We start from the raw sequence: 57671 nt of genomic DNA on the forward strand, positions 1-57671 counted from the left end.
GGAAATCGGCATTACGATCGACCACACATTCAACGAACAGCTAAAAGGCGTCAGCCGAGAAGACTCACTCTCTTTGCTTTTAGCTTATGGCGGAAAAGAACACTCTTTTTCAAAGGAAGAATTTGCAGAATTAGCGAAAAGAAAAAACGATTATTATTTAGAGATGATCCAGACGATCGAACCAAAAGATGTCTTCCCCGGGGTCGTGCCTTTACTGGATTCTTTAAAAGAAGAAAAAATCAAGATTGCTCTTGCTTCTGCAAGTAAAAACGGGCCATTCCTACTTGAAAAAATGGGTCTTACACCTTACTTTGATGCTATTGCCGACCCGGCAGAAGCAACAAACGGAAAACCTGCGCCAGATATCTTCCTCCTTGCAGCAAAAGCTGTCGGACTAAAAGCAGAAGAATGTATCGGGATCGAAGACGCGCAAGCCGGTATCCAAGCCATCCTCTCAAGTGGCGCTCAACCAATTGGCGTGGGACGTGCTGAAGACCTTGGAGAGGAGATCCCGCTTGTCCCTGATACGACTTTTCTTACGATCGATTACTTGAAAGAAAAGTGGCATGACCATGGATAATCCAGAGATCTCCGTCGTACCAGTTCCAGAGACTGAAATAAAGAAAATCACATTGAAGAACGACTACTTAGAAGTCGTTCTTCTCAATTACGGTGCCCGCCTGCACCAAATCTTCGCACCAGACAAAGAAGGAAAATCAGAAAATGTTTTATTGTCTTACGATCGTTTCGAAGATGTTCTAACAGACAAAAGCTTTTTTGGAGCAACTGTCGGACCTGTAGCCGGAAGGATCCGGGATGCTTCTTGGGGTGAGCATAGATTGGAGAAAAACTGCGGATCACACCATATCCACGGTGGCACGAAAGGCTGGTCTTTCCAATTTTGGGAAGTAGAAGTTTTCAAAACTCCATCATCAATAGGTGTGGTCTTTTACTTAAAAGATGAATTTTCTACCTATCCAGGACCAATCACTGCTACGATCACTTACCGTTTAACAAAAAACGAATTAGAGATGACAACCTCTGCTAGTAGCCTTGTTGAAACCATCTGCAATCCGACCAACCATGCCTACTTCAACCTTTCAGGAAATGGAACAAGAGACATCTATGAACATCAGTTAACGGTCTTTTTAGATGGTGTGCTTGAATTAGATCAAGAAAAACTGCCTACTGGAAATTGGACAAAAAAAGAAAAACTGCCAATCGACTTTAGAAAATCCCCAACACTGCAAGAGATCCTTGCATGTTATCCAGATGGACTAGATGATGTATTTCTTTTGCATCATCCTAGGCTTTCCAAAACTTCCTTACAATTATTCGAGAAGCATTCTGGTCGCCAAATGACTATAGCAACTTCTAATAAAAGTATGGTATTATTTTCTACGACTGGATTCGAAGCTGATTTCTCTGTCAATGGAAAACAGATGCATTCAAACTACGGATTAGCAATCGAACCGCAAGAAATCCCTGATATCGTTCATTTCCCCAAATTTGGATCGATCAACCTCCATCCTGGTCAAGAACGGATCAGTCAGACGATTTATCGGTTCTCTGCACAATAACAAGAGAAAGGTGTTTTTATCATGGCTATTACCGTAAAAGATGTGGCGAAAAAAGCCGGTGTTGCCACCTCGACCGTCTCTCGTGTCATCAACGATCATCCTAGTATTTCCGAGACAACAAAGAAGAAAGTCCGAAAAATTATGGATGAACTAGGTTATGTTCCTAACATGACTGCCCGCAATCTAGGAAAACGCATTTCCAGTGCCATCGGCGTAATCTTACCCCCTCTTGATTCAAAAGAGCGGATCGGTAACCCATTTTATCTTGAGATCATGGAAGCAATCAACGAAGAAGCGCGGAATTATGATATGACTACAGCAATCGCTACTGCTAAAAATTTTGAATTGCTGTTAGAGAACGTCCAGCGTATGCATTTACAAAAACAAGTAGATGGTTTTATTCTAGTGTATTCAGATAGTCAAGATCCTGTCATTGATTATTTATACCAAAACCACATCCCTTTCACTTTGATCGGACAGCCTTATCATCATGAGAACGAAATCGTTTATGTAGATAATGATAACCAGCTTCTAGGTAAACAAGCAACAGAATTTTTGATCCAGAATGGACATAAGAATATCCTGTTTGTGACAAACACGACTCATGAAAGTTTGTATTTCGAACGATATTTCGGTTATCAAAAAGCAATGATGATGGCTGGTCTTCCTGCGTTATCCAGTGTAGTACTAGAGCATCCGGAGGATTATCTGTCCTTTGAGAAAACGTTGAAAGAAAACGAAGCCACAGCATTGGTGGTCATTGACGATATCTTCGCCCTTCGCACGATGCAGTTGGCGCAAATGTACGGCTATGTCATTCCAGAGACACTCTCCGTCATTAGCTTCAACAACTCGATCTTCTCAACATTAACACACCCTTACCTTACAAGTATCGATATCGATATCTCCGAATTAGGACGTGTCGCTATGCAAAAGCTGCGCGAATTGATCCATGAAGAATTGAGCAGTGGCGTACGTTTGGTCATCCCTCATCGCTTGATCAAAAGAGAGACAGTCGTTCCTTTAGAAAACCCATACTAAATAGCTGACTCACTAAATACGCTGACCATTTATCCTATGGTCAGCTTTTTATGTAAAAGAAGATACTACTTCTAACACATTGTTTATCTGTAAAAAAGAGCGTGGGACAAAAGTAAAGAACACTTTTGTCTCACGCTCTAAACACGTATAAACGGCGGAAGCAGAAGCAACTCCTTCGGAAATAAGCTGAAATTCACAAAAATTTAAAAAGCAATTTTCTTGAGTTTCTTCTTATTTCTTGGAGTTAAACGCTTCTGTCCCAGCCTCTTTTTTCCTTCCTTCAATTTTTTACACGTCGACGATTCAATAAAAAACCGCCTAATATTGTAAAGACAGGTGCAAGAATCGAGAAAAAGGCGAATGGCAAGTAATGCAACGCGCTAACTTTCATCGTTCCCATAATGAATGTGCCGCTGACTCCCCACGGTACGAGAGAATTGACGGTCGCACCTGAATCCGCTAGTGTTCGTGTCAAATAGGTTTTTGATAAGCCAACGTCATCAAAAGAACGCTTGAATGTTTCTCCTGGAAGAATGATGGACAGATACTGTTCTCCAACGATCAGATTGATTCCGATACAGCTCAAGGCAGTAAACCCGACTAAACGAGAAGGTCGGTCCATCTTTTCTTTTAATTCTTGAACGATGGTATCAACGATCAGATATTTGATCAGTAACCCACCTAATGCCAATGCAAGTAAAATCAAACTAGCAGAACCTAACATACTCATGATCCCGCCTCGAGAAAGCAGTTCATCTAGCTTTGGATCAGGTGTATTTGCGACATAACCATTCATCAAGATGTCTGCTGCTTTTCCGACCGTCAAACTTTTCTCATGGATAAAAGAAAGAACGAGAGCAGCTGTCGATCCCGCTAGTAATGTAGGGATAGCTGGAATTTTTTTGATTGCCCCCCCAAATAAAATAACTAGTGGAATCAATGTCCAAGGAGAGATCCAAAAGCTCGCTTTCATGTTTTGGATCATTTCATTGATACTAGCTAGATCGGCTGAATGACTGTTATGTCCTAATATCGTATAAAAAATCAACGAAAGGACGAATGCTGGGAAATCCGTATAACGCATACCAGCGATATGTTCGAATAGATTAACTCCTCCAATACCCGCTGCCAAGTTGGTCGTATCTGATAAAGGCGAGCAGTTATTCCCTAAAAAGGCACCGGAAACGACTGCGCCTGTAGTCATTGCATCATTGAATCCAAGTAAATGACCGATCCCCAAAAAAGCAATTCCAATCGTCGAAATCGTTGTAAATGAACTGCCGACAGTCACTCCGACAATTGCACAAACAAGAAATGCTGTCGGTAAAAAGAAACGCACAGAAACAAGTTTAAATCCATAAACCATAATCGTAGGGATGGTTCCAGATAAAATCCATGAAGCAACTAAGACACCAATCAAAAGAAAAATCAGGATTGGAATGATCCCTGGAGTGATTCCTTTGATGATCCCGTCATGGATCTCATCCCATGTGAACTTTTTAAATCTGCCATAAAACAACAAACACATGAAAGCTGCAAGGATCGGGATATGTGGCGAGAGCTGGAATCCGATGATCAGTACTCCTAGGAGTGCCAACAACACGATCAATACAGCGATACTTTCTTTTAAAGAAATATTTTTATTCATCGTCGATCTCCTATTTCAAATGAAAAGGCCCTGCCATGAAAAAACTATTCACTTGGCAGGACCTCCTACTAAATCAGCGACAAAACGTCGGCTGAAAGACTTATTTTTTTATTTTTCTTCTAAACTTTTTTCTACCTCAATCCCCCAAGAATCTTTCTTGAAGTGATTGATGATCAATGGAATAACGAACATGACCACTGTGATAGCTGCTACTAATAATGCATCACTCAATGTCGCTGTACCTAATGTAGCAAATACGACAACGATGATAGAGAAGATCAGCATGCAGCTGACTACCCAAGCTAATCCGTTTCCGTTTTTACCAATTCGGTAAGGACGTTCGAATTCTGGATGTTTCTTACGCATTTTAAGCAATGAAACAGCAATCAAAATGTACACGATACAATAAATAACAGTCGTAGCATTTGTAAGTGTCAAGAATACAGCACTTACGTCATCCATTACACCATAAAGCAAAGCAAATAATGAAATAACGATTGATTGTGTTAGAACGACATTTCTAGATACGCCGTATTTGTTTTCTTTATGGAATCCGAATTTTGGTGGAAGGAATCCTTCACGAGCTACTTGGATGATTGTTTTTGATGGTCCAGTAACCCAAGCTGATAATTGTAAAAGCACACCAATAAATACCATGAAGCTGAAGATATTTCCGATCACTTCTGGTAAGCCTAGGATTTGACAGTCAATCAAGATAGGCTGCGTGATATTTGCTAATTCCATTTTTCCATCTGGTACGACATTTGCTACAAGCATCGCATTGATGACATTCAATAAAACTAATCCGATCAAAGCGATAAATACGCCTTTTGTATAATTTTTTGTTGCGTCTTTCAAACGAGGCATGTAAACAGAACTCATTTCGATCCCAACAAAAATAAATGTGATACCAGCTAAGTATTTCAATGAATCAATATGTTCCAAGTCAGGGAAAGCTTTTGACCATGAAAAGTCACCTAGATAGCCGTTTGAGACTAGTCCGACTTTGAAGGCTGCCAAAACACCTAAAACGAACATGATGACTACTGGGATATATACCCCTAGCCATACACCGATGTTCCCGCCGACTTTTGCCATATCGAATTTCAAGTTCAAGATCGTGATGATCCAGTAGATAACTAAAATACAACCTAAAACGAACCAGTGATTATTGCCAAGTTCTACATTACCAAATGTGTTTCCTAACAATGGTCCTAAAGTAGAAGCGACCATTACCATACCTGGGAACATTTGCACCCATAATAGCCATGCAACGACAAATCCCCATTTGCTGCCCAGTGCTGTTTTTACCCATAACTGAGGACCGCCTTCTTGAGGAAGCATCGTTGAAAGCTCACCGGAAACCATTGATATCGGACCGGCAAAAAACAAAACTGCAAAAATTGAATAAAAAATCAATGTCCAACCGACTGCGGCTAACGTAGGAATACTCCGAACCGTTGCACACAGTGCCATTGTCAGACCGATAAAGGTCCCAAGACCCATTTTACTTACTTCAGATTTACTCACCGTTGACACTCTCCTTGATTTTTTGGATAAAATAACGGTGTCTTTGAAGTAGTTTCAGCAATAAACGAAACAATTCAGCGAATATTTGAGGGGATTCTTTGAGTCTATTGCTTGAAGGGTTTCTTCAAAGACAACCTCAAAACAAAGGGATCGAAGAGCTTAGGTCTCCCCTTGCTCTTCAGATCCAAACATGCGTCAGAAACAGTTAGTATTCAAGCTGTTTTCTAACATGATTACCTTGCTTATTTTGCTTCGCTTGCCAATAATTGGTCTGCGTAGATTTTTTCCAATTTTTCTTGAAGAGCTGCTTTGATTTTTTCAGCATATTCTTCAAAGTGTTCTTCTTTGTTCATGTATGGTGTCATTACGCTGGCACGCAATACAGTTACTTTTCCGGCACGGTTCCATTCTTCATCTGAGAATCCTAGTTGGTTCACAAATTGTAATGGGCTGTTGCCATAGTCTGGGATAGCAAAGTCAGTATGTGAAGTTAAGAACTCATTACCGTAAATGCTTCCTTTCACGTATGAAGAATAATCATATACGTCATGGTTCAATTTATTCATTGCAACTAAGTCATCGTTGCCTTTTTCTTTGAATACATAGTCTACCATATTGAAATCTGGATAAGTTAATGGATGAACTTCGATTTCTTTGTCTCCTACTTTAAATGACAAGTCATTCAAGAAGTTGTAGAAACGATGTGCACCTTCGATTGATGCACCCATTAATTTACCATATCCTGTGACATTCAAAGGTAAGACATGGTGTGCTGCCCAAACGCTGGCTGCTGTTGCCCCTGCTTTTGAACCTTCCAAGATATAAGCCCCAAGTAATGCTGGGATATCTGCGCCTTTTTCAAATACATATGTCGCAAAGTAAGAGATAACGTCTCTCATGCGGATATCTTTGATGACGATACCACCGGCAGAATATGGAACATAGCCCATTTTATGTGGGTCAATCGTTACAGATTCTGCTTCTTCGATTGCTTTATATGCACTGTGTACTTCTTCTAAGATATAATCTTTGTTTTCTGTAAAGACATTGTATTTGTAATGAACATCTTTTAAATCTTCAAATGGAATGAAGTTGTTGTCTTCGTCTAAGAAAATCGCACGGCCGTATCCGCCATAAGCAGCATCTACGTGTAAGTAGAAGTAAATACCGTCTTTTTCTAATACGCGACGCAATGCAACGATTTTATCGATACCGTCGATTGCTCCTTCTTCTGTTGATCCTACAACACCGACTACACCTAGGATTGGTGTTTTTTCAGCTGCTAGACCACGAACGATTTTTTCAAGTTCGTTGATGTCCATGCGATAGTTGTGGTCAACTGGCACTGGAATCACTTGGTCTAAACCGATACCGATGATGTCGGCAGCTTTTAGCCATGAATAGTGTTTAGTTTGTGGAACCAACCATTTTCCTAATTTTTCTAAATGTTTTCCGCTACGTGCTGAGTGAGCTTTGATTTCGTCGATTTTTTCTGGGACGCTGTCTAACAGATTCATGATTTCTTCTGTTGACAAGTTCATTAATTCCCAATCGCTTTTTCCAGCAACTAGTTCAGGTGTCACTTCTTTCATTGCAAGCGGCAATGATTTGATGTTGCGGGCATACCAAAGTCCTTCTAAGTTTGCTAAAGAACCATCAGCAACGATGTGGCCCCAGCCATCTTTATAGCTCATTAATTTTGCAAATTCCATTCCTACTTCTTCTTCCATTTGGCTTGTTGCAGGAGAAGATTCATAGGCAACGTTATTACCATTCCATAGCATAGCAAAATTGTACGCTAGTAAAGATGGCATCAATGTTTCAGAGTTCATATGACCCCAGTAACGTCCGGCATTATGCCAAGGAACGGAATGGGTACGCATCCGCGCTGAAATTTCTGATAGAACATCCTTTGTTTTATTCACAGTGTGTTCAAAACTAGCACTGCTTTTTTCTTCTGGCGTAATAATAGGCATGTCTTGAGGCATGTAGTTTTGACGCCAGCCTAAATGTTCATCCACCAATTCATTCAACAAAGCTTTATAGATTTGGCCGTTCTCAGCTTTGTCCCCAATGAATAGGGCATTTAGGTTTAGATCTTTCGACAATGATTCACTCATAGTGAAACCCTCCTAAAAAAATATTTAAATTTTGTCGAGCCCTACATTACACCTGTTCTTCTATTCTGTAAACTAAGTTTTGGCCTGATTTTTAATCATATTTTAATATGTATCAATTATCCGAATTGTTCACACTTTTGAAATAATTAAAAAAAACGAGGGAATTTACAAATGTAAACTCCCTCGCAAAGATTGTATTAACGACAACCAGCGTTCTATTTTAGGATGGGTTTCAAAATTGGAATGTTGTAATAGTATTTCCCTTTTTCAAGGTAAAAACTTACTAAATTCTAATCAATTACTTTGGCCAAAAAGTAATTTTTCTTACCTTTTCGAATAACCACAAACTTACCATCGAATTCATCGGATGGATTTATGACAAAATTTAAATCGGTAACGCGGTCACCGTTAATACTTATAGCTCCGTTTGAAACATCTTCATGTGCTTGACGTTTAGATGGTTCAATTTTTGTGGAAACAAGCAGTTCCACGATATTTTCAGGTGTGCTTGAAATTTCAACGTTCGGCATTTTACCGAATCCTTGCGCGATTTCTTCCGCATTTAGTTCTTTAATATTTCCAGAGAACAATGCTTGCGTTATTTTTTGCGCTTCTTTCAAGTCTTCTTCACTATGCACAAATCTTGTAACTTCTTCTGCCAAACGGCGTTGTGCTTCACGTTTCTCAGGTTCTGTCTCTACTTTTTTCGCTAAGTCTTCGATTTCTTCTTGAGACAAGAAAGTAAAGAATTTCAAGTATTTCACTACATCGCGATCATCTTGATTCAACCAGAATTGGTAGAACTCAAATGGTGAAGTTTTCTTCGGATCAAGCCAAACGGCACCGCCTGCAGTTTTTCCGAATTTCGTTCCGTCAGCCTTCAGCATCAATGGGATCGTTAAACCGAACGCTTCTGCTTCTGGTCCTTCTAATTTTCGGATTAGGTCTAATCCAGCTGTGATATTTCCCCATTGGTCTGCTCCACCGATTTGCAATTGCACATCGTATGTTTTATACAGATGCAAAAAGTCGATAGATTGCAGGATTTGGTAAGTAAACTCTGTAAATGAGATTCCTACTTCCAAACGGCTGGCAACGATATCTTTTGCTAACATCGTGTTGATGTTGAAGTTTTTACCGTAGTCTCTCAAAAATTCAAGTAAAGAGATTTTTGACAACCAGTCGTAGTTGTTCACAAATGTGATATTTGCATCTTTACCAAACAATTTTCTCATTTGATTGGAAAGTGCGTCCACGTTATGTTGCACTTGTTCCATCGTTTGCAACACACGTTCTGTTTTGCGGCCACTTGGGTCGCCGATCGTTCCTGTTCCGCCGCCAATCAGAATATATGGATGATGGCCTGCCAATTGGAATCTTTTCATCATCATAAATGGAATCAAATGTCCGATATGCATCGAATCACCAGTTGGATCAACGCCGCAATAAAGTGAAATGCTCTTTTCTTCAACGAGCTCGCGAAGTCTTTCTTCGTTTGTTTGCTGATTAATGGCGTCGCGCCAAGTTAATTCATCAATAATATTCATTTTACTGACCTCCGTGTAGTTTTTTTATGAAAGCAGGAACCTGCTAGCATGTGTAATCAATTATTTCTTCAGGATAGGATAGGAAATAAAAAAAGTCCCTTGGCATATAAGCCAAGGGACGAAATCTCGCGGTACCACCCAATTTGTATGTCTAGATATCCAACATACCTCTCGAACATTTAACGCTGTCGCGTGGCAATCACTGCCAAAGACTCCTGAAATGTAATTCGCTTTAAAGCATGTACTGGTTTGCAGCGACCACCAGCTTTCTGAAACATTGGCTTTAACAACTACTTCGTTTCGATCTTCGTCTTGTTATTGTTAATATGTGTCTATCATAGAGCGCAACTTTTTCTTTGTCAACAGAAAAAGGATATTTTTTTTAAATTCCTCATTTTTTCTTTTTTGAATCCGCTCTAATTCCGAACATTTTATTTTCAATTATTGTTAAAAGAAATAACTTTTTCTGTATTTTTTCTGCAATTTATCGAGAAGTCACTTTACTTTGCCTCTTATTCTTTCTTCGTTACAATAAGGAATGGGACAAGTAAAAAAATGAAAAAGCAAGGGACGAGGTATATGGAAAAAAAGCAAAAAATTATTTTAGGAGCCACTTCTGCTTTAACTATCGTTATTTTAATTCTAAGTTTGTTTTTTGTCATCCGATCATCTACAAAAAAAGAACCAATCATTCCTGAAAAAAAAATAACAGAAAAAGCAAAAGAACCGACAGATGATAAGCAACAACTAGTTACTCAAGCAAAAAATCTGGCTCAAAGCTACGATTATGACCAAGCGATTGCGTTATTGGAAAAAGATAGTAAGAACGGATCTACTGAAACACAACAGCTTCTTCAAACACTAAAAAAGGAGAAAGAACAACTGATCGACTGGTCTGATCCTACTCAGATCTCTCATGTCTTTTTCCACAGCTTGATCGTGGACCCGCAAAAAGCCTTCCACTCTCAACAGGCACAAGGATACAAAGATTATATGGTGACTGTTGAAGAATTCAACCGTTCGATCGAACAACTTTATCAAAATGATTTTGTTTTAGTTAATTTGAATGATTTGATCCAAAAAGACGAACAAGGAAATCTTTCCTTTAACGGGCTTGCGCTACCTGAAGGAAAAAAACCATTGGTTCTTTCACAAGATGATGTCAGCTATTATGAATATATGGATAATTCCGGTTTTCCTAGCCGATTGGTCGTATCAAATAACAATGAAATCAAAAATGTCTATAAAGAGAAAGATAAAGAAGAAATCGGTGACTTTGACATGGTTCCTCTGATCGATGCCTTTGTCAAGAAACATCCTGATTTTTCTTATCGAGGCGCAAAAGGTACCTTGGCCCTGACAGGTTACAACGGAGTTTTAGGTTATCGAACATCAAAATCTCAATATGGAGACAATGAAAAAACAAAAAAAGAGATTAAAGAAGCTAAAAAAGTGGCGGAACAGTTGAAGAAAGACGGCTGGAGCTTTGCTTCCCATACATGGGGTCACTTGAATATGACTCAAGCTTCACTAGAAGATGTAAAAAAAGACAATGAATTGTGGCAGCAAGAAGTTGCACCTATCCTAGGAAAAACAAATATTCTGATTTATCCATTTGGTGCAGACATCAGCGACTGGCAGCCTTATTCAGCAGAAAATCAAAAATTTGCTTACTTGAAGAGTCAAGGTTTCGATATTTTCTGTAATGTCGATGCTTCTACACCAGCTTGGGGACAATTAGGTACGGATTTCTATCGAAATGCTCGGATCAATATCGATGGCATTCGTTTTCAATCTGATTTAGACGGAAAAAATCCTATTCTTGATCCATTCATCAATGTCCATGATGTCTATGACAAAGAAGCACGCGAATCTGCTTGATTTTACGTCATTTATGAACCAAAAAAGCCGAACTGACATTTTATCGTCAGTTTCGGCTTTTTTATGCTTTATTTCTTCTTCGGTGCGATTCCCTTGATCAGGACTTCTGTCCATTCTGCTGTATATGGAAGCAGTTTTGCGTATATCTCCGACTTAGAAATTCCTTCTACCATTGCTTGAAAATAGAGGATCAAGAACTCATCCGAATATTTCAAATCCACTTTTCCTTCTTTCCGCCCTCGATGGAAAAGATCAAGCATGATACTGAAACTTTCTTGCGTATACGCATCCATCGCGTCAGAAAATTCTTTTTTTTCTTTTTTTGTATAGTATGTCATCAAATCGATATAAAATTGTTTGTTCACTCGATTGAGATAACGGATTTTGTTTTCACTCATGGCAATCAGTGTTTCTTCAAATGGAAGATTTTCCGCAATCAACGCTTTCGCTTCTTGCCCTAAATCATTCATAAATGCAAAAAATACTTCATAAATCAGCCCTTCCTTGCTGCCAAAATATTTAAAAATCGTCGCTTTACTTACCTGAGCGTTCTCAGCTACCTTATCCATTGTCACTCCAGCGGTTCCTATGTCTGTGTTCATCAAGTCAAAAGCTGCTTGTAAAATCTCTTTCTTTTTCTCTTGTGCTCTCTTTTCAAAACCGTTCATTTGTAGAGCCTCCCGTAATTTTAAACTTTTATAATATATATAGTTCAAATTTATTCTGAGGTTTATTATAACTATCTATTGAGAAAGTATCAAGCTAGCAATTCCTTGTTTATGAATTCATTGACAGAAATTTATAAAAAGAATATTATGTACTAAAATAATAAAAAAAGTTTAATAAAAAGGTATAAAACCTTTTTATTAAACTATTTAATCTTGTTTAGTATATATTTTTAGAAAAAGGAGTGGGGTTTTTATGGCAGAAATCGTCAAAGTCACACATTTGAAAAAGAGCTTTGGTCGTTTCGAAGCTTTAAAAGATGTCTCTTTCACCGTACATTCAGGTGAAGTCGTTGGATTTATCGGACCAAATGGTTCTGGAAAATCCACGACGATTCGGACACTTTTAGGGATTATAAAAAAAGACGGCGGAACGGCAACGATTTTTGGGCAAGATGTATGGGAAGATAGTTTATCTATCCATGAACGTCTTTCTTATGTTCCAGGCGATATCTCTTTGTGGGGAAATTTGACTGGAGGAGCGATCATCGATCTCTTCATGAAGCTTCATGGAAAAGGGAGTGCTCAAAAAAAAGATGAACTGATTCAACGTTTCTCTCTTGATCCTAAGAAAAAAGCAAAAAACTATTCAAAAGGAAATCGCCAAAAAGTGGACTTGATTGCTGCTTTGGCTGTTGATTCGGATCTCTATTTATTTGATGAGCCTACTTCTGGTTTAGATCCTTTGATGGAAACGATTTTCCAAGAAGAAGTTGAAAAATTGAAAGAACAGGGCAAATCCATCCTACTTTCTTCTCATATTCTCAGTGAAGTCGAGCGACTAGCGGATAAAGTCGTGATCATACGCGAAGGAACAGTCGTAGAAGAAGGAACACTCGATGAATTGCGTCATTTGACTCGTTCGACCATCACTATAGAAACAGAAGCAGAGAATAGTCACTTAGCACAATTGAACGGTGTCCATGACTTTGTGCAAAAAGGTCACCTCGCTCAATTTGCTGCTGATAACGAAGCTTTCGATGTGATTTTAGCTGAAGCGTCCAAATTAGGTGTGAAAAAATTTGAATCTATTCCACCGACTCTTGAGGATTTATTCATGAGACATTATGAAGGATGAGGAGGAAGCGAAATGACTGATAAATTTTCACGCTGGTCCACCCTTTTTTCTCAAAACCTTAGCCGTGACTGGAAAAAGATCCTGATATGGCTAGTCGGTGTCACTGCTTTTTCTGGTGGTTTTGTCCCTGCGTTTGAAGAATTGACTTCCGGACAAGGATTAGCTGGATTATACGAAACCTTGCAAAACCCGGCAATGATTGCAATGGTCGGACCAACTCCAGCTTCGAATGCTGCTGAGTATACTTTAGGAGCGATTTATGCAAATGAAATGTTGCTTTTTTGCAGTTTGTTTGCTGCTGTGATCTCTGTTTTACACGTGGTGAGCCAAACGAGAAAAAAAGAAGAACTTGGTCTGATTGAACTTATTCGTTCCTTTCGAGTCGGACGTCAAGCAAACTCTTTAGCTGTCATCGCTGAAAGTATTCTGATCAATTTGCTTTTAGCAATATCGATCAGCTGTACGATGATTTTTTTCCAAGCAGATTCGATCACTGCAGAAGGTGCTTGGCTTTTTGGGCTATCTGTAGGTAGTATGGGGATTTTGGGGAGTGCCGTTGCACTGTTTGCTGCACAACTGATGCCAAGTTCAGCCAGTTCGAATGGTCTGTCTTTAGCGTTTTTAGGTGGACTTTACCTTCTACGAGCAATAACAGATGTAGCTGATTCCTCCCTTTCGATGTGGAATCCTTTAGGCTGGTCTTATTTGACCTATCCATTTACAACTAACAACTGGATTCCTTTGCTTTATTTGTTTTTGTTCAGTCTAATCTTGATAATCAGTTCATTTGTTTTAGAGGAACATCGAGATTTGAACACCGGCTATATCCCCGAACGTGAAGGAAAACCGTATGCTAAACGTTCTCTTTTATCCTTGCGTGGTTTATTATTCTATCTAAATAAAGGGATGACAATCAGTTGGCTTATCACTTTTGGTTTGATGGGGGCGGCATACGGCTCTATCTACGGGAATATGCAACAGTTTTTAGAAAGTAACGACTTAATGAAACAGATGTTTATCCAATCTGGCGTCTCAATTGAAAAAAACTTTACAAGCACGATCATGGTCGTCTTGATTTGTCTAGCTGCTATTTTACCAATTGCTAGCATCAATCGTTTATTTACAGAAGAAACCCACGGACGTATGAATCAGCTGTTCGCAACAAAAATTTCTAGGAACCAACTTTATTGGACCAATATGTTACTAGCTATTCTATTTGCTATATTGGCAATCCTGATTAGTTCTGGTGCACTAGGGCTTTCTGCTTTGGCTTCGATGAAGGATGCGAAAGACATGGATCTATTGATGTTTCTTAAAGCCGGGTTCAATTTCCTGCCTGCCGTTTTAGTGTTTATCGGAATTAGTGGCTTTCTATTCGGATGGCTTCCTCGAATGGGTAAACTTGCTTATATCTACTTAGCTTACTCCTTTGCACTCAATTACTTTGGCGGAATTTTGGATTTACCAGAATGGTTTTCCAAAACAGCTGTCCCTAGCTGGGTTCCACGGATGCCAAACGATTCTTTTGATCTTTCCGTGTTCCTTATGTTATCATGTATCAGCCTTGCACTGTTCATTCTTGGTTCTATTGGTTATAGGCGAAGAGACTTACTAGAAGGATAATAAAAAAGCATGTACAATTTCATGCTAGCCTCCAAATCTGGGTCAAAAATCCAACATTTGGAGGTCATTTTTTTATTTACAAGTCTTCTAACTGCTCTTTATCAATGATCCAGACTTCTCGATTCTTTCTTTTTACATAACCATTCTCCTCTAATAATTTAAATTTTCTAGATAAAGTTTCGGGGGTCGTACCGATAAATGCAGCAAGTTCTTTCATTTTCATTGGCAGGAAAAAGTGATCCTTCCCTGTCGCTTTAGCTAAGTCAAGCAGATAGACAGCGACTCGTTCTTCTACTTTTTCCATCATCAAAAAAGTTGTCTGCTGCTGTACTTTTGTTAACTTCTCAACGTTGATTGCTAAAAGTTTCAGACTAAGGGCGGGATAATGCAGTAAGAGTTCCGAGAAATCTTTTTGTCTCAATATGCAAATTTCCGTTTTTTCTAGTGCTTCGCCAAATAAAGACTCATTTGGAACGCCTAGCAACTGGCTCTCTCCCTCATATCCGCCCGGCTCTATTACTCGTAAAAGCTGTTCCTTTCCGCTAGCAGATAATTGATACACTTTCATACTGCCGGAGGCCACGATCACTAATTGAGGTTCTCCATTCGGCGCAAGAATCTGTTCTCCTTTTTCCACATAGTGATGTTTGACAAGTGCGTGTACTTTTTCTTGATCTTGCTGTACTAAGTGATTGAACAAAGGAACAAATGAAACACATAAATGATCATGACTCATAATCTCTCCTCCTTCTAAACAGCTATTTCTAATAAAGGAACATGGCTTGCCTTATTCCAACTGATAATTTTCTTTTATCATAGCATAAACGTCAAGCGAACCAGATACCAGCAAATAGAGTGGATTTCTTTTTGTCACTTGCTTTATTTTCCTTCTTTTGAGACCTTAAGTAATTGATTCCTATCAATTTTTTAAATATTTACTTTTTGAATAATCAAAAACAAACCTTCACTCGCAAGCCGAGAGTAAGGTTTGTTTTTCGAATTGCTTATTTCGTGTTGTCTATTGAAATTTTTCCGCACCTAGCTTTTGATATAGTGGTGCTAGTTCTTGTAAGGTTTCAGCGGTTATTTGCTCAACGTGTTCGATTTCTTGCGGATAGAAGAATAGTTTACCCATTTGAAAGGTTCGGTCTCTCATCGCTTTTTTCAACTCTTCTTGTTTCTTTGTATCGGACAAATAGTCAGACAAAGCTAAGTGGTCGTCAAGTTCATGTTCTGGTTGCGGCCATATGTAATAATCCTTGATATCGACTGTTTTGCTCCACTCTTTCAGTATCGCAAGCAACTGGTTATACGCTGCAATGCTACCATATCGTTCTTCGCTTTTATAATGTTGGTACATCAAATAGATTTGGTATTGTTTTTGATTCAACAAAACTGCTAGACAGGCATTCTCGTCTTGACGAGATTCGCTTCGGTACGCGCTCCAAAAATGACTGCGTAAATTCCAGCCATTCGTCCAGCTTTCGATTTTAGGTTTGCTCATGCCGTACATATCAGGCAAAAGTGCAGCTGTCTGGAGCTGAATCTCTTTCCATTTTTGCCAGTGTTCTTTATATTCTTTCTTGATTTGTTCGATCTTATCTGTTGGATGGCTCTCTTTGAGCTGTTTGAATGCGTAGATTGGTCGATCAAACAACTGATAATCTGATTTTCCAAGTTCCATTGTTTCGCCTCTTTCCGTTATCTTTTGTATTCTACCTGAATTTTGCGATATGGACAAATAGAGGTTGTGAAAAAGCTGTTCTGCATCAAGTCATAAGAACAGCCAAACAAAAAACTGCGATGAGCATCACCGCAGTTTTATTGAACTTAAGGTTGATTGATCACATCTAAAAGCGTTGAAAATAAAATGGCACTAGAAGCAGCTCCTGGGTCGATATGTCCGATTGCACGCTCTCCTAGATAGGAAGCTCGTCCTTTTTTAGCTACCAAGTCTTTGGTGTGTTCTTTTGCCTGGTCAATGATTTCTTTTGTTAAATTCCCTGCCTTCAATGCCTCTGTGACTGGCAGCCAAACATCTAACATCGTTTTATCGTCAGCTTCTGCCTTTCCTCGGCTTTGAATACCCGCTGTTCCCTGCTCGATCACTTCTCCTAATTTTTCTTGAGAATCAATAGAATCGACCTCTTTTGTCGCTTTCATCATGTTCATGAATGCAGATCCGTATAACGGACCAGAAGCACCACCGACTTTCGATATCATCGCCATAGAGAATACTTTGAATGTATCACTAATTGTTTCAGGATGATCGGTTTGAAAAGCTTCTTCATAAGCTGAAACCCCTCTTCCCATGTTATTTCCATGGTCTCCATCGCCAATCGGGGTATCTAGATCACTGAGATATTGTTTGTTCTGATTGATTGCCTCTGCAAATTGCGTGAGCCATTCTTGGATTTCTTGAACGGTTAGTTTCATATTATCACCCTTTTATCTTGAGATTTTTTACCATGAAATCGTCTGTACATTGCTTTCTAAAGAATCTTTCCATTGTGTCCCTGTCAAGTCGATCAGTGTCAGAGAAAGACCTTGCATGTCTAGTGAAGTCATGAAATTACCGACTTTTCGGAAAACTACATTGACTCCTCTTTCTTCCAACAAAGCTAAAACATCATTCATGAACACGAACTGTTCCATCAAAGGCGTCCCGCCCATTCCGTTGACTAGTACACCTGCTTCTTTTGGTAAATTCGAGTAATCATCTAAAATCTTAGTAACAAGTTCCTTTGCCAGTACTTTAGAAGGCTGCATCTTTTCTCGACGATAGCCTGGCTCACCATGGATACCAACACCGTACTCAATCTCATCTTCTCCCAGTTCGAATCCTGGTTTCCCTACTTCTGGTACAGTTGCTGCTCGAAGCGCTACACCGATCGTCTTAGTTGCCTGTACCACCTTTTCTCCCAGTTCTTTCAACTCTGCTAGGGAAGCACCGTTTCTTGCTGCATCGCCCACGATTTTGTGTACAAGGACAGTACCTGCGACTCCGCGTTTTCCGGCAGTATACGTACTATTTTCAACGGCGATATCATCATCTACGATCACACTTTCTACTTCAATATCGTCCATAGCAGCTAATTCCTTTGCCATATCGAAGTTCAATGCATCCCCTGTATAATTCTTAACGATCAGTAAAACTCCTTTTCCACTATCCGCTTCCTTAATAGCCGTCTGAATCTGATCTGGAGTTGGAGAAGTAAACACATCACCAAGCACCGCTGCACTTAACATCCCTTCCCCTACAAACCCGGCATGGGATGGTTCATGTCCGCTTCCTCCACCAGAAACCAAACCAACTTGTTCCGCTTTCTGATTCTTGGCTACAACACGGGAAGATTCTACACGATGAACAAGTTCTGGATAGCTTTTTACTAATCCTTCCAGCATTTCTTCGACAATATTGCTTGGATCATTCATGATTTTTTTCAATTTATTCCCATCCTTTCTTTCCGGCATTTTGTGCTTCTGTTAAGATTTGCTGAGTATCATCCGTTATACCGGCAGTGATGGCTGCTGCAAAAGCTCCTTCCACTAAAGGCGCATCCACCAGATGATAACGTTGCTGCTGTTCTTCTTCCAACATGTCTTTTGCCAGTTCCGAATTCAATACCGCGCTGCCGATATCCGCAAAAACAAAATAACTAGCTGCATCACTTGATTCATTGACTGCTTCTACGATTTTCATCGGGTCTGATCCGATCTCGCCACTTATTCCGCCGAGAGAAAAAATTTGCACCTCTTCGGATTTTTGCATCTGCTCAATCATTTCTTTAATACCATCTGTTACTTTTTGACTATGAGAAATAAGCAAAATACTTTTTTTCACAAGAATCTTCCTTTCTTTTACATAGTTGCTAACGATTGGTTTCGCTTTCATTAATGAACAATTCAAGTATATAATAAATTTCTAATTTTGGGAAAATATGTGTAGTGCTTCTTGAAGTTTGTTATACTTTAATTAAAAGAGAGGAGTGATCGAATGATTACAACAACAACGAACAGTGTAGAGGGAAAAGCCGTAGTAGCTTATAAAGGGATCGTTTTTGGTGAGGTCATTACTGGGATCCATGCATTTAAAGACTTGGAGGCGGGATTACGAAATATCTTTGGCGGCCGCTCAAAAAGCTATGAAAACGAACTAATGGGTGCAAGAGAAGAAGCACTTGCCGAAATGGCTGAACGTGCAAAAGCATTAGGAGCTGATGCGATCATTGGCGTAAAAATGGACTATGAAGTATTAGGCAGCGACAATGGCATGCTGATGGTCACATGTAGTGGAACAGCTGTCTCCACGAGATAAGTAGGGGACATCTGTTTTAATAACTAAAGAGAGATGGGACATGTAGTGGCACTCAAGAATTAGATTTTTCAGTCTAACTTCGAGGTACTCTACCTTCCCATCCTCTCTTTTTTATTTCTTTTTGCGGATGATTCCGTAAGCTGCTGCAACTAGCACACCTGTGCCTACGAAGGAATAATTGACAGAAGCTGTTTTTTCATTTGTTTTTGGCAAAGTCTGACTTGTTGATTTGGATGGCTCTGTCGTTTGCTGAACTGTTTCTGTCGTGCTTCCAGAGGTCACTGATTTTTCTCCTGCCGAATGCAAAATATCTTTTATTCGTTGGAAACTAGCTGCTAAGTCAGCTTTTTTTGCTTCAAAATCATTAGCAACTGTTTGTGCTTCGCTGATCTTTCCGTGGATTGCTTGACTGGCCGCTGTGATATCCGCTTGAGTTTGACTTAGCTTTCCAGAAGCTGTTTGAGCAACCTGATTTAATTGCTGATTGAATTCTTTTGCTTGTTGGATCTTCCCGTCAAGATCTGTTTGGACAGCTTCCGCTTTTGCTTTCGCTTCGGCAAGCTTTTTCTCAAGTTGTGCACGGTCATTTCCCACTTTATTTTTAAGATTAGCTAAATCTTGATCGATTGCTGCTTGGTCTTCTTTCAATTTGTTTTTTGCAGCTTCTAATGCTTCTTCGAGTTCTTTTCTTTTATTTTCCAAGTCTTGCAAATGATCGATTTGGTCAGAAGAGGTAGAACTATTTATTGATGTATCTTCTGAAGATGAAATCGTTTCTCCTGAATTATCTATCGGTACATTGGAAGTCGTTTCTGTTTCCGAGGCACCGTTTTCAGCATCAGAAGAGCTTATAGTTGTTGAAGGTTCTGTTTGAGCAGGTTCAGAAGTTTCCGCAAAAGCTGTCTGTCCCAATAAGAAAATACTGGAAACAGCAATTGGCCAGATTAACGGCTTCATTCTTTTTTTCATCACTTTTCCCATCCTTACTACTTTTTAACTAATTTCTTATTATAAGCAAAAATGTTTGGAAGAACCATAAACACAACAGGCTGTTTGTCTAAAAAACGGTGCATCTTTTATTTTTTTGTACGTTCCGGGCTTTTCCATGTCCCGCTTCCATAACCTAAAATCGTTTTGACTGCTGGAATGAAAGTCGTCACGATCGTTATCGCGTTCACTATCCAGAACAAAAGCATATATAGTGGTGCGAAAAGAAGGTATTTCAATTTTCTTCGTCGATCATCTACAATCAGCGAAGCTAGCAACTGGAAAAATCCTGCGACCATTTCAAAGCAGATGAACACAAAACTGAATGTAAAAGTAATATAAATCTGTTCGTAGTTTCCTTGATATACATAATGCCCGATTAATCCAGCAAAAAGAACTACGGAAATACAAAAGAATATTGACCAGACAATACTCAATGTTTGATCAATGAAGATGATCGTTCTTCCAATATGTTTAAAAGGATGGAGCATCACTTTTTTGAAATTCGTCAGCCAGACTTCTGTTCCACCTTTTGCCCAACGTTTTCTTTGTCGATATAGCATCTTCAACGTCACAGGTACTTCCATGAAAAAGATAATCTCAGGAGCAAAAACAGATAACCAGTCATTTAACTGATGATCCCAAGCAATACTGATGTCTTCTGTCGCTCGATCTTGTCTGAATCCGCCCACATCGATCAAGGCTTCTTTTCGATACATCGTATTTGCTCCACTGTACGCATAAAGACCACCGAAAACAGCTGACTGTGTTCGTTTAATGATGCCCACGATACTTGAGAATTCAACCGTTTGAGATTTTGCAATCAATTTGGTACGATTTTGGACATCCATATTTGCAGTCACCGCAGCAATATGTCTTGCACCAGGCGAATGAAATAATTCACATACCTAATCAGTGCATCTGGCTCCGGTACCGTGTCTGCATCATTGCTTAAAATCAATTTCCCTTTTGCAAAGGCAAGTCCGATATTAAACGCGTGGGCTTTCCCTTTATTTTTTTCGATCCGAACCACACGAAGATTAGCATATTTTTTCATCAATCTGGCTAATATTTCTGGTGTTTGGTCCGTTGAACCATCGTCTGTCACTAATACCTCATAGTTGTGATAATTCAATTTCGTCATCAAATACTCGATTGTATCTTCGATCACAATTTCTTCATTATGGGCTGGCACCATGATCGTGATGAACGGTTCGACACTCAAGGGAACATCTACCCATTCTTTTTGCTTATGTTTGTATAAAAACACATAACACCAGACACCAATAAACCATACAAATCCGCCTAAAATCGGATAAGAAACGAGAAAAAAATACATAATAGACAAACAAGTATCTAAGAATAAATTACCTGTATGGGTGATTGAGATCATTTCAGTTCCACCCCATTTTCTTTATACAAATCTGCAATGAATGTCGTATCTAGATTTTTCTCTTCGGAGACAGAATAAAAACGGACCGTTTCTCTCTCTTCTTTTGTTCCAAAACGTTCCGTATACACTTCTTCAAGTAATTCTTGTCTTTTTTTCAATTTTTCATCTTCATATTCAAAAGATTTATTTACTTTTTTGTATAGATTTCGATTGTTCCACCTAGTCAATACAAATGAGGTAATCAGGAAACTGAAAAAAATCAATACAAAAAAGCCGATTAAGAAATACAGCATTTTCTTTTCTGATAAAAAAGCGTACAAGGAAAAATCCTTGGCTCTTTCTGGTCTCGTTAATGGGAAAAACACCCATATAAAAGGAAGAACAACGATCATCCATCCTAAAAGAGCCACTAACGTTTGCCAAATCTTTAACCAGTAATTACCTTTTGAAAAATACTTATCTTTCACCAAAATTGATGCAACTTCTTCTCTTGTTACTTTTTTCATATCCTCACCTCACGTTTTTTTGTTACGACGTAGGAGTTTACCATACATTTCATTTCTTTTCACATAAAGTGTTCCTAAATTTTTCCTAAGAAAAAGAACAAAACATTTCTCATCAGCAAATGAAAAATATTTTGTTCTTTTTATCAGTTGTTCTTTTTATTTTTTATCTCTTAATTATGTTGCTCTTTCCAATACGACAATGCTTTTCATTCCTCTAGATATCGCCGTGTACATTTGTCTGCGTCTTCTTTGCTCATCTCCATCGTTTTCAAATGGATATAAGATTACATGATCAAATTCCAGTCCTTTTGCTAGACTCAAAGGAATGATTTGGCAGTTTTCTAATCCATATGAATTTTTTTTAATCGATTCTTGTAGCGTTTGGGTTTCCTCTTCTGTTTGGGTGATAACTGCCGCTTTTTCTCCTTTTAGAGAAACCAAAATCTCAGCTAGTATTTTCAACAATTCTTCAGAGGATCGAAAAGAGCGGTATTCGGGTTCTTTTCCTTGCGGTCGGATCGATACGATGTCGATCTTCTCTTGATCCATAGCATAGGTTTTGAAAAGCTCTGTGATTGCTCCGCTAGAACGGTAACTATTTCTAAGATCATACCGATGGATCGGCAGATGGTAGTCGTCGAAACAACGCATAATATCAGCAAAAGTAGTGGAAGAATTAAAGATTGCCTGATTCTCGTCACCTACTAAAGTAAAGTGAGTTTTTGGAAATAATTCGATCAATAGACCTAATTGTGCCAGGGTATAATCTTGTACTTCATCAATCAATAGATAGCGAAATGCTGGTACATTTACCTTTTCAACAAGTAAATGACGAATAGCTAATATAATGACTGCTTCATCAACAGTACGTGTGGGTTGCCAAGCATAAGCTGAGCCATATCGTTTTTCATAAATTCTTTCAAACAACTGATGCTCATCCACCCATGCCATTTCTTCGATTTGTCTGGTTATTTTTCGATATTTTTTTTGTAAAAGTTTCCTTGCATAAGCTGCAATACTTTGTTCCGAATCATCAGAAATCAATTTACCGAATAATTCCAACTGCCTATCTTCTGTCAACGAGAGTACCTGATTCTGCACAGCAGGACTTTTTGCTTGTTTCAAAAGATGATTCTTCCATTCGCTCATCAGTGCCTTTTTCGTTGCTTGAAGCCTATCGATCAATTTAGGATGAGCAGGAACTTTCTCATATATTTTTTCGATCGTTTTTTTAGAAAGGACTGTTTTTCCATTTTTAGTAAGTCCACGGATAAAATTCGGATGATCTAAAAACAAAGGATCTGATTGTTTTAGATTATCGATAAACTTTTTGCTACGCAAACGTTCTGTCTGCTCCGATACATTTTCTCCCGTGATACGTTTGAAATAAGCCTCTTCACCTTCTATTTCCTCTGCTGAAAGCTGTGAAACCAGCTGTATGATGGTTAGATTCAGTGGATTTCTTTCACCTAATGATGGTAGGACATTCGAAATATAGTCGATAAACCGATGATTAGGTGATAGAATCAGCAAGTCATCAGATGTCATCGTATCTCGATATAAATAGAACAGATACGCAATACGCTGCATGATAGCAGAGGTTTTACCACTTCCTGCTACGCCATTTACCAAGATATTTTGACTTTTCACATCCCGAATGATTGTGTTTTGTTCCGATTGGATCGTAGCTGTGATAGCCTTCATTTCATTGGTCTCATCTTGGCCTAAGACTTCTAATAATACGTCATCTTGAATAGCTACAGACGTATCAAAAAACTTGACCAAACGATCTCTTTCCAAAAGAAATTGTCGTCTTTCTTTGATAACCGTATCGATTTTATTTTGCCGAACCGTATAAGAAGACGGACCAATCATGTTATTGTAAAAAAGTTCGGCAATTGGTGAACGCCAATCATAAACAAGATTTTCATCTGCATCATCTGTGAAATTTGCTGTACCGATATAAAAGGATTCTTTTGGCTCATTATCCAGAAAGTCTACAACGACTTTTCCAAAGTAGGGACTTTTCAATAAACGTTCGATCTTTGCTAGCTGATTTTCTGCGTTTTTCTGTTTGATATTCATCTGATCGATTTCTCTATTTTTCATTTCAATCATCGAAAAAGTATCCAGGTTATCTAAGTAACTGTCAAAATTCAATCGAAGCTCGCCAGCCATTTCTTTCAACGACTGGTTTCCTTCTATTTTTGCCGTATCCATCGATTCACGCAGTTCGTTTTTTTTATCAATTAGCTTTTGATACACGTTCTTCAGATATGCTTCTTCTAACTGCTTTTGTGTGTTGACCATACACATTCTCCTCTTTTTTTAAAGTGGTGGAACCGATTAGTTTACCTCTTTTAAGAGTCGAATGCAAGCTTTTTAACGAGTATCATTTGTTAGGATATATCAGTTCTTCTGGTCGGACAGTTTGATATAAAGAAAATGCACCATCAAGGTTTTTTACGTGGTAGCCAGACTGCTTCAAGATTCTTTCCGCTAGATAGCTACGTAGTCCACTATGACAGCTGACGATATATTCTTGCTGGCTGTCTAATTCATCTAATCGGTCTCGAAGTTCATTCAAAGGGATATGTTTGGCTTCCTTGAATTTGCCTTTTTCCAATTCTTCTGCTGTTCGCACATCTAATAAAATTTTTCCTTTTGCTAATTCTGTCGGCAATTCATGCCATTGTACGGTTTCACTAAACCCTTCTACAATGTTCATTGCTGCATATCCTAGCATGTTTACTGGATCTTTGGCTGAGCCAAATGGCGGTGCATACGTCAATTCTAATTCCGGTAAATCGAAGATCGTCAAATGCCCTTTGATTGCTGTTGCTAAAATATCGATCCGTTTATCCACACCTTTTGCCCCAACACCTTGTGCACCATAAATCTCGCCAGTCTCTGGATGGAAGATCAACTTCAGTAAAATATCTGTTGCTTCTGGATAATAGCTTGCATGATCTTTTCCTGATACATGAATGACTTCAAAAGACAGTTCGTTTTCTTTGGCTGTTCTTTCACTTAAACCGGTGGATGCGGCAGTCATTCCAAACGTTCGTATAATTGCTGTTCCAATACCGCCTTGATTTCTTCGAGAAATTCCGGAAATCGTGTCCGCAACTTGTCTACCTTGACGATTGGCTGGTGAAGCAAGAGAAATAAGTGCATCTTTTCCAGTGATTTGCTGTTTTACAACGATAGCATCCCCCACCGCATAAATATCAGGAATATTCGTTTGATATCGTTCGTCTACTAGGATACCCCCGCGTATACCTAATTCGATTCCAGCAGTCACTGCTAGCTGGTTATCAGGACGAACACCAATGGATAAAATAACTAAATCAGCAGGGATGGTACGCCCATCATCCAGTCGCAATCGTTTCCCGTGGTCTTCAAATCCAGCGACAGCATGAGAAGTAATCACTTCTACTCCTTGATGAGACAATTCTTTTTCTATAAAAGCTGCCATTTCTTCATCCAGCGTCGGAAGAATATGTGGTGCTTGTTCGATCACCATGACTTCTAAACCTCTTCTTTTTAGGTTTTCTGCCATTTCCAATCCGATGAATCCTGCACCAACGATCACGGCACGCTTTGGCTGTTTTTCTAATGCATGTATCACTTTATCGATATCTGGTACATTTCTAATAGAAAAAACATTGTCGGCTTCTGTTATCCCTGGAATCGATGGAACAACTGGTTTTGCACCAGGAGATAAAATCAATGCATCGTACTGTTCAATGTGTTTTTGACCCTCATGTACGACTTCTACCGTTTTGTTTTCGGGAAAGATGGCTGTCACTTCATGATTTGGACGCACATCTAAACAAAAACGAGCGGATAATGATTCTGGCGTTTGGACAAGAAGATTTTCCCGTTCACTGATTTCTCCCGAAAGATAATAAGGCAAGCCGCAATTTGCAAAAGAAACATACGGTCCTTTTTCAAAAACAACGATTTCTGCATCTTCCATTAATCGGCGAAGCCGTGTAGCAGCAGACATTCCACCTGCTACACCTCCGACAATAACGATTTTCATCTTATTTCCCTCCTACTGTTCGATCAAACCATTGATTCATGCCACCACGTACATTCACTACATCATAACCAGATTTCTTTAATTCTTTAGCTGCTTGTTTACTCCTCATCCCTGATTGACAAATCACATAGACGGTCTTTTCTTTGTCTCCATCATATCTGTTTATACTTTGTAACGGAACATTTTTAGCTCCTTTTATATGCCCACCCCGGTATTCTGCAGGTGTTCTAACATCAAGTAACGCTGGATTTTCCAAAAGCTTTTCCTTTAATTCTGGGACTGTTATCGATTTTATTGATTGAAATAGCAAATTCATTTTCTGCACCTCATTTACATTTTTATAAATACCTCATGGGGTATATTAAACAGGAGCTTTATTAATATGTCAACCAGAATGACTCTTCATTTTTTTCACTACTTTTTATATTTGCATAAAATACCGATAAGGGGTATTATCTAATTATAAAAATAGAGGAGAATGTGTTATGGAGATTGATAATAAAAATATCCTGAACCGTTTGAAACGTACAGAGGGACAAATTCGTGGTATCCAAAAAATGATCGAAGACGAAAAAGAATGTATGGATGTCATCACTCAATTAAGCGCTGTTCGTTCTAGTATTGATCGCGTAATGGGCATGATCGTTGCAGATAATCTGAAAAATTGCTTTGAGAAACCTGATAGTAATCCAGAAGAACAAGCGGCTAAACTAGAACAAGCGATCAAGATGATTATTAAAAAGTAAAGGAATGATTTCAATGAAAGTCGTTTTCCATATTGATGAATTAGAAAAATGGTCAGAAACAGGGAAAAACGTAAAAAACCTGATAAAAGCTTCTCCAGAAACGACGATTGTCGTATCTGTAAATGGCATCGCGATTACCGGTTATCTAGACTCTGCCAATGCAGAATTCTTAGATTTGCAAGGAGTCGTTTTTCACGCTTGCGCCAATGCTATGCGTGCTAATCATATTTCAGAAAGTTCTTTACCTGAACAAGTAATCGTTGTACCAGCAGGTGTCCTTGATTTAGTTGAACTGCAATCCCAAGGTTATGCTTATATCAAGCCTTAGTCAGTAGAGGTTGCGACAGAAGTGATCAGCTTCAAGAAATTTCGGCTTATTTTTCGAAGAAGCTACTTCTGGAAAACCGTGAATCAAAGGTTGTGAAAAAGCTGTCCTGCATCAAGTAATAAGAACAGCCAAACAAAAATAGCTTCTCATATTTTTCGTTTGGTTGGGCTTATTACCGCAGATGCAAGCTTTTGAACACCGTTTAAGGAAGAGATTGTGAAAAAGTCGCTTAGTTTCGAGTATTAAGAAAAATTTTGTGAAAATGGATTTCTACATTTTTGCATAAATTTGGCTTAATACCGAGAAACTGGCTTTTGAATACCGTTTATCCAGAGGTTGTGAGCCTACCATTTAACTCCGAATCACAAGAAATAATTTCAAAAACAACTTCTCCTGTTTTTGGTTTGGTTGGCTTATTATCGAGAAGTAGCTACTGGGAGTCTATTTATCAAAAAAAGGAATGCGACATAGGTCACACCCCTTTTTTATTTTCTTTGAAACACCTTTCGGTACTCGACAGCATACAAGACAAAAGATTGTAAAAGACCGTAAGTGATGACGGCAAAAATGACTCTCACCCACAGCGTTGGTAATTCTGGGAAAAGCAGCAAAAGGATCATGCCAACATAGATGACAGCAGTCGCTACTTTGCCATACCACTTCGCTCCACTTAATTTGATATTTTTAGATAGCCCGATTAATCCAGCTACAAACATAAAGCCTTCTTTTATCAAGAATAGACCAAACAACAGCCAAAGCCACGGTCGATACCATGCCATAGACAAAATCAGAAAAAGTTGTGTCAATTTATCTGCAAACGGATCAAGCACCTTCCCTAAGTCTGTTACCTGATTATATCTCCGAGCAATGACCCCGTCTAGATAATCAGACAAACCTGAGACAACAATGACCGCTCCTGCTATATAAAATGACTGTCTCAGCACAAAATAAAGATAAATCGGCAGCAAAAAAATACGGAATATCGATAAAAGATTCGGAATCGTTTGTATTTCTTTACGCCAGTCTGTGCTTAATTTCATTTTATCGCCCTACCTCCTCAGCACTCTTTTCTTTTTATTTTAGCTTACACGGGGAATAAAACCAATGATTTCACTGTTTTTATTTTTCTTTACAGCCACTGATATTATGAGCTAATTTGAGATAATCACTTGCTGTTTTCATCGTTTACTCTTCTTTCTTCCTGTCGTTTGCGCATTTCTTTTACTAGTACTTTATGAGCTTTTTTTGATCCTCGCTCTAGGTCACGCTGCCGTTTACGTGTTTTATAATCGATAAACAGACTGTCTAAATCGTAACCTGTCGGGTACAGATCTTCTGCTGAACGCACCAGACGAACACGCTGACGAGGCACGTGGATTATTTTTTTGTCTAAATATACATCAATCGTATCTTCACCTATATCTTCATAAACTAACGCTTCTTTTTGGTATTCATTAACAAATATCCGATCACCTTTTGCAAAGAGCTGGCGTTCTTTTTTATTCTCCTTCCTATTTGTAACTGCTGTCTTAGGAAGAAATTCTTTTTTCTGTGTCCGATAGGCTTTTTCCGCCAAGTAACGCTCTGCTTGATGGATCAATTTCATCGACATATCCATTTTATGAGCAATCCACAAAGCTTGGCTTTCTCCTGTTTCTCCAACCCGCAACTGATATTTAGGACGAAGTGCTTCCCGATCGAAAGCCATAGCAGCCGGCACAAAATCTTCATGATCTCCGGCGAATTTCTTGATTTCTCCATAATGGGTCGTGGCAATGATCAATGCCCCTTGCTCATACATAGATTCCATGATTGCGATCGCTAGTGCAGCCCCTTCATTTGGCTCTGTTCCACTGCCAATCTCATCTAAAAGTACCAACGTATTCCTTTTTATCTTTTTCAAAATAGCAGCGATGTTTTGCATATGACCAGAAAATGTACTCAACGCATTTTCTAAATTTTGGTGGTCACCGACATCGACGAAAATCTCATCAAAGACAGCAAGCTCTGTCCCTTCTTTTGCCGGAACTTGCATACCGAACATCGCCATCAAAGTCAATAAACCGACTGTCTTCAACACGACTGTTTTGCCTCCGGCATTTGCTCCGGTGATAATCAAGCCTCGATAGTCTTTACCGATTTCAACATCCAATGGTACCGCATGCTCAGGTAAAAATGGATGTCTGCCTTGCTTGATAATGATATGTTCCGATTTATTGATTCTAGGTGTGCTTCCATTGATTTCTCGGCTAAATTTTGCCCGAGCAAAGATGATATCTAACACCGTGATCGTTTCGATCAATAAATCGATCACTTCTTCGTTTTCTGCGATAGCACCAGTCAATGCCGCCAGGACTTGATATTCTTCACTGATTTCTTCAGCTTTTAACAACTGATAGTGTTCATTCAATTTAGAAATCACAGTTGGTTCAATAAAAACCGTCGTTCTTTTATTTGATTCATCGATAATCGTTCCATCTATTTTATTTTTATAGCTGGCTTTGATAGGAATCGTATAGTATTCGCCTTTTTGAACAATCATTGCTTCTTGGATCATTTCTTTGTTTTTCGGATGACGCAAGAATTTCAGTAATTTTGACTGGATCTCTTTTTCGATTAGTTGTAATTGTTTGCGTACTTTACGCAAATTACGTGACGCGTCGTCACTGACTTTATTATTTTTTATTTTCTGGTCAATCAACTCTTCTACATTTATCAAATCAGGAAGATGTTTGCTATAAGCAAACAACAAGGGTGTCTGGTATTGATTCTTATCAAAAAACTTTGTGATCATCCGACTGCTTCTAAGAAAATCCGCATATTCGATCAAATCGGTTGGCTGCAGAATCAACCCTTTTTTGACTTGTTCTGTCAGTGCATCGATCCTCGGCAACCCCATAAATGGAACATGCTGACTGCTTTCTAAGATCAAGCGTGCTTCTCTTGTTTCTTCTTGACGATCCAAGACAGTTTGTAGGTTTGTCGAGACCGTCATATCGCTGATTCGTTTTTTGCTATAGTTTCCAATTGCTCTTGCTTGGATTTCCTTTTTGATCCGATCAAATTGTAATTGACTAATCATTTCGTTGTCCATATTCTCTCCTTTTCTTGAAGAGATACCTGTCCCAAAATAAATAAGGGCCTAGAGATAAATAAAAGGATAGAACACAGCTTAAAAAAGTCATGTCCTATCCTTATTAGAATACAAAGATATTGTTTTCCTGACAGGTACCGTTTCATAAGCACACCAAATAAACTTTGTTTATTGGCTATTCGACTTACTGATTAGATACCAGCTACACTCACAAAACATACCCCATTCTTCTAGGTCTTATTTATTTTCCACTTAACTATAGCAAGACACATTTTGGTTGTCAAACTTTAGTATGTTTTATAGATTTACACCATTAATGAATAGACACCTACCGCGATAATTGCTCCGATCATTGGACCTGCGATTGGTACCCATGAATATGCCCAATCTGAAGTTCCTTTATTAGCTATTGGCAATACCGCATGTGCTAATCGAGGACCAAAGTCCCGAGCAGGGTTGATTGCATATCCTGTTGGCCCTCCTAATGAAAGACCGATGGCTAAGATCAATCCACCTACAGCGAATACGTTCGTTCCAGGTGCAAATTCGTTTTGTCCAAAAGCTAGCAACCCAAGAACTAATACAAATGTACCAATTAATTCTGTGATCACATTTGCTGGATAATTCCGTATAGCAGGACCTGTTGCAAACGTTCCTAAAATCGCGCTTTCATCTTTCGTTGCATTCCAATGTGGCAAATAAGAAAGCCAAACAAGAATGGCCCCTGCAAAAGCTCCTAAAACTTGCGCAATGATGAAAGGAACGACAAGATTCCAACTAATTGCCCCTGTCATCGCCATAGCTAGAGAGACTGCAGGATTCAAATGAGCTGGGCCCATGAATCCAGAAATATAGACAGCCATTGTTACAGCTAGTCCCCAACCAAATGCGATGACAATCCAGCCAGAAGCCTGTGCTTTACTTTTGTTTAAATTCACAGCCGCACACACACCATCTCCAAGCAAAACTAGGATCAGTGTCCCAATAAACTCCCCCATGATTTGAGTCATATCACTGTTCATTTATTTCTCCCCCTTTAGTTCCCGCAGATCTGATTCTGCAATCAATGCTTCTAAACGTTTAGTCTGTTGCGCCTTCTCCTCTTCTGTCCATTCAAAATATCCAGCAATTGCATCGATCACAGGTTGCTTGATCTCATCAAGCTGATCTCGTTCAAACAACAGATGATTTGTACGACGAATGAGATAATCGCCTGGGGCCAAAACCATTTCTTCTTCTAAACCATAACGTAACCGAGCTGACTCAGCGAGACTCAAACCAGGATAAGGTGCCATTTCTTTTGCTAATTCAAAGATACGTCGGGCATTAGTCCCGTAAAAATCAGCGATATAAGTAGCATCTTCTTCCTCTAAACCGGCTGCTACTCCTTCTTTTGCTAATTCTGTCACTGTTTCTTCTAATTTAGTTGGATCGAAGTTTCCACCTGAAATCTGATATTTTTTAGAGTCGATTTCTTTCGTCTCTATTCCGTATTCTTCTTTTAATAATTGGCGTATCAATCGCAAAGCTCCTTCTGCCATCTTACGGTAATCGGTGATTTTCCCACCAGATAAAGTCAGCAAACCATCTGGTTCTCTTTCTAAAGAACTACCTCTGGAAATCGTAGAAGGTGCTTTTTCATCACGGCTGTTTTCCAAATGGTTCAACACGTCTTCTACTTCAGCACGAGAAACTTTGTTTTCCTTATATTCACTTACTGTATCGACAACTTTATTGAAGCTCTTGTCTGAAATCGATCCATTATCTCCACCATTGTAATCAGAACCAGAATTACCAATCAACAGTGGACGAAGTCCTGCCCAGCTTGCTTCGATATCTTTCAATGTGATATTTGCTTCTGGATAGCGATGATTGATCACATCCAATAGATAATCTACATCTTCTTGTGTGACTTTCGGATCCGTAAAATCTCCTTGGTAATCCGTATCTGTCGTACCAAAGTAAGTCTTGTTTTCTCTTGGAATAGCAAAAACCATCCGCCCATCTTGCTTTCCTGTATCGAAGTATGTGGGTTGCGGTACAGGCAGTTTTTTCGCATCTACAACTAAATGGATCCCTTTAGTTGGACGCATTTTAGGAGAGACTGGACGCGTAAAATTCAAGTTTCGTACTTTATCTACCCAAGGACCACTCGTATTGATCACTAATTTTGCTTTGATTTCGATCACTTCATCTGTCAGCAGGTCACGAGCTTTGACGCCAACGATTTGATCGCCATCATATAAAAAGCCAACCGCTTTCATTTTACTTACTAGATAAGCCCCATCTTCGGCAGCCTTTTTGATATTATCAATCACTAAACGGGCATCATTGTTGCGGAAATCTAGATAGACACCCGCGCCTTTTAGCCCTTCTTTTTTCAAAAACGGTTCTCTTTCCAATACTTCTTCTGGTGTCAGCGTATAATTCTCATATTTGGTTCCTGTCACATTTGCCAGTTTGTCATAAAGGTCCATTGCTACTTTGACCGAGAACATATTGAAGGTTGTTGCTCCTTCGCCCTCATAGATTGGCAAAAGCATTGGATCTGGTTTTGGGATGTGCGGGGCAATACTTTGTACGACTGCACGTTCACCAACTGTGTCAGCTACTACTTCCACATCAAATGTCTTCAGATAACGAATACCGCCATGAACAAGTTTGGTCGAGCGAGAGGAAGTCCCTTCTGCAAAATCCTGCATTTCGATCAATCCTGTTTTGATTCCTGATGCTGCTGACTGGACTGCCACACCGGCACCAGTGATTCCGCCACCGATGATCAACAGATCCAATTCTTCTTGCTGCATTTTTTGAATGCTATCTTGTCTTGTCTTGTTTGAAAACATATGGATTTCCTCCTTATTCAAATGCTTGGGTAGCTTTTACTGCTTTTTTCCAACCGTTGTAAAGTTTTTCTCGGCGCTCTTCCTCCATTTGAACTTCAAATAGCTTGCCAGCTTCATAAAATTCGCGGATCTCGTCTGTATCTTTCCAATAACCGACAGCTAATCCTGCTAAAAATGCTGCCCCTAGTGCTGTTGTTTCCAAGTTTTCTGCTCGTTGGATCGGTACATTCAAGATATCTGTTTGGAATTGCATCAGATATTCATTATTTGCTGCACCGCCATCCACTTTCAATACAGGAATCTTGATTCCAGTGTCATCTTGCATCGTATCGATGATATCTCTCACTTGATAGGCAATCGACTGCAAAGTAGCTTTAATGATATCTTCTTTTGTCGTTCCACGTGTCAAACCAAACATAGCCCCTCGTGCTGCCTGATCCCAATAAGGAGCACCCAGTCCAACAAATGCAGGAACAACATAGACCTCATCTTCGCTTGTAGAGCGTTTCGCTGCGTCTTCTGAATCGCTAGCTTTTTGCAACATTTGAAGTCCATCTCTCAGCCATTGAATCGAAGAACCAGCCACAAAAATACTTCCTTCTAAAGCATAGTAAACCTTTCCATTTAAGCCGTAACCAATTGTCGTCAATAAATTATTTTTGGATAATTGCGGTTTTTCACCGGTATTCATGACAATAAATGAACCTGTACCATAAGTATTCTTGACCATGCCTGGTTCGAATGCCATTTGTCCGAATAATGCGGCTTGCTGGTCTCCTGCCATCCCTGAAATTGGTGCTTCGCTTCCATAAAAATGATAACCTTGCGTATAACCATAAACTTCTGAGTTAGAAGTGACTTTTGGTAACATCACTCGAGGAATATTTAGTAAATCTAAAATCTCCTGATCCCAATCTAGCTGATGGATATTGAACAACATCGTCCGACTGGCATTCGAGTAATCAGTAACATGTGCTTGTCCATCGGTCAGTTTCCATACTAACCACGAATCAATCGTTCCAAACATTAACTCGCCTTTTTCAGCGCGTTCTTGCGCACCTTCTACATGATCAAGAATCCAGCGAATCTTCGTTGCTGAGAAATAGGCATCGATCACTAGCCCTGTTTTTTCGTGGAAAAATTCTTGATAGCCTTCATTTTTTAAGTTATCTGCAATTCCAGCTGATTGTCTGGATTGCCAAACAACTGCATGATAGATTGGACGTCCTGTATCTTTTTCCCAGATTACTGTTGTTTCACGCTGGTTCGTTATGCCAATCCCAGCAATTTGGTTTGGTTTGATCCCTGATTCGATGAACGCTCCGGCAATAACTGACTGTACAGAATTCCAGATTTCATTTGCATCATGTTCAACCCAACTTTCTTGCGGGAAATATTGCGTGAACTCTTTTTGAGAACTGCCGATATGTCTTCCTTTCTTGTCAAAGATAATTGCTCGTGAGCTAGTTGTACCTTGGTCAATCGCCATGATATACGTTGGTTCTGTCATTGTGATTCCCTCCATTATATGCAAACGCTTTCTTTAACTACTCTTATCATACTACTGTTTTAAAAAAAGAAACTGTCAAAATTTTATTCTTTTTTTCTTTTTTTGACAGTTTTTTATTATGAAGCTATTTTTTAATCAATTCTTTTCTTTTTTCAGCGTCTCTATTCTTCTTTTCAATCGAATAATGTCGTAAGGTGACGCAAATTCTGACAGATAATATTCACACTGTTTTTTGTTTCTCTGGCAAAATGTGATCACCAAATCATATTCTTTACCTTCTTCATAACTTCCAATCTCAATACCGCCGATTCCCCTCAGTTCTCTGATCAGATATTGTTGAAAAGCAATACGATAAATCGGCAGACTTTCTAAATCGATTCCAATCACTACTGGTTTTGCAATATAAAAATCGATCATCAAAAGAACATTGGCATACTGGATCATTAGGTAACTAAGCTCACTGTCTTCAGCTCTTTTCCTCGGCAATTGCTGCACCGCTGTTTCCTGTAATTTCGCCAGTAACTGTGTTAAGGAATGCCCGAGCATTTTCTGCTGCTGTTCCAAAAGCCGATCACGCTCGTAGACTTCGATCTTTCCAACAAAGAAAAACCATTCATTGTTGATCTGGGAAATTTGGTAGCCTACTGCCTTTTCTTCTTTGATTTTCAAACGACGAGGACGATAATGCCATAACATCGTTTCCCGAATGTAAGTATCTAAAACAGCGGTTGGTAACTTTTTGCTCCGTGTCAAATCATACTGATAAAATATTTCTTCGTCTACTATCGAAAAAGAAACAAAAAAGCTGTAAAACATCATTGTTTCGTATACATTCAGTTCTGCTGCTGTTCGACTAAGATGCATCACGATGATTGGATCGATTGCTTGATAAAGCCGGTCCGACTGATAGAGTAATTTCTTTTCTTTCAAAGTTGCGTACGTACTTTTTTCATTCAATAGTCTTTTTTTCGTAATCCCGAGCCAGCAAGCAATCTGTGCTTCTGCTGATGCCGTAAACGTTGTTTCTAATACACGGTCCAATCCTAGAATGAACGGTCTTTTTTCTGGTGTATTTTGCAAAAAAAGCGGTCGCTGATCTTCCGGGATATATTGGAATAGTTCATAATAAAAATATCGTATCTGTAGCTCTTCTCCGTATAATTGACCGTTTTTGATTTGTAATCCAAATTCCTCTAAGAGCTGGTTCAATTCTTTGATCTTTCGAAAAACAGAAGACTCACTGATATTAAACGCTGTCGCTAATCGAACGATGGATACTTGCTGATGTTCTAATAAATAGACGAGCATCTTAAACTTCAAGCTTTCTTGCAATAAAAACAATAGAATTTTTTCCAAACTTACATCTTCGTCCAACACAAGCAGCGCCTGATACTCATTTCGCTGTACTTCTACTTTTTTTTCCATCATTCGGCCAATCAATTCAATATCTTCCAAATATTGATCAAACGAGGCTTTTGACAGTTGGACATGCTCTCTCAAACCATTGATAGAGGCTGTTCCTCCTTGCAGAACAAGGTTTCGCAAAATCAGGATCTGTAACTGCTCTTTTCTTTCTAATAATGCTTCAATCTTCATAGGCAGTATTCGCCACCTTTGACCACACCATATCTGGCACACGGTATTCTGGCTGGAAAAATAGCTCATGTTCTTCTAACTGTTCAAACGTCCATCCTTCTTCTACTGCAATTGTCAGTTGGTCAAGAAGGTGGAACATCTCTTTTTTGCTTTGGAGCTGTGCTCCAAGAATCTTTTTTTCAGAATCAAATAGAAATTTGAGTTTAACTTTGCTTTGATTTATTGCTGTAAGCTTGTAGTCTACGTATCCTGTTTCAATTTTTTGGGGATAAAAAATGCTCTCTTCTTCTGTCAAACCTACGCTTCCTAAGAAATAGCCAAACCACTGATTGCCGACTGGACGATAGGTTCCCTGATCCTTTGTCTGTGAGCCACTAATTGTCTTGCTGACATTTCGTGCTGTACGGACAGCGTTATTTACTAGAGAAACATACATTTTTTCATTTGTTGGACGAAAAGTTACTTGGATCGCATCGCCAATCGCATAGACGTCTTTTTGAGACGTTTGCAAGTAGTCATCTACCCAGATCGTTCCATCATCATTCAATGTTAATTGTTCTTCCCACATCTGATTGTCGGGGCGAGAATGATTAGCCAGCAAAACAAGATCATAGTTCTCCTTTCTTTTTTCCGTCTCTACAATAGCGGTTTCATTTTCGATCAAAGACACAACTTGTTCTTCTAAAAAAAGTGAAAGCCCTTGATTTTTCATTTCCTTTACTAACGGTTCTGTCATTTCAGGATCTAGATAACGAAAAAGAATTGACTTTCGGCTTTCGTAAAGATGGATTTGTTTTTTTCTTGATGCCAACCCTTCAGCTATTTCGATTCCTGCTTGTCCTGCACCAATAATTGCAATTTTCTTTGCATTCATGATCTTTTGCTGAAGAGCCGTTACGTTTTGTATCTTTTTAACTGGGTGAATAAGCGTTGATTCTGCAGAAATATTTCGAAACTTTTGATTTGAACCAGTCGCTAGAATCAAACGATCAAAATCCAATTTTTTTCCTCCTGCTAAAACGACTTTTTTTTCTTTCAATCCTATTACTGTCTTTTCTGTGTAAACATGGATTCGATAGCGGTCAGTCAGTTCTTCTTTCGTGATCCAAGAAAGTTGTTTTTCACTGGTAACCTTTCCTTTTAATATCAAATTGAACCCGCTGGGAATCCATCCTAACTTCGATTGCTTTTCAATCAAATATATTTCACTTGTTGGCATCAATTGGCGAAGATAAATAGCCGCATGAATCCCTGCAAACGACCCGCCGACAATTACAATGTTCATCTGCATTCCTCTTTCTTATAAGGTGTTCTACTGCTAACTTCTCAATCAGAAAACACAGTATTCATAACTCGCTTTCAACCTTATGATACATAGCGATGCAGCAGAATCAACCCTCTCCATCATACCGTGTTCTAGGTCTGCTTCTCAATAATGTACTAGTGGACCTAATTGAAGAGTATCATTTCTGAAGAGATGTTTCAAAAAATGTACTCTTATAAAAGAAAAAAACTCGCCTTTTACGTACCTCTGTCCAAATAGGAAACAGAAAAGAACGAAAAGACGAGTTTTAGCGTGTGTAATGTAATAGTTAGAATAGACACATCATTTATTTTTAATTCTTTAATGCTTCAACAACTGCTTCGCCTAATTGATGAGCAGATTGAGGATTTTGCCCTGTAAGAAGCCGCCCATCAATTTGAACCACTTCTGAAAAAGCTGCTCCAGACTGATAGTTTGCTCCTTTTTCTTTCAAAGCATCTTCTGCTAAGAATGGTACTTCATTCGTTGTACCATTTGCTTCCTCTTCTTCATTACTGAACCCAGTCACTGTACGTCCAGCTAAAATAGATTTTCCAGACTCATCTGTAACTGGCAACAATCCTACAACACCGTGACAAACAGCTGAGACCAGCCCTTCATTTCGATAGATTTGTGAAGCGACTTTCCCAAGATCTATTGCTTCTGGAAAATCCCACATTGTTCCGTGGCCACCAGCATAATAAACCGCTGCATAATCATTTGCATCCACATCATCAGGACGTAAGGTATTTCCCAAGGCCCGATTTCTGAAATCTTCATCTTCATAATAGGCCCAATCGATTTCATCCATATTCAAAACACTTTGCGGTTCTAAAGGTACATATCCGCCTTTAGGACTGACAAAATCTGCATCGATCCCATTTTTTACTAATACATCATAAAAATGAGTCAGTTCACTTAACCACAAACCTGTAGGACGCTCGATCTTTTCGTACTTTTCTACATTTGTTAATACGATCAATACTTTCATTTTCCCATCCTCTTTCTATAAAAATTGCGTTATTGATAACGTGCTTTCAAGAAATTATATAATGGGCTTGGCAAATAAAGCTCTTTATATGCTTCTTCAAAAGGTTTCGTTACAAATTCATCCTCACGGTTTTCCAATAATTTCTCTGCCCAGTCAGGATCGACGATCATTTGCTGTCCAATTGCTGCAAGTTCTGCATATTTCAATACCTGTTCTACATCTTCGCGATTGCGGATCCCACCGACACCAACTAAAGGGATCTTTCCTTGAATCGTGTTATGGACCACTTCAAGAATCGATTTATCGTTGTATTTATCAGAACGAGCTATTCGATCATACATATTTAATGAAACATGCAGATAATCTAGTTTTGACTCACGTAATCGTTCAAGAAGCCAGATCGTGTCTTCAAAACGGATACCTGGTGTTTCATATTCTTCTGGTGAGAAACGATACCCTACGATGAATGGTTTTTTAGCATATTGTTCAACCGCTGAGAAAACCGTTGTTAATAATTCTTCAATAAAACGATAACGATTTTCCAAGCTACCGCCCCATTGATCCTCTCGTCTATTCGAATGCGGAGAGAAAAATTGTTGGATCAAATACATATTTGCTCCATGCAACTCGATTCCATCAAATCCTGATTCAATCGCTCTACGTGTGGCTTTGCCAAATGCTTGGATTGTTTCAACGATTTCTTCTTCACTCATTGCTCGTGGTGTTTCCGCATCAGGACGTTTTGCTGCAACTGCACTTGCAGATACAGGCTGTTCTCCAGATAAAGTTGCTCGACTTGTCATTCGTCCACCGTGGAAAATCTGAATAATCGCTTTTGCGCCTTCTCCTTGGATTGCTTTCGCTAGCTCACTTAATCGAGGAATCATTTCATCATGAGCGATGCTGAGTTCACCTGGCCAGCCTTTTCCGATATCTTGGACATTTGCAGCACCAGTAATAACAGCACCAAGACCTTTAGAACGTTGTTTATAATAAGTGATCTCATCTTCGGTGATCACTCCATTGAAAAAGCTGAGTTGTGTCGTCATAGGCGACAGCATCAATCGGTTCTTCAATTGAACTCCTGAAGGTAAAGTAATTGATTGATCAAATTGTGACATTGTCATTCCTCCCATAATTCGCTCTGATTAACCTATCGAGAATCATCTATCATTAAACCACTCGATTAGTTGTACATGCAACTAATTTGCTTAAAAAATTTTATTTTTTTTGTAACTTATCTGTTGCATCATTCATTGTCTGGGCTAATTCTTTACTTGCTTCATTTCCCAAAACTGCTTTGTATGACTGATGAAGTTCTTCCCAGCTACCATCGACTTCCTTAGCAAATTGGCGTCCTTGTTCTGTAAGATAAACTAATGACAAGCGACCTTCGCTAACTGTTTTGACGTATCCTTTATATTCTAATTTTTCAACAAAACGAGCAATCGTTGATGGGGCGGAATAGAGCATTTGTGCAATATCTTTTTGTGGTATTCCATCTTTTTCTTTTAATATCAATAAAATAAAACCATAAGTTGGTGCCAGACCTGTCCTTCTAAACGCTTCATCAGCTAATTTATTCAACATGCGATCTAGCTTTTTCACGCTAAAGAAAAGACATTCATCTAACGCTTTTTCAATTGGCTTTTCCATTTCATCCCCTCCATTGGCGTACATATCATAGTATGATTTTTATTTTTTGTCAAAAAACACGGAATAATGTCCGCCTCCTCTGTCTAGATTTGAAAAAAAGAAGTAGCCATCTTCAAAGAATTTCGGCTTGTTTTCGACAAAACTCCTTCTGGAACACCGTGAATCAGAGGTTGTGAAAAAGTCGTTTAGTTTTGAGTATGAAGAAAAATTTTGTGAAAATGGCTTTCCACATTTTTGCATAAATTTTGCTTAATACCGAAAAACTGGCTTTTGAACACCGTTTATATCAGAGGTTGTGAAAAAGCCGTCCTGCATCAAGTAATAAGAACAGCCAAACAAAAATAGTTCCTCATATTTTGTCGTTTTTTGAGCTAATGCCGATGGTCAGCTGATTGTACACCGTTTATTGAGAGGTCGTGAGCCTGCCGTTGAACTCCGAGTCACAAGGAGCAATTTCAAAAAACAGCTTCTCATGTTTTATGACTATGGTGACTTGTGATCGAGGAGTTGGCAGGAGAATACTGTTTATTCGTAAAGAAGGGGCTGTGACAAGACTTTTGTCACAGTCCCTTATTTCCTTTTATTATAGGATTTCGCCATTTGATTGGATGACTTGTCTGTACCAATCAAATGATTTTTTCTTTAACCGTTTCTTTGTGCCATTCCCTTCGTCATCTTGATCAACATAGATATATCCATAACGTTTTGACATTTGTGAAGTAGAAGCGCTGACGATATCAATGCAGCCCCACGACGTATAACCAAATAAATCTACTCCATCTTCGATAGCTTCCTTCATCTGCTCAATATGCTGCTTCAAATAGTCAATGCGGTAATCGTCTTGAACGGTTCCATCTTCTTCTACTTTGTCTATAGCTCCGAGTCCGTTTTCAGCTATGAACAGTGGTTTTTGATACCTATCATATAATTGATTCAAAGCAATTCTCAAACCCTTAGGATCAATCTGCCAGCCCCATTCACTTGATGGAAGATACGGATTTTTAATTCCTCCAGTTATTAAGTTTCCTTGGACCCCTTCCAAATTTTCTGGATGAGCACTGACTGCACTAGACATGTAGTAGCTAAAAGAAACAAAATCAACAGGGTAGGCTGCTAAGATTTCTTCATCACCTACTTCTATTTTTAAGTTGACACCTTTTTCTTCAAACATTCGTTGCGTATACGCTGGATAATATCCTCTTGCTTGAACATCACTAAAGAACAAAGAAGTTCTTTGCTGCTCAATTGTTTTTTGAATATCATCCGGATCACAAGAATACGGAACAAGAAGCTGATAGCTGATCATACAACCGACTTGTGAACCTTTGATAATTTCATGACAAGCTTTTGTAGCTAAAGCACTTGCTATAAACTGATGGTGTGCACCTTGGTATTTCGCTTGTTCCAAATGGGGATGGTTTTCTTCAATTACTCCTACGCTAACAAAAGGGTGATGTTTTACACAGTTGATCTCATTGAAAGTCATCCAATATTTTACTTTATTTTTATAGCGTTTGAATACTGTTTCAGCGAAACGAACGTAAAACTGAATAAGCTTTCGATTAGGCCATCCACCATATTCTGTAACCAAATATAACGGCATTTCATAATGGGAAAGAGAAACGACTGGCTCAATCCCATATTTTAGACATTCGTCAAACACTTGATCATAAAAAAATAATCCCGCTTCATTGGGTGTTTCTTCATCACCATGAGGAAAAATTCTTGTCCATGCGATAGACATCCGATAGCATTTAAAACCCATTTCAGCAAATAAACGGATGTCTTCTTTAAAGTGATGATAGAAATCATTTCCGTGTCTTTTAGGATAATAATACTTGCTGTTGGGATCCTGCGCCGCTTTTACTTGCTGATGCGTCATCATATGCCATTGATCTGTCCATTTTTCTTTAGGTAAATCGCTGTCGAATGTATACACATCAGACACAGATAATCCTTTTTCATCTACATCCCATGCACCTTCACATTGATTGGCCGCTGTCGCTCCGCCCCATAAAAATCCTTCTGGAAATTTTTTCATATCGATCCCCCTAAACTTGCTAGTTTTCTTGTTTGATTATTTTTCTTATGACTAGTAATGATATTTTTGAATCTACTACTATTTGTAACAATAACCATTGTGGTCGGATCATATCCCTCTTTGATTAATTCTTGCAAATCTACTTCCATCAATAAATCGCCTTTACGTACTTTTTTTCCATCAGATACTGCACTTTGAAAGTATTTGCCATTTAAATTCACTGTATCAATACCGATATGGATCAGTATCTCTGCTCCTTCTTCACTGACTACCCCAATTGCATGTTTCGTTGGAAAAACTGTTGAAACTTCCCCGTTTACAGGACTGTAGATTTTTCCGTCCGTTGGAATGATCGCAAACCCTTCTCCTAAAGATCCACTAGCAAATGTTGGATCGTTTACTTCAGATAAATCAATTATTTCACCTGCTGCAGGAGTACTTAACACTATATCCTTTGAGGATTCTTCTTCGATTTCATCCTTGTAGCCGAAAAGAAAAGTTAGCATACAGGAACTGATCATCGCTAAGAAATAACTAGCAACTAGCCAAACAAATCCTTCACCAATATAAATCGGGAAAGACAAAATACTTCTTGTAGCAACTGCCAAAGCACCGGCTCCTGCGGCACCAGCTACTCCACCAAATATAGCTCCACATATACAAGCAATGTAAAATGGTCGTTTATATTTAAGAGTCACACCATAAACAGCAGGTTCAGTGATTCCAAATAATGCTGTGATAAATGCAGATAAAGATAAACTTTTTACTTTCTTATTTTTCGTTTTCAAAAATACCCCAAGTACTGCTCCTGCTTGCGCAGCTACGGCAGTCATACATGCTGGACCTAGCGTATCACGACCGTAGAAAGAAAGATTGTTGGTCATTACTGGTACAAGTCCCCAATGTAACCCAAAAATCACTAACACTTGCCAAAATCCGCCGATAACAGCACCAGATAAAACAGGGCTAAAGTTATAAACAGCTAAATATCCAGCTGCAATCAGCTGACTTGCATAATCTGCAATTGGACCTACAACTAATAAAGTAATTGGGACCATCACGATGATACAAATGAATGGTGTCAATAAATTTCGAATACTTTCGTGCAAGCTTTTGCGAATCTTAGGCTCAATATAAGAAAGAACCCATACAGCTAAAATTGCTGGAATAACCGTACTTGTATACCTTGCTAGAATCACGGGCATCCCTAGAAATCGCAAGGTTATGCTATCACTATATGCACTGACAATCGTAGGATAAACGAGAGCTGCTGCAATAACCATAGCGATGAAACGATCTGTATTGAACTTTTTTGCAGCAGTATATGCCAAAAATATAGGCAAGAAATAGAAAAATGCATCAGCTGCTGCATTCAAAATGATATAAGTTCCTGATTCAGTAGTTAATAAATTCAAACTCGTACATAAGGCGAGTACTCCTTTGATCAAACCACTTCCTGCCAAGACGCCTAAAGTCGGGGCAAAAACAGCGGCGATCATGTCTATAAAAGAGTTTAAAATGCCTTTTTTCTCAGTTCCTCTCTTTCCACTAGATGCATCATCTTCTAGTTTCATTTGTTTGGATAATACGTCATACACTTCATTTACTGCATTTCCTACTACGACTTGAAACATTCCTCCAGCTTCGACTACAGTGATCACACCTTCTAGTTGCTCTACCTTCTCCTTATCTGCCTTCTTATTATCTTTTAGGGTAAAGCGTAACCTTGTTGCACAATGGTAAACATTGCTGACATTTTCTTCGCCTCCGACAAATCGGACAATATCTTTCGCTAATTGTGAATAGTCCATTTTTACTTCCCCCTTGTTAATTAATGCCGTAGCAATCCTTCTTACAAGATAAGTATAGTTCTTAGAAAACGGTTTCTCCATTCAATTAGTACCCCTTCTAATAGCGAACGAAACTGTACAATAGTGTGTATGGTTTACTTAGCCGAGCAAATCACTCACTGCTTGAAAGAAAACAAGTATATCGTTTCTCTTATAGTCAAAGGAGACAAAAAAAACACGCTTGATCTTCCTTTGCTGATGTATAAGTGGTATCTCAAGCTGATACTCTGTGATTTTTGTTTCTACTTGGCTTTTGATAAGACAGCACAACAAAGTCTCGGCATTTAACGGAAGCATAACTAGGTCAGAACTAGGAGAGATTAGTTGCTGAATGGAATCTATCTTTTTATGGATTTTTATTTGATTTTCTTCTTTGTAGTAATGATCAAGCAGTTTTGTTTTCTTTTTTTCTTCAACTATGGTCAGCTTTTCACGCAAAATCTGATAAATCTCCGAAGATTCAAACTCATCTAGAACACTAGGTAGATAAATCAAATCATCCCACTCAAAAATAAGCTCTTGCTCAGTAGTCAAAATTGCATCATATTCCGTTATTTTGTTTGATTGATTTTTGAAAAGATACACTGGTTCTATCCGGCATTCTTTGATCCACATGTTCATACTTTGTTGAATCTGTTTTTTTAGTGTATTCAAAATACTAATTGGCTGGTTACTAACAATCAGTATCTCCCCTTGTTTTCGAAAAGGATTCAACGCTTCGGCAAGATACAAAACCAAATAAGCGCTTTCAGCTAAATTGGGACGTAATTGAAAATGTATTGGGAAGAAACGCCGAATTAAATAAATTTCTAAAGGATAACGGGAGATGATCTTTTGTACAAAATGATTCATGGTATTATGTCCGGCATCCATCCTCGTTTTCATTTGTTTGATATGGGTTAGCAAAAATTCTGTTTCATGGAACAATAACGAAACAGGAAGATCTAAAAAACGAATAATCGTTTGCTCAAATGCTCTTAGATTCTTCTCTATTTCTTTGTTTTTTTCATCATTAATCATCAAATAATTTAACTCTAATAGTCGATTTTCAATTGCTTGTTTTTCTTGATTGGAAAAAGAATAGGGTAGTTCTGATGATAACTTTTTTGTGAGGGTCTCTACCATCGGAATAAATAATGTATACCTGTTTGTTTTTTCTAAAAGTTCTTCTCTTCGAAGAATGGTCAAAACGAGATACCGAGAAAATCGTATGAAGTCCTCTCCTGAAACAATATAATTATATGATATAAGAACCTCTTTTAATGTCTTTTGGACAGTCGGCATGATATTGGAAAAAATTGTACTGATTTGTTGAGGCAACCTTGCGTGTTGGATCACCGTTTCTGTTCCAACAAGAGATAAGAAAATTCTTTTTGAATTTTCTTCAGCAATGATTTTTAGTCCTTTTGTCGACGAAACTTCCAGTTCTAATTTAGGATTGCGCTCGATCCAACGCAAAATCGTTTTTATTTGTAATGATACGGCTGTTTTTGAAAGAAAGAAAATGTCTGCTATCTTTTGCATACTGACATACCCTTTTTGAAACAATAAGTACGTCACAATAGTTGAAGCTCGGAAATCCATGCTGGAATAGATTTTATGTTTCGTCACCTCTTGTATGATTTGCTGTTTAGTTTCAGATTCAATTGATTCTAAAAAATAACCTGAACGTTTATTTGACTGGATAATGATTTTCTTCTCGTAGATAGCAAGCATATTTTTGATTTCAGTTTGGATCGTTTTCTTGTTGGTACCTAAAGCTTCAGCTAATTCTTCGCTTGTTATCCAATGATTCTTATTTCTTAATACTACAAGAATTTGGAGTTGTCGTTTATTTAAGTCCATTTGCTTACACCTCCTCTTTGTTATATAAACATACAGGAAAAACCTCTCAAATGACAATAGTCACTTGCAGAGGTTTAAAAATCATTTGAAGAAAGATCTATATTCAAGGTTTTTACCATTAGACTGGATAATTTGTTTATAATATTCAAAACTATCTTTTTTCAATCTCCTAAAGCTTCCGCTCCCATCATTTTGTCTATCCACATAAATAAAGCCATATCGCTTCCTCATTTCCCCTGTTCCTGCCGATACGATATCGATTGGTCCCCACCATAAGTAACCAATGATTTGGCAACCATCTTTTATTGCCTCAGCAATTTCCTGAAGATGTATTTTTAGATACTCACAACGTTTTGGATCGTGGATTCGATTCAATTCATCTGGTGCTTCATCTAGTCCAATGCCATTTTCAACTATGAATAATGGTAATTCATAACGGTCTGTCAATTCATTCATGACATAACGAAACCCTAGAGGATCAATTGGCCAACTCCAAGGTTCGGGAGATTTTTCCTTCAAAAAGGGATTATCGAAACCATTTGCTCCGCCAGTATCTACGCGCATTTCTGCTTCTTTTTTATAGACAGCGCTACGATAATAACTAAATGCAATATAATCTGCCGTGTTAGCTTGCAAGCACTGTTCGTCTCCATCTAACATTACTGGTGCACAGTCTTCTTCCTTCCATGTCCTGTAAATATAAGCTGGATAATGCCCTCGGCACATGACATCGGAGAAAAACCATGAATTGCGTTTAAATTGCAGTGAACCAAATACATTCTCTGGATCACAGTCATATGCATAAGTCGCTAATGCAGAAAAGCTACACATAATACCCATCTTAGCATTTGGATCGATTTTCTTTAATAATTGAGTAGCACGGGCGTTCGCTAGAAACATATGATGACAGGCTTGATAAATCTCTTTTTTTGTTAGTGTAGCAATGGGTTCAAGTTTATCTCTAGCAGGGAATGTAACCAATCCAGCAGCTGCATAAGGCATACGAAAAGCATTATTGATCTCATTAAAGGTCATCCAATATTTCACTTTCCCTTGGTAGCGTTCAAAGACGGTCTGCGCATAAAATTCAAAAAAGTCGATTAATTTTCGATTTTGCCACCCCCCATACTCTCCTACCAATGCTAAGGGGGTTTCATAATGACTAAGAGTAATTACTGGCTCGATATCATATCGATTTAATGTATTGATTAGTCTGTCATAAAATACGAGACCAGCCTCATTTGGCTTCTGTTCGTCTCCTCTTGGAAATATTCGTGCCCATGAGATGCTTGTTCGAAAAGCTTTTAAACCTAACTCCTTCAGTAAACGAATATCCTCTTCAAATCGATGATAAAAATCAATCGCTTCATGAGAAAGATAATGGAGTGATTCGTCTAAAGCAATCTCCCAAATCTTTTTTTCTTCATTCCACTGAATACTAGGATGCTGGTTCATGATCCCGATAAGCGTATCTGTCACATTAGGTAATTTGCCGTCTTCCAACCATGCACCTTCACATTGATTAGCAGCTACTGCTCCGCCCCATAAAAAATTTTCTGGAAATATTTCCTGATCCATAACTATCTCTCCTCGCTATCAACAATTTCTTACTTGAAGTATAGCTCGATTCATCAAAACAAGATATTCTAACTATTTCGGCAGAAGAGAAGAAAAAAATTGAATGCTACTCTTCATTTTTAATATTTATATATAACAAATACATAAGACGATCCCCGAAAGAAAACACTCGTTAACCATCTAAGCAAACGATTTATTTTACTTCCAACACAAATGCTTCATAAGGTCGTAAATCAACTTTGCCGTCTGGTAACTGTTTCAGAGGATAATTTGACACAATAACCCTTAAAGCTTCACGTGGAACAGTGAACGTCTGCTTTTCACTGGACATATTACAAATAACGAGCCATTGCTGGTCTTCATATATGCGAGAATAGGCAAAGACATGCTCAGGCGTCTTTTCCACTAATTCATAGTCTCCCCAGACGATGATGTCATGTTTTCTACGCAAATCGATCAATTTCTTGTACATATAAAAAACAGAATCTTGATCTGCTAACGCTTCTTCTGCATTGATTTCTTTATAATTTGGATTGACTCGAAGCCATGGAATTCCAGTAGTAAACCCAGCATGTTCACGGGCGTTCCATTGCATAGGCGTCCTAGCATTGTCTCTTCCTTTCGCATTGATTGATTCCAAGATTTCCTCTTTTGTAAATCCAGAAGAAATCCTTTCGTTATACATATTGATTGTCTCAATATCTTTTGCTTCCGCGATATCATCGATTGGGCAATTCGTCATGCCTAACTCTTCTCCTTGATAGATATAAGGGGTGCCTTTCATCATATGGAGCAAGATAGCAAACATCTTGGCACTTTCTTTTCGATACACATCGTCATTTCCCCAACGAGAAACAATTCGCGGAAGATCGTGATTATTCCAAAATAAACTATTCCATCCTTCATCACCTAAAGATGTTTGCCATTTGGATAATACTTTTTTCAGTTCAGAGATACTCAAGGGTTTCAAATCCCATTTGTCTTTGCCTTCTTGCTGATCTAATCCTATATGTTCGAATTGGAAGACCATGGATAATTCATTTCTTTTAGGATTGGAATAAAGTTTAGCGATTTCGGTAGTTGCTCCCCATGTTTCGCCAACAGTCATCAGATTTTTGTCACCAAAAGTTGCTTGATTCATTTCCTGAAGATACTCATGCAGTTTAGGTCCATTACTTGTGATTTCTTTATCCGGTTCTTTGCCAATCATATCGATCACGTCCATACGAAAGCCACCAATACCTTTATCGATCCAGAAATTCATCATTTGATAAATCTCTTGGCGAACCTGTTTATTTTTCCAATTCAAATCAGGTTGACGCTTGCTATACAAGTGCAGAAAATATTGCCCCGTTTTTTCATCCAACTGCCAAGCAGAACCACTGAATATTGAGCGCAATCTATTAGGCTCTTTTCCATTGACCGGATCACGCCAAATATAATAGTCCCGATAAGGATTTTCTTTATTTTTACGGGCCTCAATGAACCACGGATGTTCATCAGAAGTATGATTCACCACCAGATCCATGATGATACGGATATTTCTTTTCTTTGCTTCTTCAATCAGTTCTTCCATTTCTTCCATCGTACCGAATTCTGCCATGATTGCTTGATAATTACTGATATCATACCCATTGTCATCATTCGGAGACTCGTATACTGGAGAAAGCCAAATTGCATCAATACCTAAATACGCCAGATAATCCAACCTGGAAATAATCCCCCGCAAATCTCCAATACCATCTTGATTTGAATCTTGAAAACTTCTTGGATAGATTTGATAAACAACTGAATGGTGCCACCATTTTTGTTCCATGATTTTCCTCCTATAAATGGATGTTTCTATTTTTTGCTTAATCATTTATTTTAGTCTCTCTCACTAAAAATTGTAACGCTTTCAAATAGCTATTGCACCTTGTTATCGGTAACAGAATAAAACAAAAAAACAGCTGAGGAAATTCCCTCAACTGTTTTTTGAAAGGATTGATTTATTCAGGGAAGAATGCTGATTTCACAACTTCTTTATAAACGGTGTTCACTCAGCTGTCCCTCGGTATTAGCTCAAAAAACGGCAAAATATAAGAAACTATTTTTTTCGTTTTTTTCTCTAATACTCAGGCCAGAACACTGATTTCACAACCTCTTTATTTCACATTCAATATCCACATGAATCCCATGAATACAAAGAACAGACCATACATGATGGGAGATACTTCTTTTCCTCTTTTAGCTGCTAACATGGTAATTGGATAGAAGATAAAACCTAATGCAATCCCATCTGAAATACTATAAGTCAAAGGCATGCCGATCAAGATCAAGAATGAAGGGATCGCAATCTCTAAGTTTCCCCATTCGATTTGTCGCAAAGATTGTGCCATCAATACTCCTACCATAATCAATGCTGGTGCAGTTACTTGTGAAGTAACAACTGATAGTAATGGAGAAAAGAACAAGCCTAACAAGAAGAAAATCCCTGTAGTAATAGCTGTGATACCTGAACGTCCTCCAACGGCGATACCAGCTGATGATTCTACAAATGCACCAACAGGAGAAGTACCTAATAAGGAACCCGCAAGCATAGCTGTTGAATCAGAAGCTAAAGCTTTCCCTACACGAGGCATCTTGTTGTCTTTCATGAAACCTGCTTGGTTTGCTAATCCAACTAAAGTTCCTGCTGTATCAAAGAAAGTCACAAGCAAGAATGTCAGCACTACGACCCACATTTGAAGAGAATTGATGTCCCCTACATGTTTTAATGCAACTAAAAATGTTGGTTTCAAACTTGGTGCTGCGGCAACAATTTCAGAAGGCATTGGAATCAAACCTGTGACCAGACCTAAAATCGTTGTAGCTGCCATCCCGATGAAGATGCCACCTGGTACACGCCGAACAAGCAAGATAGCAGTTACGACTAATCCAAAAATCGTCAACCAAGTAGAACCAACGTTGAGTGATCCTAATCCTACTAATGTAGATTCATTCGAAACGATGATCCCACCTTCGCTCAGACCAAGGAAAGCAATAAATAGACCGATACCGCCAGAAATCGCATATTTCAAATCTGCTGGGATCGCATCAATGATCATTTCCCGCAGCTTGAAGATTGTGATCAAAATAAAAATCAAAGAAGCAACGAATACGCCGGCTAATGCTGTTTCCCATGGAATCCCCATTCCTAAACAAACAGAATAAGCAAAAAAAGCATTGATCCCAAGAGCAGGTGCCGTTCCAATTGGATAACGGGCTAATACCCCCATTAAAATACAGCCGATCGCACTGGCTAATGCAGTCGCAGTAAACACTGCTCCTTCATCCATTCCAGAAGCACCTAATACAGTTGGATTTACAAATAAGATATAAGCCATTGAGATAAATGTTGTAAATCCTGCCAGTACCTCACGTTTTACCGTGGTGTTCAATTTTTCTATTTCGAAGTAGGAAAGTATTTTTTCCTTCATCTTCCATCCCCCTAAATCCGAACATTATAAATAAAGTCCGTTAAAATTTCGATTTATTAATAAAACAACGTGTTTTATCATATACTAAAACAAAACATAAGTAAACAAAAAATTCGGATTTTAAGCAAAATCCGAACGTTCCATCTGATTAAATCCCTTTATCTCAAAGTTCATGAACATTCACTTTGGATTACAAGAATTTCTTTATTGTGTTAATAAAGTTTCTTCATTCTAGTCTCAAAAATCAATAGTGTGATTTGATTTTACCATTTCGTTTCTGTTCTTCTTTGATGAATTCTTTTGTATCGACAGGATTCAGATTATTTAGTCCGCCAAAACCTGTATCGACCATTTTTCCCCAGCCTTTTGTCTTCTTTTTTCCTGATTTGAGATTCTTTGCTCGAAGCTTCTCACTATGTTTTGCTCGCCGATACTTCAAATAACCTTCTAATCTTCCCATTAGATCCACTGTTTCTCCTCCTTTTTATTCAATCAGACGACTCAGCTTTTCCTATAACAAAATAATTGCCTTCAGGGTCCGAAAAATTGAAAGTCAAGACGCCATTGTTGTCTGTGATTTCTCCTGGTTCTTCCATGTTCTCGTAGATAGTTTCAAATTCATCCGTAAAAAATACTAAAGAAGGCGGTGGTCCTAATACCTCTGGTGAAAACTTCTGCACAAATACTTTTGGGAATACGCCTAATTCTAATTCTTTTGAGATGCTGAGTACAATACTCTTAAATTCTTCTGGCAATTCGATTGTTTCAGAAATTTCTGCACCAATTTTTTCTACAAAGAATCGGCAAATCATCTCTACGTCATTGACATAAAGCATCACACGTGTTTTTTGTATCATCGTTTGACCCTTCTTTCTATTTGATTTTCTTTCCTGTCTATAAACTGATTCCATTATATCACGAAAGCGCAAACACCTTGTGTTTGATACTATTCAAGAAAAATAAAGCAATAGTTTCTAGGATTGCTTTCCTCCACAAACTTTTTTTACAAAAAAAAAACGGCAATGAATGCCGCTCTTCTTATTTCGATTTTTTTATAATTCTGCTTCTGATTCATCTTTGGTTAGTGTGTGTCTAACACTAGTTACGCCAAATGTTTGATCGATTTTTTCCTTCAACGCTTCGATTGCCTGTGCGCCACGTGCCGCTTGTTCAGCATTGATGGATTCAATGACCAGCACCGCTGCTTGTGTTTCTTCCGTCAGCATCGTTCTTTGGGCTTCACGCCAGTTGAGACAGCGACAGATCGCTCCTTGTTCATCATAGTAGATGATTTCTTCCGGAAGTGCCGGAGCATCGGAATCTGCACCTAAAGGCAGGAATGATTCGTCACCTTGGGCTTTTCCTAAATGCAGATTTCCTGCGATCTTTTCGATATCTTCTCCGCCGCAAGGTACGCCAAAAGACAAGGAAATACTATTATAGATATCTACAAGCGGATTGATTGGGAAAAATTCCCGTTCTTGATTTGCACGTTTCAGTAAAGCTTCAATAGAAGAACGTGCACCTTTTTTAGTCTTGAATGTGGTAAATGCCTGACGCCACTGAGCAATGACTTCGTTTTGGCTGAATGTTTCTTCTGTAAGGTAATTTCTTGCTTCTTTTGCTGCCTCATTCAATAATTGATGATACGTTTCTTCACTTTCTTTTGTTACGTGGTTATCGATACCATTTACGGATAAGATTTCGATGGTTGCTTCAGGAAATACTTCCCAGAAATTGGTATCCACTATTACTTTTTTCATCTGTTCACACCTCTTGATTAGAATAATTGCTTGATGAATAGATAGTCTGTTTGGGGATCATCTCCCATATAAAAAACATGTTCGCTGTATTTGATAAATCCTTTTTTACGATAAAAAGCGAGCGCAACATCGTTGTGTTCCCAAACACCGAGCCAAATGGCTGTTTTTTGCTTTTCTTTTGCTTTTTCAATAGCTGTATCTAGTAAAAATGTACCGATACCTTGATGTTTAAATTTTTTTCGTACATAGATTCGCTCGATTTCTAAAAAATGATCAGCCATTTCCTCAGATTGACTCGTTCCTGTATTTAGTTTCAGGTAACCCGCAGGCTCTTGATCGATACTCACTAGGAAAAAATCGGTTTCTTTATCTTTTAGCTCTTCTGTAAGTTTTTCTAGTGCATAAGCTTGTGTCAAGTAATCAGCTAAATGCTCCGGTGAATTATCTTTTCCAAATGTATCTGTAAATGTTTCGATACTAATTTGTTGTAGTAAGTCTACATCTGAAGGCGTCATTTTTCGAATTTCGTATTTATTCACGGCTTCTTCCTTTCAATAGATCCTTTTATTGCCTTTTTTGACAAAATTCCAATCTTCGCTAACATTCTTGCATACTTTATTTAAAAGATATTCCAATTGTTTTGCTTCTTCGTCAGAAAGACCATTTAATGCGACTGCATTGGAGTAGTTGTTTTCTCGAATGATGAAAGGATAGATTTCTGCTCCTTTTTTAGTCGGATAGAGTTTCTTGATTTTTTTATTTTCTTTATCTTCCAAACGTTCGATCATCCCATTGGATTCTAATTTCTTGATTGCTCGGGCAGTCGTTGTACGATCTACTTTGATCATTTCTGCTAGTTTTTCTTGGATGATTCCAGGATTTTCGCAAATACGTACTAAATAAAGATACTGTCCTCTTGTTAAATCGACTTCTTTGAATTCGATATTGCTAATAGAATCTAGCGCTCGGGCAATCATTCCGATGTCTCGAAGGATTTCAGCCATTTCATCCCACCTTTATTTTGTTTGTAAGACTAGTTTACCTCTTTTTGTTGCAAATGCAACTATTTTCAATAAAAAAATCAAGTTCTTTTTTAATAACTAGTAAAGTATATTCTTTTCTTCTTTTACGAAAAAGCTCAATCACAATAGATCTGGTTTTTGTTTTCTAAAATAAGTAACTGTTTCTTCGTTGTTCGCTTTTCTGATAGCTTTGGCAACTCTTCTATACTAAAAAATCCCATGTTGGAAGTTTCATTATTCTCAATAAACTTGGCCTCTTCACCGTGGATCGCACAAGCAAAAACAAGTTTATAATACTGAAAAAGCTGTGGAATATCTTTTTGTTTATTCGTATCAAAAACTGCTCGCAACTGAGTAGTTTCTACTGTTAATCCTGTTTCTTCATAGACTTCTTTACGCACATTTTCTTCAGGAGACAATCCTATTTCAGCAAATCCACCAGGAAGTGACCATTCTTTCGTCCGTTTATCTTCGATTAGTAGGACCTTGCCATCTTTTTTGATATAGGCACGAACATCTACTTTTGGTGTTGGATGTCCTTCTCCAATCGTTATTAGCGCTTTTATTTCTTCGAAAGTTTCTTTTCCTATTTCACTGATCAGTTCCAATGAAATCGTCCGGATCTCCTCAAAACGCTCTTTATCAAATACATCTTTTCCATAATATAGACCAGCTTGAGAAAGTGCGAGTAGTCTTTTGTATTGAGCCAACTTCTTGTTCATTCTCTTCCCTTCTTTTTTAGCAAATGTATGACTATGTAATCAAGTATAGAAGACTGGTTTAATTACGGCAAATAAATATAATGAAATCTGCAATAAATAAAAGAATGTTAAAAAACTCGAGAACAAAAGACATTCGACTTCTCTGGGGCTGTGAATAAATGGCGTTCAAAAGCTTGCATCTGCGGTAATAAGCCCCACCAAACGAAAAATATGACGAGCTATTCTTGTCTGGCTGTTCTTATTAATTGAGGCAGGACAGCTTTTTCACAACCTCCCCACTAAACGGTGTTCTCCTACCAACTCCTCGGTCACAAGTCACAATATTCATCAAACATGAGAAGCTGTTTCTTTGAAATTGCTCCTTGTGACTCGGAGCTGAACGACAGGCTCACGACCTCTCGGTAAACGGTGTTCAAAAGCCAATTTTTCGATATTAAGCCATTTCTTTGTTACTTATTGTCATTGATTTCTTTTTCTAATTTATCCAATAGTGGAGTGTAATCCACTTGAGTATAGTCTGTTACATCAAATTCATATAGTGTTCCTAACTGGAATTTGTCATATTTTCGGTCGGCGATGATCTTTTTGAATGCTTCTTTCGTAATATGATTGGTCCCTTTCGTTCGATCTTCCAATACGTCACCATAGTGATAATGATCCATGATATAGCTCAAATGACGATCTGATTCACGATCACGTTTGTACCGACGTTGCCATAACACTTCAAAGTCTGCTGTTAGGCGAATCGTGATCACCTGATATCCGTATCTATCTGCTAATTCTTGGAGTCGTGCTTTTTGCTTATCACTAAAAGGATACTCGGACACAATCACTTTCTTTCCTGCTTCCATATACAAATCAAGTGCTTTGTAATAGAAAGGATAAACTTTCGTCCTTTCTTGTTCCGCCCGTTCTTCCAAATTGTTAAACCCGATGGATTCTGCATAGTATTCCTTGATTTCATCGAGCGTGATGGCATACATATCTGGAAATCGTTCCCGTAGTTTATTCATAAGATATGTTTTTCCTGTACCAGGACTACCAGCCAGAAGAATGAAATACTTTTTCATCTCATTTATTTCCTAAGTTAATTGGACTTTCCAAGTTCATAAACAGTCCAATCTTATGCTTGACAATTTCTTTTACTGCTTTATTTGCTGGAATCACATTATGGCGAAGAGACTTGTTGATTTCTGTTTCACTAAAGGTTTCTTTAGCTACTTTCGTCCAGTTGACTAAAAGCTCCGTTCCAACATTGAATTTGCGGATCCCGTTATTGATCAATTCAGGATAATCTTCTTCTTTCACACCTGTTCCTCCATGGATAACTAGGGGGACATCAACTACTGCATCGATTTCTTTCAGCAAGGGAATGTTTACTTCTGTTTTTGATTTGAATTGTCCATGATTCGTACCGATAGCAATAGCTAATGCATCCACGCCTGTAGCTTCTACAAATTTCACTGCGTCTTCCGGTCTTGTATATACCTTGTCATTTTCAGCGACATGGATTCCTTCTTCTGTACCGCCGATTGTTCCAAGTTCTCCTTCTACGGAAACACCGTGCGCATGGGCATATTCTACTACTGCTTTTGTCTTCAAGATATTTTCTTTGAAAGGTAGATGGGACCCGTCATACATGACAGAAGTATATCCGCTATCGATTGCTTCTTTGATATCATCAAAGTCTCGGGCGTGGTCTAAGTGTAAGACTGCATCAACCATTTCTTCTTCTGCAATAGCTGTCATTACATTGACTAACACATGCATGCCGATATATTTAGCGGTATCGACACTTGTTTGAATAATGATTGGCGAACCCATTTCTTTTGCTGCGCCTAGCATGGCAGGAAGCATTTCTAGGTTATGCGTATTAAAAGCTCCAACTGTAAAATTCAACTCTTCTGCTGTTTTTGTTACTTCTTTCAATGTTGTATACATCTTTTATTGCCACCTTATCTTTTTATTTGTTTCCTTTGATCGTTACTTGTTTTGCAATTTGTCGCATCTCATCCATTTTGCCCATGTAGTAATCGATCCCTTGATCATCACCAGCACGAGCAGCATCTGCACGCTTCTGGTTATAGAGGCTCATCAGTTTTTTATACCCATCTCCGATCGTCTGTTTATTTTCCAAGCTCTTTTCTAAATATTGGATGGCTTGATCGTTCTCATGCAATTCAGAAAATTTAAGTCCAACTTGTTCATAAAGTTCCGCTAATTTATGCCTATCTTGGGTAGTGGAAATCTCTTGTTTCAATTGTGTAATCTCTGATTGAATCTTTTCGGTCGCTTCTGGCGATAGGGCTTTTTCTTCTTTTGCCAGAACTTTTTTCGGTTCTTTTTCTTTTTTCTTAAAAAATCCAAACATCATTTTCCCTACTTTCAATTAAAATGCTTTCAAAACTGGGCTTAAGATCCAGGCATATAAGAGTGCTGCGGCTACTGTATCTACATCGGTTGCTGTAGCATTGATGAATCCCATCGAATTAAAGATCGTTACTAGCAAAGCGGGCAATAATGTAATAAAGAAACCATGAGCAATACCGCCAATGATCGCTCCTCGGCGTCCGCCAACTGCGTTGCCAAATATCCCTGCTGTCCCTCCGGCAAAGAAATTGGTTAGCATACCAGGTAAAATCATCGCTAAGCCGAACATGGGCAAAGTAAACATGGCAATAATCGTACCAATCGTTGTCGTAATGAAACCTAAAATGACGGCATTTGGGCTATAAGGAAAGAAAACTGGACAATCTAAGGCAGGGATCGCATCAGGAACTAATTTCATAGCTATCCCTCGAAATGCCGGCACGATTTCACCTAACAGTAGACGTACACCAGCTAGCAATATATACACACCCACTACGAATTGGATGGCTTGTAAAAAGGCAAACATGATATAGTTTTGATCTCCTGATAATTCAGAAGCGAATGGTTCGCCTGCAAATAAAACAGTGATGATATATAGCGGGACCATCACGACCATGACAGACAAATAAGTATCTTGCAGAAATTCGAAATGTGTCGGCAACTTGATATCTTCGATCGACTTTTTATTTTCGCCTTTCTCACCAAAAAGCTTAGCAACACCGGCTTCAAATAAGTACCCGATCGTACAAAAATGACCTAAAGCAATATCATTTGATCCAGTGATTTTACGAATGATCGGTTGCGCTACTGCCGGCATAGCAATGGCGAAACAAGCTCCGATAAAACCACCGACCAAGATCAATACGATCCCTCGCAGACCGGCAAAATAGCCAAAGACTGTCGTCATCGTTGCCATCCATAAAATTG

General features: G+C 38.5%; 50 protein-coding genes, 1 pseudogene and 1 other annotated feature (2 of these 52 cut by a window edge). Of the genes and pseudogenes, 9 read left to right on the top strand and 42 right to left on the bottom strand.

The window, feature by feature from the left end; genetic code table 11:
- The 3 genes in view from pgmB to DIZ30_RS03390 are tightly spaced (at most 21 nt apart) and all read left to right on the top strand, a layout consistent with a single transcriptional unit that may run on beyond the window.
- Positions 1–580: the 3' portion of a beta-phosphoglucomutase gene (gene pgmB / locus DIZ30_RS03380; RefSeq protein ID WP_002286375.1), read on the top strand. It extends 86 nt beyond the left edge of the window; 580 of the gene's 666 nt are visible here — the last part of the coding sequence; its start codon lies off the left edge, out of view; the stop codon is at positions 578–580.
- The gene (locus DIZ30_RS03385) at positions 573–1580 is read left to right on the top strand and encodes an aldose epimerase family protein (protein WP_002294627.1); all 1008 of its coding nucleotides are present in this window, start codon (positions 573–575) and stop codon (positions 1578–1580) included. Before pgmB ends, DIZ30_RS03385 begins: the two co-directional genes overlap by 8 nt.
- Positions 1581–1601: 21 nt before the next feature.
- Complete coding sequence (locus DIZ30_RS03390; RefSeq protein ID WP_002294628.1) at positions 1602–2621, top strand: LacI family DNA-binding transcriptional regulator; 1020 nt, start codon at positions 1602–1604, stop codon at positions 2619–2621.
- A 280-nt stretch (positions 2622–2901) separates the two neighbouring features.
- On the opposite strand, the gene nhaC is transcribed toward DIZ30_RS03390, so the two are convergent.
- The 4 genes from nhaC to tyrS all read right to left on the bottom strand — a co-directional run bounded on the left by nhaC (position 2902) and on the right by tyrS (position 9466).
- Positions 2902–4269, bottom strand: a complete 1368-nt coding sequence (gene nhaC, locus DIZ30_RS03395; protein ID WP_002286385.1) for a Na+/H+ antiporter NhaC — start codon at positions 4267–4269, stop codon at positions 2902–2904.
- Positions 4270–4377: 108 nt separating this feature from the next.
- On the bottom strand, positions 4378–5775 hold the full coding sequence (gene tyrP, locus DIZ30_RS03400) for a tyrosine-tyramine antiporter (protein ID WP_002316652.1): 1398 nt from the start codon (positions 5773–5775) through the stop codon (positions 4378–4380).
- A 266-nt stretch (positions 5776–6041) separates the two neighbouring features.
- Complete coding sequence (tdc, locus tag DIZ30_RS03405) at positions 6042–7919, bottom strand: tyrosine decarboxylase (protein WP_002286400.1); 1878 nt, start codon at positions 7917–7919, stop codon at positions 6042–6044.
- 290 nt (positions 7920–8209) lie between these two features.
- Positions 8210–9466 carry a tyrosine--tRNA ligase gene (gene tyrS, locus DIZ30_RS03410; protein ID WP_109023093.1) on the bottom strand — a complete coding sequence of 419 codons (1257 nt, stop codon included), beginning with the start codon at positions 9464–9466 and terminating at the stop codon, positions 8210–8212.
- Positions 9467–9577: 111 nt separating this feature from the next.
- Positions 9578–9783: a binding site (T-box leader), on the bottom strand.
- 262 nt (positions 9784–10045) lie between these two features.
- Between tyrS and DIZ30_RS03415 the strand changes: the two genes are divergently transcribed.
- Complete coding sequence (locus tag DIZ30_RS03415; protein WP_002296829.1) at positions 10046–11347, top strand: polysaccharide deacetylase family protein; 1302 nt, start codon at positions 10046–10048, stop codon at positions 11345–11347.
- 68 nt (positions 11348–11415) lie between these two features.
- On the opposite strand, the gene DIZ30_RS03420 is transcribed toward DIZ30_RS03415, so the two are convergent.
- On the bottom strand, positions 11416–12015 hold the full coding sequence (locus DIZ30_RS03420; RefSeq protein ID WP_109023094.1) for a TetR/AcrR family transcriptional regulator: 600 nt from the start codon (positions 12013–12015) through the stop codon (positions 11416–11418).
- Positions 12016–12268: 253 nt separating this feature from the next.
- Between DIZ30_RS03420 and DIZ30_RS03425 the strand changes: the two genes are divergently transcribed.
- Positions 12269–13150, top strand: a complete 882-nt coding sequence (locus tag DIZ30_RS03425; protein ID WP_109023095.1) for an ABC transporter ATP-binding protein — start codon at positions 12269–12271, stop codon at positions 13148–13150.
- 12 nt (positions 13151–13162) lie between these two features.
- Positions 13163–14773, top strand: a complete 1611-nt coding sequence (locus DIZ30_RS03430; RefSeq protein ID WP_109023096.1) for an ABC transporter permease — start codon at positions 13163–13165, stop codon at positions 14771–14773.
- A 76-nt stretch (positions 14774–14849) separates the two neighbouring features.
- On the opposite strand, the gene DIZ30_RS03435 is transcribed toward DIZ30_RS03430, so the two are convergent.
- The 5 genes from DIZ30_RS03435 to dhaM form a co-directional block, all read right to left on the bottom strand.
- Entirely contained in the window at positions 14850–15509 is a 660-nt protein-coding gene (locus tag DIZ30_RS03435) for a Crp/Fnr family transcriptional regulator (RefSeq protein ID WP_002289290.1), read from the bottom strand.
- Between the two features lie 282 nt (positions 15510–15791).
- The gene (locus DIZ30_RS03440; RefSeq protein WP_002289292.1) at positions 15792–16457 is read right to left on the bottom strand and encodes a glucose-6-phosphate 1-dehydrogenase family protein; all 666 of its coding nucleotides are present in this window, start codon (positions 16455–16457) and stop codon (positions 15792–15794) included.
- Positions 16458–16603: 146 nt separating this feature from the next.
- The gene (gene dhaL, locus DIZ30_RS03450; RefSeq protein WP_002317529.1) at positions 16604–17209 is read right to left on the bottom strand and encodes a dihydroxyacetone kinase subunit DhaL; all 606 of its coding nucleotides are present in this window, start codon (positions 17207–17209) and stop codon (positions 16604–16606) included.
- Positions 17210–17236: 27 nt separating this feature from the next.
- Positions 17237–18247, bottom strand: coding sequence for a dihydroxyacetone kinase subunit DhaK (gene dhaK / locus DIZ30_RS03455; RefSeq protein ID WP_002328292.1), 1011 nt, complete (start codon positions 18245–18247; stop codon positions 17237–17239).
- The gene (gene dhaM, locus DIZ30_RS03460; protein ID WP_002317527.1) at positions 18222–18617 is read right to left on the bottom strand and encodes a dihydroxyacetone kinase phosphoryl donor subunit DhaM; all 396 of its coding nucleotides are present in this window, start codon (positions 18615–18617) and stop codon (positions 18222–18224) included. The genes dhaK and dhaM overlap by 26 nt, the downstream gene beginning before the upstream one ends.
- Before the next feature lie 153 nt (positions 18618–18770).
- Here dhaM and DIZ30_RS03465 point away from each other — a divergent pair, with 153 nt between their 5' ends.
- Positions 18771–19091: a heavy metal-binding domain-containing protein gene (locus DIZ30_RS03465; RefSeq protein WP_002289297.1), complete on the top strand. Its 321-nt coding sequence runs from the start codon at positions 18771–18773 to the stop codon at positions 19089–19091.
- A gap of 111 nt (positions 19092–19202) precedes the next feature.
- On the opposite strand, the gene DIZ30_RS03470 is transcribed toward DIZ30_RS03465, so the two are convergent.
- From DIZ30_RS03470 to DIZ30_RS03495, 6 genes and pseudogenes are all read right to left on the bottom strand, one after another.
- Positions 19203–20060, bottom strand: coding sequence for an LPXTG cell wall anchor domain-containing protein (locus DIZ30_RS03470; protein ID WP_002317526.1), 858 nt, complete (start codon positions 20058–20060; stop codon positions 19203–19205).
- 107 nt (positions 20061–20167) lie between these two features.
- Positions 20168–21471, bottom strand: a pseudogene (locus DIZ30_RS03475) (glycosyltransferase).
- Positions 21468–21977, bottom strand: a complete 510-nt coding sequence (locus tag DIZ30_RS03480) for a hypothetical protein (RefSeq protein ID WP_002294644.1) — start codon at positions 21975–21977, stop codon at positions 21468–21470. Before DIZ30_RS03480 ends, DIZ30_RS03475 begins: the two are co-directional and overlap by 4 nt.
- 174 nt (positions 21978–22151) lie before the next feature.
- Positions 22152–24287, bottom strand: coding sequence for a UvrD-helicase domain-containing protein (locus tag DIZ30_RS03485; RefSeq protein WP_109023097.1), 2136 nt, complete (start codon positions 24285–24287; stop codon positions 22152–22154).
- A gap of 82 nt (positions 24288–24369) precedes the next feature.
- Complete coding sequence (locus DIZ30_RS03490; protein ID WP_109023098.1) at positions 24370–26025, bottom strand: FAD-dependent oxidoreductase; 1656 nt, start codon at positions 26023–26025, stop codon at positions 24370–24372.
- 1 nt (position 26026) lies between these two features.
- Complete coding sequence (locus DIZ30_RS03495; protein WP_002294651.1) at positions 26027–26341, bottom strand: rhodanese-like domain-containing protein; 315 nt, start codon at positions 26339–26341, stop codon at positions 26027–26029.
- A 169-nt stretch (positions 26342–26510) separates the two neighbouring features.
- Between DIZ30_RS03495 and DIZ30_RS03500 the strand changes: the two genes are divergently transcribed.
- Together DIZ30_RS03500 and DIZ30_RS03505 are read left to right on the top strand one after the other, a co-directional pair.
- Positions 26511–26771: a metal-sensitive transcriptional regulator gene (locus tag DIZ30_RS03500; RefSeq protein WP_002294653.1), complete on the top strand. Its 261-nt coding sequence runs from the start codon at positions 26511–26513 to the stop codon at positions 26769–26771.
- Between the two features lie 13 nt (positions 26772–26784).
- Positions 26785–27099: a DsrE family protein gene (locus DIZ30_RS03505; protein ID WP_002321527.1), complete on the top strand. Its 315-nt coding sequence runs from the start codon at positions 26785–26787 to the stop codon at positions 27097–27099.
- A 485-nt stretch (positions 27100–27584) separates the two neighbouring features.
- Here the strand turns inward: DIZ30_RS03505 and DIZ30_RS03520 are convergent, their stop codons facing one another.
- The 26 genes from DIZ30_RS03520 to DIZ30_RS03660 form a co-directional block, all read right to left on the bottom strand.
- A complete protein-coding gene (locus DIZ30_RS03520) occupies positions 27585–28139 on the bottom strand; it encodes a CDP-alcohol phosphatidyltransferase family protein (protein WP_109023099.1) in 555 nt (184 codons plus the stop codon).
- A 125-nt stretch (positions 28140–28264) separates the two neighbouring features.
- On the bottom strand, positions 28265–30193 hold the full coding sequence (locus DIZ30_RS03525; protein ID WP_002294659.1) for a mannonate oxidoreductase: 1929 nt from the start codon (positions 30191–30193) through the stop codon (positions 28265–28267).
- A 305-nt stretch (positions 30194–30498) separates the two neighbouring features.
- The gene (locus DIZ30_RS03530; RefSeq protein ID WP_002292560.1) at positions 30499–31215 is read right to left on the bottom strand and encodes an MIP/aquaporin family protein; all 717 of its coding nucleotides are present in this window, start codon (positions 31213–31215) and stop codon (positions 30499–30501) included.
- Positions 31216–33039: a type 1 glycerol-3-phosphate oxidase gene (gene glpO, locus DIZ30_RS03535; protein ID WP_002317521.1), complete on the bottom strand. Its 1824-nt coding sequence runs from the start codon at positions 33037–33039 to the stop codon at positions 31216–31218. It abuts the gene before it with no gap.
- A gap of 13 nt (positions 33040–33052) precedes the next feature.
- Complete coding sequence (gene glpK / locus DIZ30_RS03540) at positions 33053–34549, bottom strand: glycerol kinase GlpK (protein ID WP_002317520.1); 1497 nt, start codon at positions 34547–34549, stop codon at positions 33053–33055.
- A 135-nt stretch (positions 34550–34684) separates the two neighbouring features.
- Positions 34685–36145, bottom strand: a complete 1461-nt coding sequence (locus tag DIZ30_RS03545) for a helix-turn-helix domain-containing protein (RefSeq protein ID WP_002296783.1) — start codon at positions 36143–36145, stop codon at positions 34685–34687.
- A complete protein-coding gene (locus DIZ30_RS03550; protein ID WP_002336854.1) occupies positions 36135–37430 on the bottom strand; it encodes an FAD-dependent oxidoreductase in 1296 nt (431 codons plus the stop codon). Before DIZ30_RS03550 ends, DIZ30_RS03545 begins: the two co-directional genes overlap by 11 nt.
- A gap of 331 nt (positions 37431–37761) precedes the next feature.
- Entirely contained in the window at positions 37762–38439 is a 678-nt protein-coding gene (locus tag DIZ30_RS03555; protein ID WP_002294671.1) for a type 1 glutamine amidotransferase domain-containing protein, read from the bottom strand.
- A gap of 29 nt (positions 38440–38468) precedes the next feature.
- Positions 38469–39560, bottom strand: coding sequence for an NADH-dependent flavin oxidoreductase (locus tag DIZ30_RS03560; RefSeq protein WP_109023100.1), 1092 nt, complete (start codon positions 39558–39560; stop codon positions 38469–38471).
- Positions 39561–39660: 100 nt separating this feature from the next.
- A complete protein-coding gene (locus tag DIZ30_RS03565) occupies positions 39661–40095 on the bottom strand; it encodes a MarR family winged helix-turn-helix transcriptional regulator (protein ID WP_002294674.1) in 435 nt (144 codons plus the stop codon).
- Between the two features lie 583 nt (positions 40096–40678).
- Complete coding sequence (locus DIZ30_RS03575; protein ID WP_002300024.1) at positions 40679–42136, bottom strand: glycoside hydrolase family 1 protein; 1458 nt, start codon at positions 42134–42136, stop codon at positions 40679–40681.
- A complete protein-coding gene (locus tag DIZ30_RS03580) occupies positions 42133–44028 on the bottom strand; it encodes a beta-glucoside-specific PTS transporter subunit IIABC (protein WP_002317516.1) in 1896 nt (631 codons plus the stop codon). The genes DIZ30_RS03575 and DIZ30_RS03580 overlap by 4 nt, the downstream gene beginning before the upstream one ends.
- Positions 44029–44085: 57 nt before the next feature.
- Positions 44086–45831 (bottom strand): HTH domain-containing protein, encoded by a 1746-nt coding sequence (locus DIZ30_RS03585; RefSeq protein ID WP_002301177.1) that lies wholly within the window; start codon positions 45829–45831, stop codon positions 44086–44088.
- A gap of 81 nt (positions 45832–45912) precedes the next feature.
- Complete coding sequence (locus tag DIZ30_RS03590; RefSeq protein WP_002298167.1) at positions 45913–47409, bottom strand: glycoside hydrolase family 1 protein; 1497 nt, start codon at positions 47407–47409, stop codon at positions 45913–45915.
- A gap of 193 nt (positions 47410–47602) precedes the next feature.
- Positions 47603–49225, bottom strand: coding sequence for an alpha-glucosidase (locus tag DIZ30_RS03595; RefSeq protein ID WP_002294685.1), 1623 nt, complete (start codon positions 49223–49225; stop codon positions 47603–47605).
- 328 nt (positions 49226–49553) lie between these two features.
- Positions 49554–50867 carry an NCS2 family permease gene (locus DIZ30_RS03605; protein WP_002301172.1) on the bottom strand — a complete coding sequence of 438 codons (1314 nt, stop codon included), beginning with the start codon at positions 50865–50867 and terminating at the stop codon, positions 49554–49556.
- 244 nt (positions 50868–51111) lie between these two features.
- Complete coding sequence (locus DIZ30_RS03610) at positions 51112–51336, bottom strand: hypothetical protein (RefSeq protein WP_002294687.1); 225 nt, start codon at positions 51334–51336, stop codon at positions 51112–51114.
- 19 nt (positions 51337–51355) lie between these two features.
- Positions 51356–51778, bottom strand: coding sequence for a VOC family protein (locus DIZ30_RS03615; RefSeq protein ID WP_002349820.1), 423 nt, complete (start codon positions 51776–51778; stop codon positions 51356–51358).
- A 141-nt stretch (positions 51779–51919) separates the two neighbouring features.
- Positions 51920–52630 (bottom strand): B3/4 domain-containing protein, encoded by a 711-nt coding sequence (locus DIZ30_RS03620; protein WP_002298929.1) that lies wholly within the window; start codon positions 52628–52630, stop codon positions 51920–51922.
- Between the two features lie 17 nt (positions 52631–52647).
- Positions 52648–53145 (bottom strand): N-acetyltransferase, encoded by a 498-nt coding sequence (locus tag DIZ30_RS03625; RefSeq protein ID WP_002321138.1) that lies wholly within the window; start codon positions 53143–53145, stop codon positions 52648–52650.
- A gap of 36 nt (positions 53146–53181) precedes the next feature.
- On the bottom strand, positions 53182–53634 hold the full coding sequence (locus DIZ30_RS03630) for a MarR family winged helix-turn-helix transcriptional regulator (protein WP_002294693.1): 453 nt from the start codon (positions 53632–53634) through the stop codon (positions 53182–53184).
- A gap of 134 nt (positions 53635–53768) precedes the next feature.
- Positions 53769–54374, bottom strand: a complete 606-nt coding sequence (locus tag DIZ30_RS03635) for an NUDIX hydrolase N-terminal domain-containing protein (protein WP_008267763.1) — start codon at positions 54372–54374, stop codon at positions 53769–53771.
- A gap of 449 nt (positions 54375–54823) precedes the next feature.
- Positions 54824–55444 (bottom strand): AAA family ATPase, encoded by a 621-nt coding sequence (locus tag DIZ30_RS03645; protein WP_002294697.1) that lies wholly within the window; start codon positions 55442–55444, stop codon positions 54824–54826.
- 1 nt (position 55445) lies between these two features.
- Positions 55446–56315 carry a class II fructose-bisphosphate aldolase gene (locus DIZ30_RS03650; RefSeq protein ID WP_002298926.1) on the bottom strand — a complete coding sequence of 290 codons (870 nt, stop codon included), beginning with the start codon at positions 56313–56315 and terminating at the stop codon, positions 55446–55448.
- Positions 56316–56337: 22 nt separating this feature from the next.
- Entirely contained in the window at positions 56338–56745 is a 408-nt protein-coding gene (locus DIZ30_RS03655) for a hypothetical protein (protein ID WP_002317515.1), read from the bottom strand.
- 18 nt (positions 56746–56763) lie between these two features.
- Positions 56764–57671 carry the 3' portion of a PTS sugar transporter subunit IIC gene (locus tag DIZ30_RS03660; RefSeq protein WP_002298923.1) on the bottom strand. It continues 382 nt past the right edge of the window, so only the last 908 of its 1290 coding nucleotides appear in the window; its start codon lies off the right edge, out of view — the gene reads right to left on this strand; it ends in the stop codon at positions 56764–56766.

The sequence above is a fragment of the Enterococcus sp. H57 genome (assembly GCF_003112495.1).
Lineage (GTDB): Bacteria > Bacillota > Bacilli > Lactobacillales > Enterococcaceae > Enterococcus_B > Enterococcus_B faecium.

What these genes read in the sequence shown, in the direction of transcription:
- glpO (WP_002317521.1), bottom strand. Translation starts at nt 33,039, where the DNA reads ATGTTTTCAAACAAGACAAGACAAGATAGCATTCAAAAAATGCAGCAA.
- DIZ30_RS03605 (WP_002301172.1), bottom strand. Translation starts at nt 50,867, where the DNA reads ATGAAGGAAAAAATACTTTCCTACTTCGAAATAGAAAAATTGAACACC.
- DIZ30_RS03585 (WP_002301177.1), bottom strand. Translation starts at nt 45,831, where the DNA reads ATGGACTTAAATAAACGACAACTCCAAATTCTTGTAGTATTAAGAAAT.
- DIZ30_RS03590 (WP_002298167.1), bottom strand. Translation starts at nt 47,409, where the DNA reads ATGGATCAGGAAATATTTCCAGAAAATTTTTTATGGGGCGGAGCAGTA.
- DIZ30_RS03440 (WP_002289292.1), bottom strand. Translation starts at nt 16,457, where the DNA reads ATGGAACTTGGAAAATCAGATTATCAGTTGTTTGATCGACCAATCTAC.
- DIZ30_RS03430 (WP_109023096.1), top strand. Translation starts at nt 13,163, where the DNA reads ATGACTGATAAATTTTCACGCTGGTCCACCCTTTTTTCTCAAAACCTT.
- DIZ30_RS03635 (WP_008267763.1), bottom strand. Translation starts at nt 54,374, where the DNA reads ATGAACAAGAAGTTGGCTCAATACAAAAGACTACTCGCACTTTCTCAA.
- DIZ30_RS03390 (WP_002294628.1), top strand. Translation starts at nt 1,602, where the DNA reads ATGGCTATTACCGTAAAAGATGTGGCGAAAAAAGCCGGTGTTGCCACC.
- DIZ30_RS03385 (WP_002294627.1), top strand. Translation starts at nt 573, where the DNA reads ATGGATAATCCAGAGATCTCCGTCGTACCAGTTCCAGAGACTGAAATA.
- DIZ30_RS03565 (WP_002294674.1), bottom strand. Translation starts at nt 40,095, where the DNA reads ATGGAAAAGCCAATTGAAAAAGCGTTAGATGAATGTCTTTTCTTTAGC.
- DIZ30_RS03645 (WP_002294697.1), bottom strand. Translation starts at nt 55,444, where the DNA reads ATGAAAAAGTATTTCATTCTTCTGGCTGGTAGTCCTGGTACAGGAAAA.
- DIZ30_RS03530 (WP_002292560.1), bottom strand. Translation starts at nt 31,215, where the DNA reads ATGAACAGTGATATGACTCAAATCATGGGGGAGTTTATTGGGACACTG.
- tyrS (WP_109023093.1), bottom strand. Translation starts at nt 9,466, where the DNA reads ATGAATATTATTGATGAATTAACTTGGCGCGACGCCATTAATCAGCAA.
- DIZ30_RS03470 (WP_002317526.1), bottom strand. Translation starts at nt 20,060, where the DNA reads ATGAAAAAAAGAATGAAGCCGTTAATCTGGCCAATTGCTGTTTCCAGT.
- DIZ30_RS03560 (WP_109023100.1), bottom strand. Translation starts at nt 39,560, where the DNA reads ATGTCACAATTTGATCAATCAATTACTTTACCTTCAGGAGTTCAATTG.
- tdc (WP_002286400.1), bottom strand. Translation starts at nt 7,919, where the DNA reads ATGAGTGAATCATTGTCGAAAGATCTAAACCTAAATGCCCTATTCATT.
- DIZ30_RS03435 (WP_002289290.1), bottom strand. Translation starts at nt 15,509, where the DNA reads ATGAGTCATGATCATTTATGTGTTTCATTTGTTCCTTTGTTCAATCAC.
- DIZ30_RS03625 (WP_002321138.1), bottom strand. Translation starts at nt 53,145, where the DNA reads ATGACGCCTTCAGATGTAGACTTACTACAACAAATTAGTATCGAAACA.
- DIZ30_RS03505 (WP_002321527.1), top strand. Translation starts at nt 26,785, where the DNA reads ATGAAAGTCGTTTTCCATATTGATGAATTAGAAAAATGGTCAGAAACA.
- DIZ30_RS03575 (WP_002300024.1), bottom strand. Translation starts at nt 42,136, where the DNA reads ATGAAAAAATTTCCAGAAGGATTTTTATGGGGCGGAGCGACAGCGGCC.
- DIZ30_RS03655 (WP_002317515.1), bottom strand. Translation starts at nt 56,745, where the DNA reads ATGTTTGGATTTTTTAAGAAAAAAGAAAAAGAACCGAAAAAAGTTCTG.
- DIZ30_RS03615 (WP_002349820.1), bottom strand. Translation starts at nt 51,778, where the DNA reads ATGGAATCAGTTTATAGACAGGAAAGAAAATCAAATAGAAAGAAGGGT.
- tyrP (WP_002316652.1), bottom strand. Translation starts at nt 5,775, where the DNA reads ATGGGTCTTGGGACCTTTATCGGTCTGACAATGGCACTGTGTGCAACG.
- DIZ30_RS03520 (WP_109023099.1), bottom strand. Translation starts at nt 28,139, where the DNA reads ATGAAATTAAGCACAGACTGGCGTAAAGAAATACAAACGATTCCGAAT.
- DIZ30_RS03490 (WP_109023098.1), bottom strand. Translation starts at nt 26,025, where the DNA reads ATGAAAATCGTTATTGTCGGAGGTGTAGCAGGTGGAATGTCTGCTGCT.
- DIZ30_RS03420 (WP_109023094.1), bottom strand. Translation starts at nt 12,015, where the DNA reads ATGAACGGTTTTGAAAAGAGAGCACAAGAGAAAAAGAAAGAGATTTTA.
- dhaL (WP_002317529.1), bottom strand. Translation starts at nt 17,209, where the DNA reads ATGAAACTAACCGTTCAAGAAATCCAAGAATGGCTCACGCAATTTGCA.
- DIZ30_RS03480 (WP_002294644.1), bottom strand. Translation starts at nt 21,977, where the DNA reads ATGAAAAAAGTAACAAGAGAAGAAGTTGCATCAATTTTGGTGAAAGAT.
- DIZ30_RS03415 (WP_002296829.1), top strand. Translation starts at nt 10,046, where the DNA reads ATGGAAAAAAAGCAAAAAATTATTTTAGGAGCCACTTCTGCTTTAACT.
- DIZ30_RS03595 (WP_002294685.1), bottom strand. Translation starts at nt 49,225, where the DNA reads ATGGAACAAAAATGGTGGCACCATTCAGTTGTTTATCAAATCTATCCA.
- DIZ30_RS03500 (WP_002294653.1), top strand. Translation starts at nt 26,511, where the DNA reads ATGGAGATTGATAATAAAAATATCCTGAACCGTTTGAAACGTACAGAG.
- DIZ30_RS03525 (WP_002294659.1), bottom strand. Translation starts at nt 30,193, where the DNA reads ATGGACAACGAAATGATTAGTCAATTACAATTTGATCGGATCAAAAAG.
- nhaC (WP_002286385.1), bottom strand. Translation starts at nt 4,269, where the DNA reads ATGAATAAAAATATTTCTTTAAAAGAAAGTATCGCTGTATTGATCGTG.
- DIZ30_RS03630 (WP_002294693.1), bottom strand. Translation starts at nt 53,634, where the DNA reads ATGGCTGAAATCCTTCGAGACATCGGAATGATTGCCCGAGCGCTAGAT.
- DIZ30_RS03545 (WP_002296783.1), bottom strand. Translation starts at nt 36,145, where the DNA reads ATGAAGATTGAAGCATTATTAGAAAGAAAAGAGCAGTTACAGATCCTG.
- DIZ30_RS03620 (WP_002298929.1), bottom strand. Translation starts at nt 52,630, where the DNA reads ATGAAAAAAGTAATAGTGGATACCAATTTCTGGGAAGTATTTCCTGAA.
- dhaK (WP_002328292.1), bottom strand. Translation starts at nt 18,247, where the DNA reads ATGCCGGAAAGAAAGGATGGGAATAAATTGAAAAAAATCATGAATGAT.
- DIZ30_RS03465 (WP_002289297.1), top strand. Translation starts at nt 18,771, where the DNA reads ATGATTACAACAACAACGAACAGTGTAGAGGGAAAAGCCGTAGTAGCT.
- DIZ30_RS03580 (WP_002317516.1), bottom strand. Translation starts at nt 44,028, where the DNA reads ATGGAGAAACCGTTTTCTAAGAACTATACTTATCTTGTAAGAAGGATT.
- glpK (WP_002317520.1), bottom strand. Translation starts at nt 34,549, where the DNA reads ATGACAGAACCAACGTATATCATGGCGATTGACCAAGGTACAACTAGC.
- DIZ30_RS03425 (WP_109023095.1), top strand. Translation starts at nt 12,269, where the DNA reads ATGGCAGAAATCGTCAAAGTCACACATTTGAAAAAGAGCTTTGGTCGT.
- DIZ30_RS03495 (WP_002294651.1), bottom strand. Translation starts at nt 26,341, where the DNA reads ATGAATTTGCTATTTCAATCAATAAAATCGATAACAGTCCCAGAATTA.
- DIZ30_RS03485 (WP_109023097.1), bottom strand. Translation starts at nt 24,287, where the DNA reads ATGGTCAACACACAAAAGCAGTTAGAAGAAGCATATCTGAAGAACGTG.
- DIZ30_RS03555 (WP_002294671.1), bottom strand. Translation starts at nt 38,439, where the DNA reads ATGAAAGTATTGATCGTATTAACAAATGTAGAAAAGTACGAAAAGATC.
- DIZ30_RS03650 (WP_002298926.1), bottom strand. Translation starts at nt 56,315, where the DNA reads ATGTATACAACATTGAAAGAAGTAACAAAAACAGCAGAAGAGTTGAAT.
- DIZ30_RS03550 (WP_002336854.1), bottom strand. Translation starts at nt 37,430, where the DNA reads ATGAACATTGTAATTGTCGGCGGGTCGTTTGCAGGGATTCATGCGGCT.